Below are 55272 nucleotides of genomic sequence, written 5' to 3'. Positions count from 1 at the left end.
AGCGACGACCGCGTCCATCCCGCCCACGCGCTCAAGTTCTATGCCAAACTGCGCGAAACCTCGCCGCAATCGTGGCTCTACGCCCCGGACGGCGGCGGCCATACCGGCAACGGCACGCAACGCGAATCCGCCGACGAACTTGCCTGTGTCTTGCTGTTTTTGAAAGAGTTTTTAGGGTAGAAGCAAGCAACAGGACTGACCGTTTTGTAAAGTTGAGAAACAAAATACTCTTGTTTCGGCAAGTGAAAAGAAGGCCGTCTGAAAAACGAATATTAAAGTTTCCCAGACGGCCTTCTTTTCTTTTAACTTTCAACATATCCCGATAAAATGGACACTTTGTAAGTAATCATTGATGGAAGACGCAATTATGGCAACCGAGCCGAGAAATTATACACGATTTAGAAAATAATTTCAAACAAAACAATATATTAAAACTCAAACAAATCTTTCCCGAAGTCTTTTGCAAAGACCAAATCGACTTTGAGAAACTCAAACTCGTCCTTGGCGCAGAAAACCTTGCCGGTGTGGGAGAACGTTATCAACTCGATGCTGTAGAAACTAGTAGCGTTGTTTACAGTATTTCCAGGAGAATACTGAAACATGAACATGCACAAAAACACCCGTCTTACCCCGTCTCTGGATTTGGATATCCTCAACGGCATCATGCGCCAAGCCGTGTTGCAGCAGCTGCAAACCTACTTGGGCGCGGACACCATCATCGAAACGCACATCACCCACGACATGCTCGAACGCGCAGAAAAAATCTGCCTCTCCAACGCCTTGAGAGGCGTGTTTGAGGCGGATTTGGTGTACTAGGAACAATCAATGATTTCTCGGAAATGGATAAAGTCTGAAGGCGATTATTCATTAGACGGTTTATCTGTCTGAGACTTGTGCGTTAATAATATGCGCACGACCTTACCCTCATAACGCTGGCTTAACCACGCCTGTATCCGCTCGTGATCTTTGGCAGGCAATGGCTGCTCCAATTCGAGAGAGACAACGACGATATCGTCATATGTATCTGTCTTCGGTTCTGCGTTTTTTTGGCTTTCAGACTGTTCGGAAACAGGCGTTGTTTGCGCTTTATCCCAAGCCAAGCCGCGTCCGACAACGATTTTTTCCGCTTCCGGATATTGGGCTTTTAATTCCTTGAGTACCGCTGCATCGTCGATATCGGAGGCTTTGCCTGCCAGTATGGTATCGATATAGGCCTGCTGCTCTTTCAGCTCATTTTGCTGCTGAACCGGGTTGTTTCGGCTTGCCAGCAATTCTTCGATTTTAGCATCGTTCCCTCCCGCATAGACCACGTTGACCTTCGGCTCTTTCACCCCCGACGCGTTAAGGCTTTTCACCAGCAAGGCGGAAATTTTCTCGGCATTGCCCGTTCCATTGACAATCAGACCGACTTTATTTTCTCTGTGGTTCAACATCTTACGCAGCACGAAAAAACCTTCCTGTTGCTGCGCAGTGGCAATGGCGGCATTGGCTCTGGTGTTGAAGATCTCCTGACGCACCAGTCCTGATGCCATATAGCCGCTCGGAATCATCACAGCCAACACGACGGCAGTAATAATGATGCTTTGCAACCGGCGTTTGGATTCCGTTACCAACCCCCTGCGCGGCAGCTTGAGCAGCTTGGAAAACAACAAGGTCGAAAAAGCGATGAACACGCAGTTGATGGCAAAAAGATATGAAGCACCGAGAAAGTAGTGCCAGTTGCCATGTGCCAGTCCGTAGCCCGCAGTACACAGGGGCGGCATCAATGCGGTAGCAATCGCCACACCCGGTATGGCATTGCCTCCTTCTTTTCGAGTCAGCGCCACAATACCCGCACTACCGCCGAAGAAGGCAATCAACACATCCCAAAGGGTCGGCTGAGTACGCGCCAAAAGCTCGCTTTGCGCCTCTTTAAGCGGGGTTAACAGGAAATACAACGTAGCGGTAATCAAGCTGATGACGACGAATATAATAATATTGCGCACGGCTTGACGGATCAGCGCAGTATCCCCTACCGCCAAACCGTAACCCATACCGACAATCGGCCCCATCAACGGCGAAATCAACATCGCGCCGATCACTACCGCCGTGCTGTTTACATTCAGACCGATACTCGCCACGGCAATGGCAAACATCAATACCCACATATTGGTTCCGGACACCCGAGTATTGGCGCGGATGACGGCATCAATTTTATCGGGATGGGCCTGGTCATGCGCAAGATTGAACACATCTTGCAACTTGGTCATGGCACCATTGTCTTCTTTTGGCTGATTTTCTTGTTCTTCTTGGTTTTTAATGTTTTCTTGGTCTTGCATTTTCATCCTTAAATCAATCTTAACGATTGTCTCTGAATATTTAATTAACTGGAATTTCGGATACTGATAATTATGCTTTAATACTGATTTCAAATATGATTAAGCAGATACCTTGCAGAAGGTTAGCATACACATGAAAACGCTGACAACGCTGATCCTGCGTAGGCCTTCACGAAACCAGCATATGCAAAAACCTTCTCTCAAATCCAATTCCTACTTTTTCAGCAGCAACCGCCATCAAAATTTTTTAAGGGGCTGTACTAGATTAGCCCTAAATTCCACACCATTTTTGCAGGATTTTAAGCTGTTGAGACGGTATGCCGAAATTAAATCGAAATTCGCATTCTTTCAAGAACAGCGGGAAAGATTTGCGATCGATTCCGTTGTATTTGCGCAAGACGCGTTTTGCCTGATTCCAAAAGTTCTCAATGCCGTTAATGTGGTTCTGACGGTCGGCAAATTCCTTGGAATGGTTGATGCGGTAATGGATAAAACCGCTCACGTCCAACTTGTCGTAGCTGCTCAGGCTATCCGTGTAAACAATGCTGTCCGGCATGATTTTCTTTTTAATGACAGGGAGTAACGTTTCAGACTTGGCATTATCCACCACAACGGTAGAGACCCGTCCGTTGCGTTTCAGAATGCCGAAGACAACCACTTTTCCTGCCGCACCGCGACCACGTCTGCCTTTACGCCGTCCGCCGAAATAGCTTTCGTCCAACTCGACAGGGCCCTCAAAAACCTCATCGGCAACCAAGGCCAGATAATGGCGGATAACCATACGAATTTTGCAGTAGAACAGAATAGCGGAGTTGGGCTGAATGCCCAAAATATCGGCAGCGGAACGGGCGGTAACTTCGAGTACAAAAAAACGAAGCAGTTCTTTCTGTACTTTTTTTCTTTAATTTGCAGTGTGTTATCTTCATATTTCGAGGGTAACATATCTGCTAATCTAGTACAGCCCCTTTTTTTAATAATGTTAATACGTAACAAAACAAATTCCCGCTTGTAGGTTAAAATCAGGCTATGCTAATATGCACAACAACAGGTTTTTACTGAATAATCTGTGCTAAAATGCAGGATTAGATGGAAAACTCTATCCGAATTCGGTACAATACCGACGAATTATTTCCCTTAAACAACCTGCCGCAAGGCGAAAAGGAACGACTGACATGTCAAACATCGAACAACAAGTTAAAAAAATTGTTGCTGAACAACTGGGCGTAAACGAAGCCGAAGTGAAAAACGAATCTTCTTTCCAAGACGATTTGGGTGCTGACTCTCTGGACACCGTAGAACTGGTGATGGCTTTGGAAGAAGCTTTCGGCTGCGAAATCCCTGACGAAGACGCTGAAAAAATCACTACCGTACAATTGGCTATCGACTACATCAACGCCCACCAAGGCTAATCGGTCGCACCAAACATCCAGCCTCTGCTGCGCCATCGCAATAGAGGCTTTTACCTTATTATTAAACCCCTGAAATTTCAGACGGCATGAGTTTTGCCTGTTTTCACGAAGAAAAAGAGCAAGGCTGCCGCGAAAATCCCGACAACCAACAGCGAGATTATCATGAGTCAGAGAAGAGTAGTCATCACAGGTCTTGGCCAAGTATCACCGGTCGGCAACGACGTCGCCACCGCATGGAGCAATCTGCTCGCAGGCAAAAGCGGCATCGGACGGATTACCCGCTTTGACACATCCGACATCAACAGCCAAATCGCCGGCGAAGTGCGCGATTTCGACATCGGCCAATACATCAGCGCAAAAGAAGCGCGCCGCATGGACGTGTTCATCCACTACGGTATCGCCGCCGCCCTGCAAGCCATCAATGATTCAGGCTTGGACGATTTGGAAACCCTCGACAAAGACCGCGTCGGTGTCAACATCGGTTCCGGTATCGGCGGCCTGCCGAGCATTGAAGCGACCGGTAAAGCCGTTATCGAAGGCGGCGCGCGCAAAATCAATCCTTTCTTTATCCCAGGCTCGCTGATTAACCTGATTTCCGGCCATGTTACCATCCTTAAAGGCTACCGCGGCCCAAGCTACGGCATGGTTTCTGCCTGTACGACCGGTGCACACTCCATCGGTGATTCTGCACGACTGATTAAATACGGCGACGCGGATGTGATGATTGCCGGTGGTGCGGAAGGCGCAATCAGCACTTTGGGCGTTGGCGGTTTTGCTGCCATGAAGGCACTTTCCACCCGAAACGATGACCCTGCTACCGCTTCCCGTCCGTGGGACAAAGGCCGTGACGGTTTCGTTATCGGCGAAGGCGCTGGCGTGCTGGTGTTGGAAGAATTGGAACACGCGAAAAAACGCGGTGCGAAAATTTACGCCGAAATCGTCGGCTTCGGTATGAGCTCAGATGCCTACCACATTACCGCGCCTAACGAAGAAGGCCCTGCATTGGCGGTTACTCGTGCGCTGAAAGATGCCGGCCTGAATCCTGAAGACGTGGATTACGTCAACGCACACGGTACGTCCACTCCGCTGGGCGATGCCAACGAAACCAAAGCCCTCAAACGCGCTTTGGGCGATCATGCGCGCAAAGTCATTGTTAACTCTACCAAATCTATGACCGGCCACTTGCTCGGCGCGGCCGGCGGCGTGGAAGCGTTGTACAGCGTGTTGGCAGTACACGAGCAAAAATCTCCACCGACCATCAACATCTTTGAACAAGACGTTGAAGCCGGTTGCGATTTGGACTACTGCGCCAACGAAGCACGCGATGCGAAAATCGACGTTGCCATCTCCAATTCCTTCGGCTTTGGCGGTACCAACGGCACATTGGTATTCAAACGCTTCAAAGACTGATAGAAGGTTGTAAGTAGATTAAAAGGCCGTCTGAAACTGGATTTCAGACGGCCTTTTTTATTTTAAAATACAAATATTCTTGATAATCTGTATCATTTATATAAAAATATCGACTCCAATCAATATTGCCCGGATTTTATCGGGTAATCAACCCAATTACATTTTTATCAGGAGTCTGCAATGAAAACTATCCGTATTCTAGCATTGGCCGCCGCGCTGGCCGCCGTGCCTGCATTTGCGTCTGATTTCGGCCATGAACAGGCATTGACCATAGACGGCAAGCCTGCCCATTTGGCAGAAACTTCAGCCCGTATTTTGGCAAACGAAACCCTGACTGCGCCGCAACTGGTCGAAGACATTACCGATGGATTCGGTTCGAAAAAAATTCCAGGTTATAAATTGATGATTATGGGCCGCACTTATTCGGTGGCGGCAGAAACCAAACCGCCGAAAGAGGGCCAAACTCAGTGGCGGGACAATACGTTCATTCATCGTGGCGTAAAACTGTTTGTCGGTATTCCGGTCAAAAACGGCAAGATGGATTTGGCGTCTGCCAGATTGATTAATATCGGCGTGGTTGACGATAACGGTGGTGCCGCGCCTCATGATGAGGGTGAAAAAATCCGCCCCGTCGGCAAACAGCTGATGTCCCCCGATACCAAAGTGGAAAATGTGAAACTCAATATTGCCAAACTGACGTTGCCAAATATGAAATTGGGCGAAACCAGTGGCGGTGGTGTGAAATTGGAAGCATCGGCAACATTGGACGGTAAGCCGATACAGACCAAAATCGACAGCACGTTCTCCCGCTTCTATTCCGCCAAACCAGCCGCTACACGGCCGTTTATGGCAGATGCAAGGTTTGTGAAATAATTGCAAAGGCCGTCTGAAATCCAGTTTCAGACGGCCTTTTATTGATAAAACCGATTCAATACCGCATCATTTTGCTGTCAACCTGCATTGCCCAAGCATCAATACCGCCCTGCAGGTTGTAGAGGTTTTCAAATCCGGCGTCTTCCAAATATATTGCCGTGTGCAGGCTGCGGATGCCGTGGTGGCAGTAAATGACGATGGGCAAATCGTCGTCGGGCAGCTCGTTTTGGCGCAGGGGGATGAGGTTCATCGGGATATGAATGGCAGCGGGCAGGGTGCAGATGGCGCGTTCTTCATCGGTGCGGACGTCGAGCAGATGAAATGCGCGGCCTTCGTCCTGCCATTGTTTCAATTCGGTGGGCGAGAGTTGGATAATGTCGGTCATAGGGTCGGGTATAAAAGTATGAGGCCGTCTGAACTTTCAGACGGCCTGTTGTTTAAAAATCGAAATCGCCGAACGGATTGGCCGATTTGTCTTCCAAGTGTGCCACGACGGTGTCGAACAATACCTTTTCGGAAAACTCATTGCCGTTGCGCGTCAGCAAAAGCGCGCGTTGTACCGGTTTGCGGCCGACGATGACCACCATACGGCCGCCGTCTTTCAGTTGCTCTTTCAGAATTTCAGGTACGCTGTCTACTGCGCCGCCCACATAAATCGCATCAAAAGGAGCGCCTTGCGATGCTTCGGTCAGGCCGTTGTTTTGCACATAATCGACGTTGGTAAAGCCCAATTCGTCCAAAACTTTTTTGGCGCGTTGCTGCTGCTCAACATCGATGTCGTCGGTGACGACTTTGCCGGCCAGTTTGGACAGCAGGGCGGTTGCATAGCCTGAACCTGTACCGATTTCTAAGACGGTTTCGTCTTTTTTCAGTTTCAAGCCTTGAGCTAGGCGGGCAACGACTTTGGGTTCCAACATCTTATGGCCGTTGGTCAGCGGCAGCTCCATATCCGCATAGGCCAAACCTTGAAAAGCCTTGCCGACAAAATGTTCGCGCCCGATCTCCTCCAAAGCATCCAAAATGTCGAAGTCCAAGACATCCCACGGACGAATCTGCTGTTCAACCATATTGAAACGCGCTTTTTCAAAGTCCATATTTGTGCTCCGTTCAATTCTTAATTTTATCGAAGCATACATTATAAATCCTTGTCGGAGAGTGTGCCATCTTTCAGACGGCCCCGGAGGCCCGTTAATAATTGCCAAGCGCACATATATCCACTAAACTTTCACATTACACGACGCTACAAGCAAGCAACAACCAACACACGGAGCAATAAAGATGTATCACCAAATCGGAATGTGGGACCAAAAATGGGTTATCGGCAACTGGAAAATGAACGGCCGACTCCAAAACAACAATGCGCTTATGCACCGCTTCCGTGTCATGCCAACCGCAGAACGCGTGTTAATCGGCCTGGCCGCTCCGACCGTTTATCTGTTGCAACTGCACAACGCCATGCAGATTGTTTTGAACAACCGCATCTTGACCTGTGCGCAAGACGTGAGCCGTTTCCCGAATAACGGCGCGTACACCGGCGAAGTGTCCGCCGAAATGCTTGCCGACATCGGTACAGACATCGTTCTCATCGGCCACTCCGAGCGCAGCCTTTATTTCGGCGAGAAAAACGAAATCCAACGCCGCAAAATGGAAAACGTCCTCAACGTCGGCCTGATTCCATTGTTGTGCGTCGGCGAAAGCTTGGAAGAACGCGAAGCCGGTAAAGAACACGAAGTCATTGCCCACCAGCTTTCCATCCTGCAAGGTTTGAACACCAAAAACATCGCCGTTGCCTACGAGCCGGTTTGGGCGATCGGTACAGGCAAAGTCGCCACCGTCGAACAAATCGCCGATATGCACGCATTTATCTACAAAGAAATCTTGTCTTTGTGCGGAAGCGATGTTAAAATCCGCGTTCTTTACGGCGGAAGTGTGAAAGCGGATAACGCAGCCGACATCTTCGCAGTACCTCATGTAGACGGCGCATTGGTTGGTGGCGCGTCATTATCATATGACTCCTTTACCGCCATCATCAACGCAGCACAAGCCTCGTAGAAAACATATGGAAGCCTTTAAAACCCTTATCTGGATCATTAATATTATTTCCGCTTTAGCCGTAATCGTGTTAGTATTGCTGCAACACGGTAAAGGCGCGGATGCCGGCGCAACGTTCGGTTCCGGCAGCGGTAGCGCGCAAGGCGTATTCGGTTCTGCCGGTAATGCCAACTTCCTCAGCCGCTCGACTGCCATTGCCGCAACATTTTTCTTTGCGACCTGCATGGCGATGGTGTATATTCACACCCACTCCAGTAAGCACGGTTTAGACTTCAGCGATGTGAAGCAGACCCAGCAAGCTCCTAAGCCTGCAACGCCTGCACAAAACAATACAACTCCTGTTGCTCCGAATCCTCAGCAGCAGTAAGACAATTTGATTTATGCCGACATGGTGGAATTGGTAGACACGCTATCTTGAGGGGGTAGTGGCCGTAGGCTGTGCGAGTTCAAATCTCGCTGTCGGCACCACATTAGAAAATCTAACCGCTTTTTAGCGGTTATTTTTTCGTCTTGAGAATCTGCCTTTCATTTATCTTTAGGCCGAGACAGGGAAATACAATGAAGCGTTTGGTTGTCGGCATCAGCGGTGCCAGCGGTTTTCAGTATGGCGTGAAGGCTTTACAGCTTTTGCGTGAGCATCAGGTAGAAACACATTTGGTGGTTTCGCAAGGGGCGGAGATGACCCGCGCTTTGGAAACGGATTACACCAAAGAAGACGTTTATGCTTTGGCAGATGTCGTGCATTCCGTCCGTAATGTCGGGGCAAGTATTGCCAGCGGATCGTTTTTGACGGATGGAATGTTGATTGCGCCGTGTTCAATGAAAACCTTGGCTTCGGTTGCTCATGGATTTGCCGATAATTTGCTCAGCCGTGCGGCGGATGTAACGTTGAAAGAGCGGCGCAAGTTGGTATTGATGGTGCGTGAAGCACCGTTAAACTTGGCGCACATTGAAAATATGCGCCGCGTGACAGAGATGGGCGGTATCGTGTTTCCTCCCGTTCCGGCTTTATATCAGAAGCCCGAATCCATCGAAGATATGATTACACACAGCGTCTCTCATGCTTTGGACTTGTTCGGCATCATTCAAAACGATGTGCCGCGCTGGCAGGGCTGATGTTTCAGACGGCCTGAGCATAATTTCGTCTACTGCGAAGGAAGATAAAAACCATGCAAACGATTCCTGTCAATATAGTGAAGTTTTTGAGCAATCATCATGTCGTCAGTATTGCTGCTGCGGAAGAGGGCGAAGTTTGGGCAGCTTGCTGTTTTTATGTGTTTGATGAGGTGAATGCCCGATTGATTGTGCTGACATCTTTGAAAACGAAGCATGGCGGAATGATGAGTCGTTCTGCCAAAGTAGCCGGTACCATTGCCGGACAACCTGACAGCATCGCAAAAATCAGCGGCATTCAGTTTGCGGCGACTGCCACTTTGATTGAGAATGAAGCGGATTTGAAAGCGGCGCAGTCTTTGTATTACAAAGCGCATCCTGCTGCCAGAGTGATGAAAAGCGATGTTTGGGCATTGAATTTTGACAGTGTGAAATTCACTGACAATAAATTGGTATTCGCACAAAAAACGTACTGGAATCGCGAGGATTAAGAAAAGGTCGTCTGAAAGATGAAATTTCAGACGGCCTTTGGTAATGTTACAAATTAATCGTGTCCGAGATCGACAGTTTTGTCTTTGTAACGTGTATCAGGAACCAAAACGATTTTCTCGTCCACTTTGCCGATGGCTTTCACGTCTTTGCCCGGATAGTCCAGCTGATGCAGGAAGTAGCGGATACAGTTCAAACGTGCACGTTTTTTGTCATCGGAACGGATGATGACCCAAGGCGCGTCGCCGGTGTGGGTGTGGAAGAACATGGCGTTTTTGGCTTCGGTGTAGTCGTCCCAGCGGTCGAGCGACTGGATATCCACAGGGGATAGTTTCCAGTGTTTCAGTGGGTCGTCACGACGGGAGATGAAGCGACGGAGTTGTTCTTCACGGGATACGGAGAACCAGAATTTGAACAGATGGATGCCGCTGGCAACAAGCATACGTTCCAATTCAGGGGTTTGGCGCATGAAGAGCAGGTATTCGTTAGGTTCGCAGAAGCCCATTACGCGTTCTACACCTGCACGGTTGTACCATGAGCGGTCGAAGAATACCATTTCGCCTGCGGTTGGTAGGTTTTGGATGTAGCGTTGGAAATACCATTGGCCGCGTTCGGTAGTGGTTGGTTTCTCCAAAGCAACCACGCGCGCGCCACGCGGATTCAGGTGTTCCATAAAGCGTTTGATGGTACCGCCTTTACCGGCTGCGTCGCGGCCTTCAAACAGGCTGACGATACGCTGACCGGAATCTTTAACCCAGCTTTGTACTTTCAACAATTCAATTTGCAGCTTCTGTTTTTCTTTTTCGTAAACAGAGCGGCGCATACGTTGTTTGTACGGGTAGTTGGCAGGAAGCGGTGCGCTGCTGGAATCTTCGTCAGTGCCGCGTCCTTCGTGTTCCAAAACAGCCTTTTCGAATACTTGCAGCTGGTCTTGTTTCTCGCCCAGTTCAACATTCTCGAACGGTTCTAATTGGTGGTCTGCCATAAAGTCTCCTTATCGATTAAGTTTTAAATGATATGGTGTGGTATGACTTGATTTTACCTCTTTATGCTGTGTTAGCCTACATAAAATTACACATAAGCGATTTTTTCCGGTTTGTTTGATAATTTTTGTAAAAACAGCGTATAATCAGCCTATTTGTATCATACATCATGCCTTATTTCGCCCTGTTCGACGATGCGGTAAGCGGCCGAGCAAAACTCTATCAAAATCATGTAGAAAGCTGCCTTTTTCATCATAACGAACTGGCGTCGTTGGATGATGTTTTGCAGGCAGGTTGGAAAAAAGGTCTGCATGCAGTGTTGTTTGCAGACTACGAATTCGGATTGCCACTGATGGATATTTCATCCGCGCGCAGTGGCAATTTGTGTTTGCACTGGTTTGCCGATTGTTCCGAAATCGATGCCGAAAGCTGGCTGACCAATCATTCAGACGGCCTTGAGGCAGGCATCTCCACTCCCCGATTCTCTGTATCTGAAGCCGATTATCTCGAGCATATCCGCCAAATCCACGAAGCCATCCGCCGCGGCGATACCTATCAAATCAATTACACCGCGCGTCTACACCTGCAAACTTACGGCAATCCGATCCAGCTTTACCGCCGTTTGCGTCAGCCTGTGCCGTATGCCGTTTTGTCTTGTCTGCCTGACGGGGCAGGGCAGGAGGCGTGGACTTTGTGTTTCTCTCCCGAACTTTTCCTCAAAATCGATTCAGACGGCCTGATCAAAACCGAGCCGATGAAAGGCACTGCGCCGATTCTTCATGACGGACAAGATGAACGCCGCGCCGTTGAATTGCAAAACGATCCGAAAAACCGCGCCGAAAATGTGATGATTGTCGATTTGTTGCGCAACGACCTCGGCAAAATCGCGCAAACGGGCAAAGTACGCGTGCCTGAACCGTTTAAAGTTTCCCGTTTCGGCAGCGTTTGGCAGATGACCAGTGCCATCGAGGCGCAGGCGCTGCCTGATGTTTCGGTTTCTGATATTTTCCGTGCAGCCTTCCCGTGCGGCAGTATTACTGGTGCGCCCAAACGCATGAGTATGCAGATTATTGAGTCTCTTGAATCCGAACCGCGTGGTTTATACACAGGCAGCATCGGCTTTTTGCATCCGTGCGATACGGGTTTGGGGTTTGAAGGTGTGTTCAATGTCGTGATTCGCACATTATCCCTGAAGCCGGTTTCAGACGGCCTTTATCAAGGTGTTTATGGTGTGGGTTCGGGGATTGTGATTGATAGCGATCCTGAAGCCGAATATCGTGAGTGCGGTTGGAAGGCGCGTTTTCTCAATGACTTGCGGCCTGATTTCAGTATTTTTGAAACCATGCGCGTGCAAGACAAACAATGCCGTTTGCTCGATTTGCATTTAGGCCGTCTGAAAATTTCGGCACAAGCGCTCAACCTGCTTTGGCCTCAAAATGCGGCAGAGCAAATTCAACACTATATAGATGCGTTGCCAAGTGGGTTATTTAGAGTTAAAGCAGCTTTGTTTTCAGACGGCCTTGCATTGAGCCATGCGGCTGTTTCTGAATTGGATGGGCAGCAATACGTCATCTTGAGTGAGCACACATTAAGTCAACGCGATTATCTGCGCCGCTTCAAAACCACGCGCCGTGAAATTTTTGACCAAGCATGGAAAACGGCAGAAGGGCAGGGTGCATTTGACAGCCTGTTTTTCAATTCAGACGGTCTGTTGTTAGAGGGTGGAAGAAGCAATGTGTTTGTCAAATATCAAGGACAATGGCTCACGCCGTCTTTGGATTTGGATATTTTGAACGGAGTAATGCGCCAAGCGGTATTGAAGCAGCCGCAGCTATATTTAGGTGTGGATACAATCAAGGAAACCCACATCACGCGCGCAATGTTGGAAAACGCGGAAGAAATCCGCTTGAGTAATGCTTTAAGGGGCGTGTTTGCGGTTTCGCTCCGTAAATAAATGGCAATAGCCAAATCATAGTGATTCAAATTGTCGTCAAGCGGCAATATCCGATAGAATACGTCATTTCAACAATGAGGCCGTCTGAAAGGGAAAACAATATGGCAAAAGCAAAAGGTGGATTGGGACGCGGTTTGGATTCGCTGATTTCCAATGCAGTGGACAGCAGCAGTAGCGACCGCCTGACAACGGTTGCCATCGCCGATATTCAGCCCGGCCGCTATCAGGCGCGTGTGCAAATGGATGACGAAGCCTTGCAGGAACTGGCTGACTCCATTAAAGCGCAAGGCATTATCCAGCCGGTTATCGTACGCGAACGTGGTCTGTCTCAATATGAATTGATTGCCGGCGAACGCCGTTGGCGCGCTTCTCAGTTGGCCGGTTTGACCGAAATTCCCGTCGTCATCAAAACTATCAGCGACGAAACCGCGTTGGCCATGGGTTTGATTGAAAACCTGCAACGTGAAAATCTCAATCCGATTGAAGAAGCGCAAGGTTTGAAACGCCTTGCCGACGAATTCGGCCTGACTCACGAAACCATCGCAAAAGCCGTCGGTAAAAGCCGTAGTGCCATCTCCAACAGCCTGCGCCTGTTGAGCCTGCCTGAGCCGGTTCAGGAAATGCTTTACCAACGCCGTCTGGAAATGGGTCATGCCCGCGCGTTGCTGACCTTGCATGTGGTTGACCAATTGGAGTTGGCGCAAAAAGCCGTCAAAAACGGCTGGTCGGTACGCGAAGTAGAACGCCGCAGCCAGTTGGCACATCAAAAAGCCAAGCCTGAAGCAGCCAAAACCATCAGCCCGGATATCCGCCGTATTAATGATGCCCTGACCGAGCGTTTGGGTGTCAATGCCGAAGTCAAAACCAGCAATCAGAAAAAAGGCAAAATTGTACTGCATTTTGATACGCCGGAAACATTTGAATACCTGCTGAAACAGTTAGGCATTAATCAAGAGTTTTAACGGTTTTATAAACAGGCCGTCTGAAAAAAGTTTTTCAGACGGCCTGAATTTTTGAGAAAAGGACTGATCGTACAGATGTTTACAATACAAATCAAAATCTTCTGTAAAATCTGTGTAGCAACATGTAATTTGTGTTAAACTCCGTTTCTGCAAAGATTTGTTTTATATGTGTTAATCATTTATCTGTGAAAGGTTCACAAAGATTAACATATTGCTTGACGTTAACAAACTTCTTGATTATATTAATTTACCTTGCGTTTTTGGGGTGTGGAGTACAATGAATCAGATAGTCCCATTGCAAGTGATTGTATTGTTAATAATTTCAGTTGTTTGTGCATTATTTTCCGGATTGCCCGGCTTCCTCTCTGCTTTGGCGGGAGGATTTTCGTACATTTTGCCTACCCTGTTTGCAGTTTTACTTTTAAAGTTTTCCCGACGAAATCCCGATCTGCAAAGTTCGATGTTTATCGGCGGAGAGGTTTTAAAAGTAGTGCTGTCGCTGGTATCTATGTCGGTCGTTTTTGCGATATGGCATCGATCACTGGTATTTTACCCATTTTTATTGGCGTTTCTTGGCGTCAGTCATTTGGTTTTTTTAGTATTGTTGAGAGTGAAACACTATGGCAGGTGAAACTATGACCGCTGCCGACTACATCAAGCACCACTTGCAAAGCTTGACCAGTATGTCGGATGTTACTCAGGGTCAAGGACTGAAAAACATCGCTGATTTTTCGTTCATTAACCTTGATGCAATCTTTTTTGCTGTTCTGTTAGGCGTAATCGGCAGCTTTCTTTTGTGGCGCGGTGCCCAAAAAGCAACTGCTGGCGTGCCCGGTCGTTTTCAGGCGGCTGTTGAAATTCTGTTCGAATTCGTGGATAACATGTGTAAGAGCATTATCCATAACGAACAATCGCGTAAAGCCGTTGCTCCTTTGGGTTTGACCCTGTTTGTCTGGATTTTCCTGATGAACGCCATGGATATGTTGCCGGTTGATTTGCTGCCGATGGCATGGCAAGGCATTACCGGTAATCATCATGCACTGTTGCGCGTTGTACCGACTGCTGACTTGAATACAACTTTGGCTTTGGCAATTGGCGTATTGTTGGTATGTATTTATTACAATATCAAAATCAAAGGCTTTGGCGGTTGGATTCACGAATTGTTCAGCGCACCTTTTGGCCCGATACTCGCTCCGGCCAACTTCCTGCTGAACTTGGTAGAGTTTTTGTCCAAAACCGTATCCCACGGTATGCGGTTGTTTGGTAATATGTATGCCGGTGAGCTGGTGTTCCTGTTGATCGCTTTGTTGGGTGGCGCATGGGCGTCAACCGGTAGTATCGAAACTTTGGATCCAATTTTATTTGTATTCCACCTGATTGCCGGTTTGGCTTGGGCGATTTTCCACATTTTGGTTATCACCTTGCAGGCATTTATTTTCATGGCGTTGGCGTTCGTATATATCGGACAAGCGCATGATGCACACTAATCAAGTAGTTTTTTCGTAGTTTGTTTTTGTAGTTTAACCTTTACTATCTTAAGGAGTTTAAAAATGGGTTTGATTGCTATCGCATGTGGTTTGATCGTTGCCTTGGGTGCATTGGGTGCCTCTATCGGTATCGCAATGGTTGGTTCTAAATACTTGGAATCTTCTGCTCGTCAACCTGAGCTGATCGGTCCTCTGCAAACCAAACTGTTCTTGATCGCTGGTCTGATTGATGCGGCCTTCTTGATCGGTGTGGCTATTGCCCTGTTGTTCGCCTTCGTTAACCCGTTTGGTGCTGCGTAATCAAGACGGAGTGATCCGTTCAGATACAGGCTTATGGTCTGTTTGATTAACCCAGATACGAAGGTTAAGTAACGTGAATATTAATGCAACCTTATTTGCGCAAATCCTGGTTTTCTTTGGCTTGGTTTGGTTTACGATGAAATTCGTATGGCCTCCGATTGCCAAAGCATTGGATGAGCGTGCCGCAAAAATCGCCGAGGGCTTGGCTGCTGCCGAGCGCGGTAAGAGCGATTTTGAGCAGGCAGAGAAAAAAGTTGCAGAACTTATGGCCGAAGGGCGTAATCAGGTAACCGAAATGGTTGCCAACGCCGAAAAACGTGCTGCAAAAATTGTAGAAGAAGCCAAAGAGCAAGCTTCTCATGAAGCAGCACGCATTGCAGCCCAAGCAAAAGCTGACGTGGAGCAAGAAGTTAACCGTGCGCGCGAAGTGTTGCGTGAACAGGTTGCTACACTGGCTGTTAAAGGTGCGGAGTCTATCTTGCGTAAAGAAGTTGATGCTTCCAAACATGCAGATTTGCTCAGTGCCTTAAAACAGGAGCTGTAATCTTATGGCAGAGTTCGCAACGATTGCCAGACCTTATGCGAAAGCATTGTTTAGTCTGGCTCAGGAAAAAAACCAAATTGAGTCTTGGTTGGGCGAACTGAAAGAACTCGCAGCGGTTGTTCAAGATGAGAAAGTTATTGCTCTCATCGAGCAACCGGAAACGGGAGCTTCCGAAAAAGCAGAAACGCTCAAAGGTCTTGTCGGTATCAAAAATGTCGAATTGGCAAATTTCATTACCGTTTTGGCCGAGCAAAAGCGTTTGCTGGTATTGCCGGAAATTTATGCCCAATATCAAGATTTGACCTTGATACACAACAATACGAAATCGGCAGTAATTTACAGCGCGTATGAACTCAGTTCTCAGCAGCTGGCCGATGTTACCGATATCCTGACAAAACGCTTCAATAGCAAATTGGATGTGGTAGCTAAAGTTGCCCCTGAATTAATCGGCGGCATCAAAGTAGAAGTGGGTGATCAGGTCTTGGATTTGTCCGTACAAGGCAAACTGAATGCTTTGTATGCGACTATGACAAATTAGGAGAGTTTTCATGCAGCTTAATCCTGCTGAAATTAGCGATTTGATTAAAGCCAAAATCGAAAATCTGTCCGTCAATGCAGAAGTGCGTACCCGTGGTACCGTTGTTTCTGTTACAGACGGCATTGTGCGCATTCATGGCTTGTCAGACGCGATGCAAGGTGAGATGCTCGAATTCCCCGGTAACACTTTCGGTCTGGCCATGAACTTGGAGCGTGACTCCGTCGGTGCCGTAGTGTTGGGTGAGTACGAACACATTAAAGAAGGCGATACAGTTACCTGTACCGGCCGTATTTTGGAAGTGCCAATCGGTCGCGAACTGGTTGGCCGCGTGGTTGATGCATTGGGTCGTCCTATCGATGGTAAAGGCCCAATCAATACAACATTGACTGCTCCAATTGAGAAAATTGCACCAGGTGTGATTGCGCGTAAATCGGTTGACCAACCAATGCAAACCGGCCTGAAAGCCATTGACTCTATGGTTCCGGTTGGTCGTGGCCAACGTGAGCTGATTATTGGTGACCGTCAAACCGGTAAAACTGCCGTAGCACTGGATGCCATCGTTAACCAAAAAGGTACAGGCGTTATCTGTATCTATGTGGCTATCGGTCAAAAAGCATCTTCTATTGCCAACGTAGTACGCAAATTGGAAGAGCATGGCGCGATGGAGCATACCATCGTGGTTGCTGCAACTGCTTCTGAAGCCGCTGCACTGCAATATATCGCTCCTTACTCCGGTTGTACCATGGGTGAATTCTTCCGTGACCGTGGTGAAGATGCGTTGATCGTATACGATGACTTGTCTAAACAAGCCGTTGCATACCGCCAAATTTCTCTGCTGTTGCGCCGTCCTCCTGGCCGTGAAGCATATCCCGGCGACGTATTCTACCTGCACTCCCGTCTGTTGGAACGTGCGGCCCGCGTCAGCGAAAACGAAGTTGAAAAACTGACCAATGGCGAAGTAAAAGGCAAAACCGGTTCTCTGACTGCGTTGCCAATTATTGAAACCCAAGCCGGTGACGTATCAGCATTCGTACCAACCAACGTAATTTCGATTACAGACGGCCAAATCTTCTTGGAAACCGACTTGTTCAACGCCGGTATCCGTCCTGCAATCAATGCCGGTATTTCCGTATCGCGCGTAGGTGGTGCAGCACAAACCAAAGTCATCAAAAAACTGGGTGGCGGTATTCGTTTGGCGTTGGCACAGTACCGTGAATTGGCGGCGTTCTCGCAATTTGCTTCCGATTTGGACGAAGCAACACGAAAACAGCTGCAACACGGTGAAGTGGTTACTGAATTGATGAAACAAAAACAATTCAGCACATTGAACACTGCCGAAATGGCATTGACTTTGTGGGCGATCAACAACGGTTCTTACGCAGATGTTCCGGTATCCAAAGCCTTGGCTTTCGAAGCAGAATTCCTGAGTTTCGTACGTACGCAACATCCTGAGGTTCTGGAAGCGATTAATGCATCAGGCGCAATGTCTGACGAAAGCGAAAAAGCATTGACCGAAGCCATGAAATCTTTCAAATCTTCTTACGCTTACCAAGCATAAGTATTGAGATGAAAGGAGTCTGAAATGGCAGTCGGAAAAGAGATTCTCACCAAAATCCGTAGTGTTCAAAATACCCAAAAGATCACTAAAGCGATGCAAATGGTGTCGACCTCTAAAATGCGGAAGACTCAAGACCGGATGCGCTTAGCGCGTCCGTACGCCGAAAAAGTGCGTACAGTGATGAGCCATCTTGCACAGACCAATACCGATCATGGTATCAAATTGTTGGAGCCACACCGCGAAGTGCGTCGTGCCGGTTTCATTTTGATTACCTCGGATAAAGGTTTGTGCGGCGGCTTGAACGCAAACGTACTGAAAAAGTTTTTGGCGCAAGTTCAAGAGTATCAGGAACAAGGCATCGAAGTCGAAGTCGTGTGCCTGGGTAGTAAAGGTTTGGCTGCATGCCAAAGTATCGGTTTGAATGTTATTGCCAGTGCAACCAATTTGGGCGATACCCCGAAAATGGAAGCGTTGCTTGGCCCTTTGACCGAAATCTTCCAACGTTATGAGAAACATGAATTAGACCGTATCCATATGGTTTACTCACGTTTTGTCAATACAATGCGCCAAGAGCCGCGTATGGAAGTTTTGCTACCTATCGGTGAAAACGTTATTGACGATGGAACAGGTCATTCTTCATTTACTTGGGAATACCTCTACGAGCCGAGTCCTATCGCCGTATTGGAATATTTGGTTCGCCGCTATTTAGAGTCTGTGGTTTATCAGGCATTGAGTGACAACATGGCATCTGAACAAGCCGCGCGTATGGTAGCGATGAAAGCCGCAACCGACAACGCAGGCAATGCTATCAAAGAATTGCGCTTGGTGTACAACAAATCGCGTCAAGCCGCGATTACCACAGAATTGTCAGAAATTGTAGCAGGTGCGGCGGCAGTTTAATGCCGTCTGAAGCCTGAACAGGAAATTAGGATACGATAATGAGCCAAGGCAAAATCGTACAAGTTATTGGTGCGGTGGTTGACGTGGAATTCCCACGCGACGCTATCCCGCATGTTTACGATGCCCTAAAATTGGACGAGAACGGTCTGACTCTGGAAGTTCAACAGCTTCTGGGTGACGGCGTTGTCCGTACTATTGCAATGGGTAGTTCAGACGGCCTGAAACGCGGTATGTCTGTAAGCAATACTGGTGCGCCAATCACTGTGCCGGTAGGTAAAGGTACATTGGGTCGTATTGTCGACGTATTGGGTACACCTGTTGATGAAGCAGGTCCGATCGATACCGACAAGAGCCGTGCCATTCACCAAACTGCTCCGAAATTCGACGAGTTGTCTTCAACTACCGAATTGCTGGAAACCGGTATTAAAGTGATCGATTTGCTGTGTCCGTTTGCTAAGGGCGGTAAAGTAGGTCTGTTCGGTGGTGCCGGTGTGGGCAAAACCGTGAACATGATGGAATTGATCAACAACATCGCCAAAGCGCACAGCGGTCTGTCCGTGTTCGCAGGTGTGGGTGAACGTACCCGTGAAGGTAACGACTTCTACCACGAGATGAAAGATTCCAACGTATTGGATAAAGTAGCCATGGTGTATGGCCAAATGAACGAACCTCCAGGCAACCGTCTGCGCGTTGCTTTGACTGGTTTGACTATGGCTGAATACTTCCGTGACGAAAAAGACGAAAACGGTAAAGGTCGTGACGTATTGTTCTTCGTTGACAACATCTACCGTTACACTCTGGCCGGTACCGAAGTATCTGCACTGTTGGGCCGTATGCCTTCTGCAGTGGGTTACCAACCGACATTGGCTGAAGAAATGGGTCGTTTGCAAGAGCGTATTACTTCTACCCAAACCGGTTCCATTACTTCCATCCAAGCCGTATATGTACCTGCGGATGACTTGACTGACCCGTCTCCAGCGACAACTTTCGCCCACTTGGACGCCACCGTCGTATTGAGCCGTGATATTGCATCTTTGGGTATTTACCCGGCAGTTGACCCGCTTGACTCTACTTCACGCCAATTGGATCCGATGGTATTGGGTCAAGAGCACTACGACGTAGCGCGCGGTGTACAGTCTACTCTGCAAAAATACAAAGAATTGCGCGACATTATCGCCATTCTGGGTATGGACGAATTGTCTGACGAAGACAAACTGACTGTGATGCGTGCCCGTAAAATCCAACGCTTCCTGTCTCAACCGTTCCACGTTGCCGAAGTATTTACCGGTTCTCCAGGCAAATACGTTTCATTGCGTGACACCATCGCCGGCTTTAAAGCCATCTTGAACGGCGAATACGACCATCTGCCTGAACAAGCGTTCTATATGGTAGGCGGCATCGAAGAAGCGGCTGAGAAAGCGAAAACCTTAAACTAAGGAGGCCGGCATGAGCACCATGCAAGTTGAAGTGGTTAGTAGCGAGCAAAACATCTATTCGGGCGAGGCCAGCTTTGTAGTGGTTCCGACCGTTCAAGGTGAGCTTGGTATTTATCCACGACACGAGCCGATTATGAGTTTGGTACGCCCCGGCGCATTGCGTTTGACTGTTCCGGGTGAAGCTGAAGAAGTGCTGGTTGCCGTTTCCGGTGGCGTTTTAGAAGTACAGCCTGATAAGATTACCGTATTGGCAGATGTTGCTGTCCGCAGTACCGAAATGGATCAGGCGCGTGCTGAAGCAGCTAAAAAAGCAGCCGAGGCAGGTGTTTCTGCAGCCAAAGATGATAAATCTCTGGCCGAAGCGCACAAAGCATTGGCAGCAGCCATTGCCCAGCTGAAAACTTTGGACTACCTTCGTTCGCAAAAAAACAAGTAATGTGGGTTCATCAAGAAAAAGCACAACGAAATGTTGTGCTTTTTTATTTTCTTGAAGATAAGCGGCTTGATATTGAAATGTCGACAGACGAGTAGATGGCACAAATCATTAAATCCCCCTATTTTCAGATGATCTGTGCGTACCGTAAAGAAAGGCCGTCTGAAAACGCTCCTAATTTTTCCCTAAGTCCTGCGTGTTTAAATGTCTATACCGACAACAGACACAAAGGGAATGGAATGAAACATTCTGGGTCGCAATATACAAAACCGTCCAAACCGCTTTTGAAGAAATTACTATTTCCGGTCACCGCTGTTTGCGCCATTTTTCTTGCAACAGAAGGTTTTGATTTTTACGAAGACTACGCCCAATACCGTATGGAGACAGATCCGGCGTTCGCGCAATACCACGACCGCGCTTTGTCTATCTTGCATAACAGAGGCTATGAAGTCCACGATTCTGACACGGACCTACATTGGGCAAGACCTGTTTTGGAATTTGAGGCCTACAAAGGCAGCTTGGAATACAAAATCGTGATGTCTTATCCCGATTTGAACATTATCGAAGAACGCGTTGATTTATAATCAGCTTCCGAATATTCTTTATTTGACTTACCCCTACGTCCCGAAAGGATACGATATGAAAAAACTTTTATCAGCATTACTCTTAGGCAGTATCGCACTGACCGCTTGTGCCGCCCCTAATTCTTACAACTATGATGACAACTATCGTACTGATCGCACTGACCGTTACGAGCAGCGTTATGATCGTCATGATGACCGTTATGACGACTACCGTTACCGCGACGGCAAGTATTACGATGATGATTACATCGAATACAAAATTTACAGCGATCCGTCTTTCGAGCAAAAACGTGCACAAGTAATGCGGATACTCGAACAACGCGGCTATATCGTGCATGAAATTGAAGCCGACGATCATATCGGACGTCCCGTACTGAAAGCTGAAGGCTTCAAAAACGGACACGAATACGACATCATCTTTTCATGGCCTGACCTGAAGATTATCAGCGAACATATCGACTATTGATTTGTTCCGCCACACGCCGCAAGGATAAGCTCCACGCGGCGTTTTTCTTTTCAGACGACCTTTCCGACAAAGAAGGTCGTCTGAAAACTTGGCTTATTTTATATAACGAAGAAATGCAATCAGATTTTCATAAACATCCAAGCCCAAAAAACATACACAATGAGAAAAGGACGATGTTTGAGGAAATTTTTAAACTTTATCCGGGATGCGCCAAGCACGTCGGCTTGAGCAATTCACAGATTTTTTCAGATGGCGTATTCGCACCTTCCATTTTTAGTTCAGCAATAAAATCAGCATCTTCTTGAGCAATGCGCATACTGATTGAGATACAGTTCGTTGCTTTCATATTCGTTTGTTTTGGTTTGTATTCATTTGGATAAAAATATCCAATATAGGATTCTGGGGCGCAATGCTTAAAACCGTATATTTAAGGCCGTCTGAAACTTGATTTTCGGTTTTCAGACGGCCTTTTCCTTTATAATCCGTACATTATTTTCATACACACAGCAGGTTCTCCATGTCCAACAAACCCACACTCCTTCTCGTTGACGGCTCTTCTTATCTTTACCGCGCCTATCATGCCATGGGGCAGAATTTGTCTGCGCCCGACGGTGCGCCGACTGGGGCGATGTATGGCGTGTTGAACATGCTGCGCCGGTTGCGGGCGGATTATGTGCACGACTATTGCGCGGTGGTGTTTGATGCGAAGGGCAAAAATTTTCGCCACGAGATGTTCCCCGACTATAAGGCGACGCGTCCGCCGATGCCGGACGATTTGCGCCCGCAGGCAGAAGCCTTGCCGGATTTGGTGCGCCTGATGGGCTGGCCGGTATTGGTGATTCCGCAGGTGGAAGCGGACGACGTTATCGGCACTTTGGCTAAGATGGCTAGCGAAGCAGGGTGGAACGTGGTGGTATCTACCGGCGATAAGGACATGGCGCAGTTAGTAAATGAGCGCGTGACACTGGTGAACACGATGAGCGGCGAAACGCTGGATATTGAAGGCGTGAAGGAAAAATTCGGTGTGCGCCCCGACCAAATCCGCGATTATCTCGCGCTGATGGGCGACAAGGTGGATAACGTGCCAGGCGTGGAGAAGTGCGGCCCGAAAACCGCGGTGAAGTGGCTGGAAGCCTATGGCTCGCTGGCCGGCGTGATGGAACACGCTGGCGAAGTCAAAGGCAAGGTGGGCGAAAACCTGCAAGCCGCTTTGGAACAACTGCCGCTGTCGTATGATTTGGTAACGATTAAAACCGATGTGGACTTGCACACCGAGCTTTCAGACGGCCTTGAAAGCCTGCGCCGTAATACGCCTAAATGGGCGCAGCTGGTTGTCGATTTCAAACGCTGGGGCTTCCGCACTTGGCTGAAAGAGGCGGAAAGCCGTATGCACGAAGCGCAAAACACAGATTTGTTCGGCAGCGAGCATATCGGCGAACAAGCCGCATTGGCGATGGAAACACAGCCTGAAAAACAGCCCGAACTTGCTCCCACCCCCGAAAAGCTGGATTATCAAGCCATCACCACCGAAGCGCAATTTACCGCTTTGTTAGATAAACTGGTGCAGGCAGACCAAATCGGCATCGACACGGAAACCACGTCCCTAGACGCGATGAATGCCTCGCTGGTCGGCATCAGTATCGCGTTCCAAGCAGGCGAAGCGGTTTACATCCCCGTAGGACACAGCCTGACTGCTGCACCCGAACAGCTTGATTTACAAGACGTATTAGGCCGTCTGAAACCGCATTTGGAAAATCCCGCCCTGAAAAAAATCGGGCAAAACCTCAAATACGACCAACATGTTTTCGCCAATTACGACATCGCCCTGAACGGCATTGCCGGCGATTCCATGCTCGCTTCCTACATCATCGAAAGCCATCTCGAACACGGCTTGGACGAATTGTCCGAACGCTGGCTGGGTTTGGAAACTATTACCTACGAATCGCTGTGCGGCAAAGGCGCGAAGCAAATCAGTTTTGCCGATGTCGCCATCGGGCAGGCGACCGAATACGCCGCCCAAGACGCCGATTTCGCCCTGCGCCTCGAAGCACACCTGCGCGCGCAAATGGACGACAAACAGCTTGAAATGTATGAAAAAATGGAGCTGCCCGTCGCGCAGGTATTGTTTGAAATGGAACGCAACGGCGTGCAAATCGACCGCGCCGAACTCGCCCGCCAAAGCGCGGAACTCGGCGCCGAGCTGATGAAGCTCGAACAAGAAGCCTACGCCGCCGCAGGCCAGCCGTTCAACCTCAATTCGCCCAAACAGCTGCAAGAAATCCTGTTCGACAAAATGGGCATCCCCACCAAAGGTCTGAAAAAAACCGCCAAAGGCGGCATTTCCACCAACGAAGCCGTGCTCGAACAGCTTGCGCCCGACTACCCCCTGCCCAAAATCATCCTGCAAAACCGCAGCCTGGCGAAACTCAAATCCACCTACACCGACAAACTGCCCGAAATGATTTCGCCCAAAGACGGCCGCGTACATACCACCTACGCCCAAGCCGTCGCCATTACCGGCCGTCTCGCCAGCAACAACCCCAACCTGCAAAACATCCCCATCCGTACCGCCGAAGGCCGCCGCGTGCGCCGCGCCTTTACCGCACCGCAAGGCAGCGCCATCGTTTCCGCCGACTATTCCCAAATCGAGCTGCGCATCATGGCGCACCTCTCCGGAGACAAAACCCTCATCGCCGCGTTCCAAAACGGCGAAGACGTACACCGCCGCACCGCCGCCGAAGTATTCGGCATCGCCCCCGAAAACGTCTCGCCCGAACAACGTCGCTACGCCAAAACCATCAACTTCGGCCTGATTTACGGCATGGGTCAATACGGCCTTGCCAAATCATTGGGTATCGACAACATCTCCGCCAAAAACTTTATCGACCGCTACTTCGCCCGCTATCCCGGCGTCGCCGAATACATGCAACGCACCAAAGAACAAGCCGCCGCGCAAGGCTTCGTCGAAACCCTGTTCGGCCGCCGCCTCTACCTGCCCGACATCCGCAACAAAAACGCCAACGCCCGCGCCGGAGCCGAACGCGCCGCCATCAACGCCCCCATGCAAGGCACCGCCTCCGACCTCATCAAACGCGCCATGATAGACGTGTTCCATTGGTTGAATTCAGAGTGCGAAGCCTCCCCATGGGACTGCCTGCAAAGCAAACTGATTATGCAGGTGCATGACGAATTGGTATTGGAAGTACCCGAAGCCGAACTGGATTTAGTCAAAGAAAAACTGCCGCAGATTATGGCGAAAGTGGACGAAGGGATGTTGAACGTGCCGCTGGTAGCAGAAGTGGGCGTGGGTATGAATTGGGAAGAAGCGCATTGATGCTTATATGAATGAAATGCCGCCTGAAAATTTCAGACGGCATTTCATTCAAGATATAATTCAAAATATACTAAAATTTATTGTTGTATCACTAGTCTCTAGTGTTTCAACATCTAGTTCTAATATTAATAATTGACTATGATCATCAGACTGATTCATATTTTCTTTCCAATATCCATCGCTTCCCAAACAATAACTTTCCTTTTGGTCTAAAATAAATTCTTGTTTACAAATTTCTCCAATTGACTTCTTTGTACGAAATGATTGGGTAACATAGTGTTCCAATCCAGATATAACATGTGGTTCCGTTAACCATTTCCATTCGTTATTTATTTTATGGCCAAATCTACAATCACCAAGATTAAAACTTTGTGTTTGGAAATTTTCCTTATTAACAATCAATATGTGTAGAGATGCTATTTGATTTGGCAATTTGTTTGGCATGCCTACCTCTCTGACATATGATTCCTTTGCATGTTGCAATATGCTTAAAATATTTCGATTTTCTGAATATAATTCTTTCGCAATAACCTCTAAAATATATTTAATAAAATTTTGAGATTCAATTTCCTCCTTTGCATCCCCAATTATAAATACATAGCAATTAGAATAATTACAAAAAACGCCATAATCGCTATTACATTTTCTATCTTTCCCTTGATAACTTCTCCAAATTACTTTCATTATAATTCCAATATTCTGCAAATCTTATCTTCAACATTTGGATAGTCATATAATTTATATAAAAAGAAATTTTCGTTATTTAATATCTTAAGTTGCTCTTGAATAAATTCTATAACATTATTATCTATAGATTTAAAATTAAAAAGTTCTTCGTAAATTTGGTTTCGCCCATCTAACACAATCAAGATATCCTCAAGATCTTTACTTCCAAGAATGTCTCTATTACCTCGATTGTTGTATGCTTCAAATTTAGTTGCTAAAAAATAAATTGGGTGAATCAATTTAATTATAAATTCATCTAATGGATAATTTTCAGCCGTTTCAAAAGCTATCGGATACCATTTATTTTCAAAACCTAAAATAGCGTTTGTTGGCATTAGATCTATTAAGATATTCTCTAATTTCATTCTGCATATTGGTCCTTCCTCATCTTCTAAGCCAAGCTCTTTAAATCCGCAACTTTTTAATTCTTCTTGGAAGTGTCTGTATTCACCATGTGTTAATACAGAAATAATCAAGTCTACGTCTTCTGTACTGCGAATTTCTTCTTGACTTACATCATCTACAAATAAACAAGTTGTACAGCCTCCTACAAAAACAATTTTTTCTCTTAATGAAGGTGTTAACTTCGATACTACTTTTTTCAGCATATCAAAATGTAATTCACTTGCCGTATTCATCATTTTCCCATAAAAATATCTTTTAATTGCTCAAATGCTACTTGTTTTTCCCTAGGTGCATTGAGCCTAATTGAATCTACCAGCACTAATAATTCATATAGCAGGGGGTCTTTTACCGCAGCATATGGGACTGTCTTATATAGTGGTTCAATAGCATCCCCTACTACTGTACCATTAGCATCTCCCCACACCATCGGAAGTTTTTTGCCTGATATAATGTTCTCATACAAAAAAGGTGATGAATATGAAATAGGTATTCCTCTAACATTACCTATTTTTTTTATAGGGAAAAAAAATCTTAATGCAGGGATTACAACATTCAGGAGATCTTGTGTATTTACATAGGGTATTCTATCTCGAATCAGTAGCAATTTTAAATCAATACATCTTTTTAATGAAAGACTAATTTGAGATTTGCTAATACCTGTACTTTTTTCCAATGATAAAAGTGAATATTTATTCTCATCGAAAAGACTATTGAAATCTATTTTTGAATATAAATTTTCAATTTCACCATAATACTTATTCAAGTAATAGTTGTTATATTTTGATTCCTTATTTTTATAAATAATATTTAAATAATACTGCTTCTTCTGCTGTTCAGTAAGAAATTCCGATTTCACCATTTTTTTGTTTGTAAGGTCAATTTTTTCGTAGTAGGAGAGACTAAATATTTTCAATAGTAGCAGAATATCTTGACTTTTCATGATAAAAACTCCTTGATTTTTTCAAATTATAAAACAGAAATATTTTTTTTCCTAGGAATTAGGAAAAAATTTTCAGGAAGCCTGTTGATAACCTGTGTATAATTTACTTTATAAATTTTAATAAATGTCTTATTGTTTTCAATAAATCCTACTGATTTTTCCTCTTAATCCCGTTTATATCAGCTACCTTAAAGTTAAAACTATTAAACTGGAACTACGTATGTATATCAACACGAATATGGTAATGCTTAATGTCTGAGGCCGTCTGAAAATCCTTAAACATTTTCAGACGGCCTTTTTTATGCCGATTCTCTATATTCTATTCGCCGTATGCTTTTATTCTCGGCCTTTTGTCTCTTTTTTTCATCAACAATGTTGTTGGTGTTACAATCGGCATATTCTTATTGTTATCAAACAGGTGTTTCATGCAGTTTTTCGGCCTGCTTATTCCTATTATTATCGGCTATTTTCTTGATGAGATGGCCACGGGCGTGATTATTGGGTCGTTGTTTTGGCTGGTTGCTTGGTCAATCGCCAAACAACGCCAAGAAGAGCGTTTGGCTGAATCTGCTACGGCAGGCGACAGGATGCAAAAGCTGGAGCAGGAAATCGAGCTGCTGAAACAGCGTTTGTCGGTGTTGGAGCATGAGACTGTCCGTGATGAGGCGAAGGTAGGGCAGGGGCTTGAGGCTCGGGCTGTTGCCGATGTTCAGACGGCCTCTAAGCCGCTTCATGTTCGGGTTGAGCCTGAGGCGGAAGCTGCGCCTGTTAAGCAGAAAATTGAAGAGGCGTTTGCCCCTTCTTTTTCTATACCTATTGATCCTGTTTCTGCCAAGGCTGCTGCTTCGCCTGAGCCTGTTGTGGAAGAAGTTGTCGAGGCGGTTGCTCCGGTTGTTGCTGAACAAGCAGGGCTGCCTAAAGAAGAGGTTGTTGTTGCTTCGATGCCGTCTGAAAGCGAAGAAGCGCCATCGCGTCAATTCGTTATCCATAAAAATCAAGCGGAGGATGGAGGGTACAAGTTTTCCGACAATCCGATTGTTGCTTGGTTCTTGCGCGGTAATCCGCTGTTGAAAACCGGTATTGTGGTGCTGTTCCTCGGCTTGGCGTTCCTCTTGCGCTATGCCTCCGAGCGGGTTCATGTGCCTGTCGAACTGCGTTATCTGACTGTGGCAGGCGCGGGTTTGGCGGCGGTGGTCGGCGGCTGGAAGCTGCAAAGCCGTAAGCGTGAATATGGCTTGGTGTTGCAGGGTTTCGGCGTGGCGGTGATGTATTTGACGGCGTTGGCGGCATTAAAACTGCATCCGCTGTTGCCTGTGTCGGTCGTGTTCGGGTTGATGGTGGCGATGGTCGTGCTGATGGCGTGGCTGGCGGTAAGGCAGAACGCGCAGATTATGGCGCAGGTTGCTTTAATCGGCGGTATGGCCGCGCCTTTGCTGACTTCAGACGGCAGCGGCAATTATTTGGTGCTATTCTCTTATCTTGCCCTGCTCAATGCCGGTGTGGCCGCAATTGCGTGGTTTAAGGCATGGCGCCCGCTGAACCTGACGGGTTTTGTTGCTACTTTTGCCATTGCCGCGCTGTGGGGCATGCGAAGTTATACGCCGCAACATTTCTCCACTACCGAGCCTTTTCTGATTTACCACTGACTGCTCTATACCTTTATCGCGTATCTGTTCGCACGCCGTAAGCTGACGGAAAACAGCGAAGACAGCGTTACGCCGATTGCCGACAATGCGACTTTAGAGGAGATTGGCAACAGTATTTACACACACGGCCTGCGCGTGCATGTCCTCGACCATACTTTATTGTTTGGCACGATGGCGGCGGCGTTCGGCCTGCAATACCGCATGGTGGAGCATTGGCCATTCGCGGATGCGCTTTCCGCATTGGGTTTTGCCGCTGTTTACGGACTGGCCGCGCTGCTGCTGAAACGTCAGCAGGGGCTGTATATTTTGCGTCAGGCGTTTTTTGCGTTGGCGGTATTGTTCCTCACGATTGCCGTTCCGCTTTATTTTGAATCGAGCAATACGGTTATCCTGTGGAGTGCCGAATCCGCACTGGTTTATTTCTTCGGTCTGCGCCAACAGCGTCCGCATATCCGTTTTGGTGCGCTGATTGTTTATCTCTTGGCGGCGCTGATTCAGCTGGACAATTATCAGGGCTTCGGCACGGATACCGTTCTGGAAGGGCAGTGGTTTACGACGATTGTGGTGTTGCTTGGCGGAGCAGCGATTTACTTGCTGTGGTATTTCTCGCGTCGCGAAGGTTCGGCGCAATGGGAAAAATCCGTTCAGACGGCCGTGTTGTCTGCCGCCTTGCTGTACATCTCTATTTTGCCTTTGCTCTTCTTGGCCGACCAAGGCAGCATTGTCGCTCTCTCCGCTTTGGCAGCGGCGTGGGCATTCTGCCGGCGCAAACATGAGCCGAATGTGTTTATCACATTTACCTTGGGCAATGTATTGTTCGCCCTGTTGCTGCAAGCCGGTATTATTTATGAATCCCAAGGCTTCCTGAGCCATCTGTACCTTATTGCCGCTACGCCTTTGCTGTTTGCGGCTGCCTACGCGCTGCAATATCCGCGCGTGCCGGTTGCAAGCGAAAAACCGGAAGGAAACGAGGTTTACTTTGCGCAGGTTTCAGGCTGGATCATCCTGCTTACTGCATTGGCAACAGGCAGCTACGCCCTTTATATGCAATGGACAGGCGAGGAAACCCTGTTTATTGAGTTGTGGATGTGGCCGATATTTGCCAGCTTGCTGCTGTTTGCCAAACGTTTGAAATGGGAAGAGTTGCTGCAGGCAAACTTGGCATTCCTGCCCGTGTTTGCCCTGCATTTCGTCTTCTATCATACCGAACACGCATGGACAGCCGCCGCAGCCTTGCCGCTTGCCGCCGCTACCGTGTTGAACTTCATTATTCTGAACAACTATCCGCGCCATGATCTGATTTGGTTGCACAAACTCAATATCACGATACTTGGCGTACTTTGGACGCTTTGGACGGCGCTGTATGTCGGCGGCCTTCTCTCCGGCGTTTGGTCTCAGCTCTCATGGCTGGTTGTGCCTTTGGCGATGTGGATTGTTTTCCATACGCAGCGCCAACGCGAATTTTTCAGACGGCATCAAGCCATTTATCAGCATTTTGCTATGCCGTTGTGCGCCCTTGCCGCCGCCTGTTGGATGCTGTGGACCAACTTCTCCACGCCGTTCCAACCTTCGCCGTTGCCGTATATTCCCGTGCTTAATCCGGTGGAACTTGCCAGCGCCGGCATGCTTTGGTTTGCCCTGAAATCCCTGCCCGAAGCCTTGCCGCCCGAGCTTCGCCGTACCACGGCAACCACAGTTTCCGCCTTGGCATTTATGCTGATCAGCGCAGGCGTGATGCGCGTATGGCATTTCTACGACGGCATCACTTGGCGTCTTGACATCATGCTCCAATCCTTCGGCCTGCAAGCCAGTCTGTCTGTTGTTTGGGCAGTAACCGCCATCATCTTGATGGTACTCGGCAACCGCCGCAAACAGCGCTCCTACTGGATGACAGGCGCGACGCTGATGGGCATCGTGGTCGTCAAACTCTTCCTGATCGAGCTTTCCAACAGTGGCGGTATCGCGCGCATCGTCTCCTTCATCATCGTCGGCCTGTTGCTGCTTCTGGTCGGCTGGTTTGCCCCCGTCCCGCCCAAAGCAGAGAATGATGGCGAATCTAAAGCCTAATCATTAATCTCAAATAAAAAGGCCGTCTGAAAAAGCAGTATTATCTGTTTTCAGACGGCCTGAGACCTTTGCAAAGGATGGTTGAACAAATTATACATTATACCCGTGCAGAAAACGTGCTGCTTCATTGTTCCATTTGACCAAATGATCGCCTTTGGCCGTCAGGTTTTCAGCACCGCGCTCGCCCAAGATAATCTCGGAAGACTGGCGTTTGCCTGTTTTCAACGCAACTTTGGTCGGCAGGTTGTCACGTAGGCGGCCGCTGAGTGTTTTCGCATCGGGGCGTTGCGTTGCCAATAACAGATACATTCCTGCGGAGCGCGCTTTTTGTGCCAGCCGTACCAAATGCCCTTCTGCGTCACTGCTGACATCGATAAGGTCGGCCAGTTCGTCAATCACGATAACAACATATTTTGGACGGGTGTGCTGTGGGACTTCTGCAATATCCTTTGCAGCGTATTCGTCCATCAGGCGGTATCGTTTATCCATCTCGTCAGCAAAAGACGACAATATTTCAGCAGCTTCTTCCGCATCGCTGACTATGCGCCCCTGCCATAAATTCGGACGGTCTTTGAAGGCGGCGAAATCCGCAGAAACTTTGCAATAACACACGACGATTTCCGTTTCATTCTGAGGAGCGAGTTCGAACAGGGAAGCCAGCATTGAGCGCACCAGTACCGATTTCCCAGCCCCCGTTTCCCCGCCTACCATCACATGCGGCGCGGTGGCAAAATCTTGAAACACGGGTTCGCCGCGTTCGTCCAAACCGATACACACTGGCAATCTGAATTGCTGTGCCGATGCGCGGTATTGCTGTAAGGCCGTCTGAAACTCACTTTGCCCGTATTGCCGCCAAGTGTCTTGCGGGCGCAGGATATTGATGTGCCATGTATTGGCTTCGCCGCGTATGCGTCCGCAGCGCATTTCGTCATCGCCGATGCCTAATTCGGAGCAAATCTGGCTGTGGTATTTTTCCAAATCCACATAGCAGTCGAACTGTACGCGCAAGCAGTCGTAGCGCACGCCGACGTATTCTAGTTGTATCGTGCCGCCCTTGCCGACTGTTTTGTCCAGTGCGGTTTTAAGTTTGATGCGGGCTGCATCGAGTGTTCCGACATTTTCTGCGGGAAATTCGCTTGAACTAGAAATCTCTCCTGCATGTTGCCGTCCGCTACTGTTTTTAACAGCCAATTCAGCCAATTCGTTCAAAAAGGCCTGCCGTTGTGCCAAATCGTCATCGGGTTTGAATTGTCTGCAACGTTCCCAAAACGCATGCAAACCAAGCGCGCCGGTATGCCACAGGTCGGCAATTAGTTTGTACAAATCATCTTTTCCCGCCGGTTTCCCTTGCCTGATGTGGAACAGGGTTTCGCTCAACAGGGCAAGCCAAAGCCGCGAATGGTCTTGAAAGCAGGTTTGGAAAGAAGGGATGTCGATGCCTTTGGTATCGGGGGCGGCAGTCAAATTTTCCGGCTGGCGAGCCCAGCCTTTGGCAAAGCAATAGCCGATACAGAGTACCGCCCACTCGTAGTTGTTGTCCAGATGCGGCAACGCACCTGCGTGGGTGAGTTTTTCGCGTATGGCTTTGGCTTCGCTGCTGGAAATAATGTGTTTGTCGCTAATCAGGGTATGGAAATAGTCGGAATCCCACTGGCGGTTGTCTGGCAGCAGATACATGTATTGTTCCTTTAATTATTCGAAATAAACATCGGCAGTTACACGTGAACATGCGCCCGCGCTGTCCAGTGATTCGGCTTCCACCAGATAGGTGCGGCCGATATGCGGGTCGAGACGGCGGTACACTTCGGGGGTGATTTCGGTGTCCTGCGACAACAAAATCACCTGCTGTTCCAGCCCACTCCAATGCTTGAACAAACCTTCTCGGTGGCCCTCATCCAAACGTGCCAAAGGGGTATCGATGACAAAGGGGGCAGGATAGTGGGTAACTTCCGCCAATGCCGACACCAGCGACATAATCAGAATTTGCATTTGTCCGGCCGACAAATCGACCTGCGCTTCCCTGCCGTCGCGGCCGTAAAGCCCCATCCTTCCGTCGGCTTCGATGCTGATTTTGTGGATGCGGTCATCGTGTGCAATGGTGCGGTTGATGCGGGTGGCGGTTTCACCGATTTCACCCGCCTTTTGCCGCATTAGAGCATCGGTCAATGCGGCAATAACTTTTTCTACCTGTCCCGCACGGCGCGACTTCACCATTAGCGGGTTGCTGTCGCTGATTTTGTCTTGCAGTTTGCTGACTTCATCCTTTTTGCGCCGGCATTCTTTTTCTTTTTCCAACACGTTGCTTTTCAGGCTGCCCGAACGTTCTTTCAGTATATCGGCCTGCTTGTTCGCCTGTTTGAGCTGTTCCACCAGTTCGTCTTTGTTGCTGCCTTTGAGCAGCTCCAATTCTTCCAAGACTTGTTTTTGTTCGCTCCGCCGCTGTTCGATATCGGCCAGCAGGCTGCCTATCCTTCCTTGTGGCATACCCTGTATGCGGCTGATTTCGTTTTGGATTTCAGCATGGGCGTTTTTCGAGAGATAGTTGTGCTCGATAGTTTCGGCGCAATTTTCAGGCAACGGGTAAAATAATTCGTTCCAGCATTCGGCTACAGCTTCCTTCATCAGCGGGTCTTCCAAAATGGCGCAAGCCGAACGCCCCAATACTTCTTTGACTTTGCCGCTGCCGACAAACGCGCTCCAAAAATCGTTTACCCGTCCCGCAATCTGCTCCCTGCCGGCTTCATGGTGCAGGCGGTTGGCTTCTCGTTCGAGTTTGATTTTTAGCGCGTTCAGGCCGTCTGAAGGCAGGAAGGCCAGCGGCATGGCTTTAACCGCCGCCTTGACCTTCGCATTGAAATCGTCCATTTCCTTCTCCAGCCGTTCCCGCTGCATCAGCAAATCCTGCGAAGTGCGGATGTCGCTGCCGCCGCCGATCTGCTGTTGCAGCCTGCTTCTTTCCGCATCCCAATGCGCCCATTCCTGTTGTACTTTTTCCCATTCTTCACGGAATACATCATATTGCACTTGGGCAGAAGTCAATGCGCTTTCGGCTTTGTCCAAATCTTCCTGCATCTTTTTGCCCGCGTTCTCGGAAATGCAGCGTTTGCGGTAATCGCCAAGGCTGTCTGCAAGCCGCGTCAGCAGGGTTACGCCCAACAGGCCTTTCAGGGCGGTATTGAGCCACATACCCGTGCCGCTGCGTTCTGCAGCCTGCACGATTTTTTCGCCGTCGAAAAAGAAAAACGGCGCATAATCGAACGGCAGGGCGTAAGTGTTGAGATATTTGTCCAATTCGGCTAAATCGACAGGCAGGTAGCGGTCGTCAACCAGCACGTCTGCCCGCGTTTCGGTGCTTTCGCGTTCAAATTGCCTTTTCTCATTGAAATGCCATTTCCGGCGGATTTTCAGGCCGCAAATCTTACCTTGCCGCCGTTGGCGGATTTCAATTTCCAGCTCGATGCGGTATCGGCCGTATTGCGGCGCTGCTTTGTGATGCAGGGCAGCCTGCAGGAAATTCGGGTAATTGACATCTTTGCTGTTCAAGCCGGCCCGCTGCAAATGGCTGACCGCATCCGCGTCATACAGGCACAGGTAAACCGCTTCCAACAAAGTGGTTTTGCCGTGCCCGTTCATCGCGCCAATTAAAACAATGTTCTGCCCGTTTTTCGGTTCGGGAAAGGAGAAGGCCGCTTCTTGGTAGGATTTGAAATTAAGCAGCCTGATTGAATGTATCCACATATTCAGCCCCAATATTTCCTGTTTTCAAAAACTTCATCGAATACTTCGGTCATGCCGCGTTTGCGGATCCGTTCCTGTTGCTCGCGCTCCCATGCCGCCAAATCGGCCAGCGCATCGGGCGATACACCATGTTCGGCAGCGATTTTCTCCATCAGGTTTCTGGCATTTTCATCACTCCACAGCAGCAAATCAGCCACCTGTTCCCGTGTTTCCGTCTTCATTTTTATTCCTTGAGTAAGTGTTAATCAGATCTTCCGTCCAAATTCGCTTGATTAGGTCGATTTCGTCCTGCGAAATCAGTTCTTCGCCGAAAGCAGCCTGCACTTTTAGCAGCTTCGCCAGCATTTCCTGCCGCGCCGCGATGGTGAACGGGCCGGGGATGTGTTTGCCGCCTTTGAACGTGAGTTTTCCGTTGCGCCGTTCGGCCTGGCGGTATTCGGGTTTGTTGCGGATGTCCACCAGCCAGTCGCGGTATTCGATTAACGGTGTGAATTCGGTTTTCCCCGCGTCCACAAAGCCCTGCAGGCTTCTGTCCTTATTGACCACCGTGCACGTCCAGCAGCCGAAGCGGCTGGAATTGGTGCCGCAACCGGGGGCTTCTTCCTGCGACAGCACAATCGGACATTCGCCGCCGGCGGCTTCGCGGTAGAGCTTGATTAAATCGCTGTGTGCGCCTCCCCAGGGCGGGTCGTTGGCAGCAAGGAATTCCCACACGTCGTCGGTACTCAAATCGACAATCGGTCGGTACACCAACGCGTTTTTCAAATCACTGTGCGGGGTCAGATTGCTGTTTTCCAAGTTTTGGTGGCTTTCGATACTTGCTTTGCGGGTGGCAGATTCGTCTTTGCGCACGCCCAGTACGATGATGGCTTTGCCGTTTTCGTTTACTTTTTGCAGGATGTAGCCGCTAGTAGGCTGGATTTTCAGGCGGTCGGTGCACCAGCGCATTGAGCGGTTGGGCGTGGGGTAGCCTTTGCCGATGAGTAGCGTCCAAAAGGTGTCCTGCAATTTCGGCACGGTGATTTCGCCGCTGACGGGCAGCCTGAAAATTTCAGCGGCACGCAGAATTTCTGCCAAAGATTGGCGCATGTGTTTCACTACCAGCGGGCTTTCCACCAGCGTGTCGTTGGAAATGAAGAACACCTGCCGCGTCCGCAGCATCGGCGGCAGCGAAAGCAGCATGTCAAACACCAAATGGGCGACAAGGGTGCTGTCCTTGCCGCCTGAAAAGGTAACAATCCAAGGGTAGTGCTGCGTTTCGCTCAAATATTCTTCAGTGATGTTTTGGCGTATAGCGTCGAACGGGTTGGCAGGGTGTATGGGTATTACGGTCATTTTTATACATATTTCTTATTTGCACCTAAAACAGGTGCATGCGTGATTGTACCTAAAATCGGAGCGCATGAGAAATATTCGTTTGTCGGTACACTCTGCCGAACACACCTATTTGCGACAACTCCTTATCCGCAGAAGATTGGATTTGGGGTTGTCGCAGCGTGCATTGGCGGAACGGATGAATGTGGTGCATTCGTTCGTAGGAAAAGTGGAAACAGGTGACAGGCGGCTGGATATCTTTGAGTTTATTGATTATTGCCGCGCATTGAATTGGCAACCGGAGGAGGTATTGCAAAGTTTGCAGAAGGAAGCGGTATGAAAGATTTGGCAGCATTATTAAAATATGCGGAACAATTCCGCAGCCTGCATACAAGTTTTACACAAGCAAACAACCGTGCCCCGCATAAATTCATCCTTCTATACAGTTTATGCCTGCTGTATGAATCAGGCAGCCTGCACACAGAAAAAATTGATTTTTCGGATACGCTTTTGGAAGAATGGCAGGCAATATTCAGACAGCAATGGCAGCGGTGGGTGGCAAACGCATACCACCAAGAAAATTTCGGCATGCCGCTCTACCACATGAGGACCGAGCCGTTTTGGTATTTTTGTGTCAAACCTGGTATGGAAGATGCATTCGAACAAAAAAACCGCATGAAGGCTTTATCCAGCCTGCGTCAAACTGTTTCGGGCGTAGAAATCGATGCACTACTCGCACGGCTGCTTCGGCAGGCCGAAACGCGGGTGGTGCTGCAGGATGTGCTGTTAGCACAATTGTTTGAAATCTTATGAGCAGGGAAACGAGTGAAATTTAAAGTGCAGGCTGCTTTTTCATCACCCCAAAAGCAGCAGCCGTAGGTCGGATTCTCGAATCCGACATTTTCCAACAGCGGTTTTTCGGAAACGATAGACGCAACAAATGTTTTTTGTCGGATACGAGTATCCAACCTACATTTCTACTTCTGGATTCCCGCCTGCGCGGGAATGACGGCAGAGGTTTCAGCAAAGCTCGTTGCCCTCGTTTTCAGACGACTATTTGCTTTATCGGTGTGCATTGTAGCGTGGGCTTCGCCCACGATAATGTCAGCTAAAAAAGGTCGTCTGAAATTTTGAGTTTGATTCGTGGGCAAAGCCCGCGCTACGGGTTTCAGACGACCTATGCCATCTCCCTTCTACATCTCTTCCAATTTCGCAAACTTGGTATCCAGCTCTTTCACGCCCTGTTTGCCGAAGTTGATGGTCAGTCGGGCAGATTCGCCTTTGTCTACGGCATCGATGATGACGCCGGTGCCAAATTTGGCGTGGCGGACGTTTTGGCCGATGCGGAAGCCTGCGTAGGTTTGCGGCTGTTTGAAGTCGTCGAGGATTTTGTCTTTGAACGTGGCGGTTTGGCGTGTGTTGCCGTAGCTGTCGTAGACGGGTTTTTTGACGGACAGGTAGTGCAATACTTCGGACGGAATTTCTTCGACGAAGCGGGAGACGATGCCGAATTGGGTTTGTCCGTGCAGCATGCGTTGTTGCGCCATGGTGATGTAGAGGCGTTTGCGGGCGCGGGTGATGGCGACGTACATGAGGCGGCGTTCTTCTTCGAGGCCGCCGCGTTCGGCAAGGCTCATTTCACTGGGGAAGCGGCCTTCTTCCATGCCGGTGAGGAAGACGGCGTTGAATTCCAAGCCTTTGGAGGCGTGGACGGTCATCAGTTGGACGGCTTTTTCGCCTGCGCCTGCTTGGTTTTCGCCGGATTCGAGGGCGGCGTTGCTCAAGAAGGCGAGGATAGGGAAGGCGGGGTCGTCTGAAATGTTTTCGGGCAGGGTTTCAAAGTTGCTGTCTTCGGGTTTGAACTCGATGGCGGCGTTGACGAGTTCGTCGAGGTTATCGAGGCGGTCTTGGTTGTCGCCTTTTTGGGTTTTGTAGTGTTCGGTCAGGCTGCTGTCTTTGAGGATGCCGACGATGATTTCGGACAGGGGCATTTGTCCGACTTGGTTGCGCAGGGCTTCAATGAGGCGGACGAAGGCGGCGATTTTGGTGGCTTTTGCGCCGGCATTGCAGGCTGCCTGCCAGAGGGTGATGCCTTGTTCGTTTGAGGCCGTCTGAAGGTTTTCGATGGTGCGTGCGCCGATGCCACGCGGTGGGAAGTTAATCACGCGCAAGAGGGCGTTGTCGTCGTCTGGATTGACGGCGAGGCGCAGGTAGGCGAGGGCGTGTTTGATTTCTTGGCGTTCGTAAAAGCGCAGGCCGCCGTAGATTTTGTAGGGGATGCCGCTGCGGAACAGGCTTTGTTCGATGACGCGGGATTGGGCGTTGCTGCGGTAGAGGACGGCGATTTCGTCCAAATTCCAGCCTTCGCGTTCGAGGGCTTTGGTTTCGTCCACGATGAATTGGGCTTCTTCGAGGTCGGTAAAGGCGGAGTAATAGCGGATTTTGTCGCCTGCTTCGGCGTCGGTGCGCAGGTTTTTGCCGAGGCGTTCGTCGTTGTTTTCGATGACGGCGTTGGCAGCGGCGAGGATGTTGCCGACGGAGCGGTAGTTTTGTTCGAGTTTGACGGGCGCGTCGATGTGGAATTCTTCCATCAGCGCGGTCATGTTGCCGACGTTTGCGCCGCGGAAACGGTAGATACTTTGGTCGTCGTCGCCGACAGCAAAGACGGCGGCATGGTTGCCGGCGATTAATTTGAGCCACGCGTATTGTAGTTTGTTGGTGTCTTGAAACTCGTCGACCAGAATGTGGTTGAAGCGGTTTTGGTAGTGTTGGCGCAGGATTTCGTTGTTTTGCAGCATTTCGTAGCTGCGGAGCATGAGTTCGGCAAAATCGACGACGCCTTCGCGTTGGCAGATTTTGTCGTATTCGGCGTAGCACTCAATCATGCGGCGTGTGTGCGGATCGGGCGCGCTCAAGACGGAAGCGCGCAAGCCGGATTCTTTTTGCGCGTTGATAAAGCCTTGCAGCGAACGCGGCGCGATGATTTCTTCGGCGATGTTGAGGCTTTTGAGCAGGCGTTTGATCAGGGAAAGCTGGTCACCGCTGTCGAGGATTTGGAAGGAAGACGGCAGGCCGGCGTCGCGGTGGTGCAGGCGTAAAAAGCGGTGGCAGAGGCCGTGGAACGTGCCGAGCCACATGGCGCGGACGTTGACGGGAATCATTGCGCCCAAACGGGTCTGCATTTCTTTGGCGGCTTTGTTGGTAAACGTTACCGCCATAATGCTGTGCACGCTGGCTTGTCCGCTTTGCAAAAGCCATGCGATACGCGTGGTCAGCACGCGTGTTTTGCCGCTGCCTGCGCCTGCCAAAACGAGGGCGGATTGCGGCGGCCAGGTTACGGCGGAGAGTTGTTCGGGGTTCAAGCCTTGCAGGAGGTTGGGGGCGGATTCGTTGGGAAACATGAAGAGGCCGTCTGAAAATAAATGGGAATGCGATATTTTAAAGGAAATATAAAAGGCCGTCTGAAAAGATGTTTCAGACGGCCTTTGTGTTGGAAGCCGATTAGAACGGACGTACTTCCAAACCGAACATACGGCGCGCGGTGTTCAGCATTTGGCAGCTGAAGCCCCACTCGTTGTCGTACCATGCGAACACTTTAACCATTTTGCCTGCGGTTACTTTGGTCAGCGTAGAGTCGAATGTGCTGGCTTGGGTAGTGTGGTTGAAGTCCATGGAAACCAGCGGCAGGGTATTGTAGGCCAATACGCCTTTCAGACGGCCTTCTTCGGAAGCGGCTTTCATCAGCGCGTTGATTTCTTCGGCGGAAGTGTCGCGGCCTGCTTGGAAGCTCAGGTCAACCAGGGAAACGTTGACGGTCGGTACGCGGATGGCGAGGCCGTCGAGTTTGCCTTTCAGGTCCGGCAATACCAAACCGACGGCTTTTGCAGCGCCGGTTTTGGTCGGAATCATGTTTTCCACGCCGCTACGCGCACGGCGCAGGTCTTTGTGGCGTACGTCGGTGACGGTTTGGTCGTTGGTCAGCGCGTGGATGGTGGTCATCACGCCGTTTACGATACCGATGTTTTCGTTCAACACTTTGGCCACGGGTGCTAGGCAGTTGGTGGTACAAGACGCGTTGGAGATAACGGTCATGTCGTCGGTAATTACGTCGTCGTTTACGCCGTAAACGATGGTTGCGTCAACGTCATCGCCGCCGGGAGCGGAAATCAGTACTTTTTTCGCGCCGCTTTCCAAGTGGATTTTGGCTTTCTCTTTGCTGGTGAACGCACCGGTACATTCCATGACCAGGTCAACGCCCAATTCATCCCATGGCAATTCGGCAGGGTTGCGGGTAGAGAAGTAAGGGATTTTTTTACCGTTGATGATGAGGTGTTTTTCATCATGGGAAACATCGGCGTCAAAGCGGCCGTGAACAGTGTCAAATTTGGTCAGGTGGGCGTTGGTCTCGATGCTGCCGCTGGCGTTGATGGCAACGATGTCGAGTTGGTCTTGCAGTTTGTAGTCAAAAATAGCGCGCACTACTTGGCGGCCGATGCGGCCGTAACCGTTGATGGCAACTTTGATACCCATGGCTTTTCCTCTTCTTTTGGGTTTGGGTTGTGGAGTGAATGGTGGCAATTATAGCAAAAATGTAGTGCTGTGTAATTAATGTTTTATTGAAATTTTTAGGTTCGATTATTTTTGATTGTAGATGATTAGAGTAGAAATACAGGTTTAAATTTATTGTTATTTTGTATTTTTTGAAATTTTATTTTTTATTAATTCTATTTTTGGTGTTTTATGCTCGTTTTAAATCATGGTAATGAAGAAAACGGGAAAAGGCGGATTGTTTTTGTTTATATTAAACAGAATGTGAGTGTGGCTTTTGATTACAACATACAACAGTGTAATTTTCAGACGGCCTAGGTTTAATCGGGCAAAAGTAAAAGGCCGTCTGAACATTTTTGATGACATGGAATTTAAACGCCTTGGATTCCTGCTTTTCCTTGCCGGATAAGGGGAGGGCAGTTTTTAGCAAAGGGGAAAATTGTCGGAACAAGGGAGGGAAAAACGGTGGATTGAGCTGTGTTTGGGGGTTATATAAATAAGTGTATGAAGGTTTTAGTCGTAGTGTATGAAGATTTTGCTTGTGATTTTAATTTAATTATGACTTGTCAACACTGTTAAATTTTTTTACGATAAGGTCAGATTATGTTTGCATGGCCATAAGCGGTGCATCCTCTATACCGGATATTATCCTTGTCCGAATATCTACTTTAACCGACCGGCTTGCCCGGCCTGATTCCTAAATATATACGCGCAAGGCTGAACGGCCTTGGCGGCACTCGACTTTTAAGAGGTTCATCGTGTCAAATTCTCAATCCAGCGAACGCGCGACGTTTAGCAGTCGCCGCGCCTTTATGTTTGCTGCCATCGGCTCGGCCGTGGGCTTAGGCAACATTTGGCGATTCCCTTACATCGCTTTCGACAACGGCGGCGGTGCTTTCGTCCTCCCTTACTTGGTTGCGCTGTTGACGGCAGGTATTCCGCTGTTGCTGCTTGACTACGCCATCGGCCACCGTTACCGCGGTTCGCCACCTTTGGCTTTCCGCCGCCTCGGCCGTTTGTTTGAGCCGATGGGTTGGTGGAACTTCCTGACCAACGTCATCATCTGTATCTACTACGCCGTGATTGTCGGCTGGGCGGCAAGCTATGCCTATTATTCTTTGACTTCGGCATGGGGTGCGGATCCGCAGGCATTCTTCTTCAAAGACTTCCTGCAAATGGCCGATGCCAAAGACTTGGGCTTGGATTTTGTCGGCAAAGTTGCCGGCCCGCTGATTGCCGTCTGGGTGTTTACGCTGGCAATTATGGCTTTGGGCGTACAAAAAGGCGTGGCCGGTTCATCTACATTCTTCATGCCTTTGTTGGTGGTGATGTTCGTCATCATGGTGGGCATTGCGCTGACTCTGCCGGGTGCGGCAAAAGGTTTGAACGCTTTGTTTACGCCTGACTGGAGCCGTTTGGCGGATCCGAAAGTCTGGGTAGCCGCATATGGCCAGATTTTCTTCTCGCTCTCCATCTGCTTCGGCATCATGATTACTTATTCTTCTTACCTGAAGAAAAAAACCGACTTGGGCGGCACAGGCTTGGTTGTCGGCTTTGCCAACAGCAGCTTCGAGTTGCTCGCCGGTATCGGCGTATTTGCTGCATTGGGCTTTATGGCTCAAACCGCAGGCAAAGAAGTCAGCGAAGTGGCATCCAACGGTATCGGCTTGGCGTTTATCGCGTTCCCGACCATCATTAACCAAGCCCCTATGGGTGCGTTGATCGGCGTGTTGTTCTTCGGCTCTCTGGTGTTTGCCGGTGTCACTTCGATGATTTCCATCGTTGAAGTGATTGTGGCCGCAATTCAAGACAAAATGAACATTGGCCGTGTCAGCGCAACGCTGATTGCAGGCGTGCCAATGGCAATTATTTCTACCTTGCTGTTCGGTACGACCACCGGCCTGCCTGTGTTGGATGTGTTGGACAAATTCATCAATACCTACGGCATTGTGGCTTCCGGTTTTGTTTATGTTTTGGCGATTGTCTTGTTGAACAAGCTGCCGGAACTGCGCAACCATTTGAATGCGCTGTCTTCCATCCGTGTCGGTAAAGTGTGGACAGCCAGCGTGGTGGTTACCGTCGCTATGCTCGGCTATATGCTGTATCAAGATACTGCCAGCCTCTTAAAAGAGAATTACAGCGGCTATCCTGACAGCTTCCTCAATATCTTCGGTTGGGGCATGGTAGGCACTCTCTTGGTATTGTCTGTCCTGCTTTCTTTCTTGCCGTGGAAACATGGTCAGAACTTCAACGTCAAAGACGAACATGAACACGAACGTGAAGGAGACGAATAATGAGTACTTCAGCCATTATTATGATGCTTGTCGCATTGATCGTCATTTGGGGCGGATTCATCGTCTCCGTCCTGCGCCTGCCTAAAGAATAAGGTTTGAGCAAATGAAAAGGCCGTCTGAAACTTAAATTTCAGACGGCCTTTCCCGTTAAAAATGGTAAAACGGCCTAAAAAAGAGTAGAATATGCACCGTTTACAACTCTGCGCCTCTCAGCAGGCTCGAATTATGGACCTTCCCAGTTCGCCTTTGAACTTCCCATCTGATACACAACAACAATAATCATCCCGCCGAAATGCCTTCCCGCGTCCGGCGGGCGGAGCATTTATGAGCATCGAACAAACCCCTCCGAATCTCGACAATATCCCCGACAATGATGTGGTAGAAGACCGCATTTCTGACGATATCGACCGCATCCACGCCTTATGCGAAATCCTCGAGCCGTCCTTTGAACAAATCGAAGCAGGCATGCCGATTGAAGACGAAAGCCTGCGCGATAAGTTTACCGAGCTGACCGTCCTCTTGGCCGAGTTGCACCCTGCCGACGTGGCCGCCGTCTTGGAATCCCTGCCGCCGCGCGAGCGTAACATCGTTTGGCTTTTGGTCGCCCCTGAAGACGACGGCGAAGTCTTGCTGGAAGTATCCGACGCCGTACGCGAAACGCTGATCGAGTCCATGGACAAAGACGAGCTGTTGGCCGCCGTCGATGATTTGGACGCAGACGAATTGGCAGAACTGGCAGACGACCTGCCGCACCAAGTGGTGTACGAAGCGCTGCAAACGCGTGATGAAGAAGAACGCGAGCAGGTCAAAGCGGCGATGTCTTACGAAGATAACCAAGTCGGCGCGATTATGGACTTTGAATTGGTCAGCATCCGCGCCGATGTGGCGTGTGAAGTCGTGTTGCGCTACTTGCGCCGTTTCGACAGCCTGCCCGACCATACCGACAAGATTTTCGTGGTTGATGAAAACGACGTGTTGCAAGGCGTGCTGCCCATCCGCAAACTCTTGGTCGCCGACCCCGAAGACATGGTGGCGGACGTGATGGCCACCGATGTCGTGCGCTTCCGTCCCGAAGACGACGTGGAAGAAGCGGCACAGGCGTTTGAACGTTATGACTTGGTGACCGCGCCGGTTGTCGATGAAAACAAAAAGCTGATCGGCAGGATCACCATTGACGAAATGGTGGACGTGATCCGTGAAGAATCCGAAGCCGACATGTTGAACATGGCCGGTTTGCAAGAAGAAGAGGACTTGTTCGCCCCGATTTGGGACTCGGTGAAAAACCGCTGGATGTGGCTTGCCATCAACCTGTGTACCGCCTTCATCGCCAGCCGCGTGATTGGCGCATTTGAAGGCAGTATCGAGAAAATCGTCGCACTGGCTGCGCTGATGCCCATCGTCGCCGGCATCGGCGGCAACTCCGGCAACCAAACCATCACCATGATCGTCCGCGCCATGGCAATGGGACAAATGACCAGTACGCAGGCAGGCCGCCTGCTGAAAAAAGAAGTCGGCGTCGCCCTCGTCAACGGCATTATTTGGGGCACGGTAATGGGCGTGATTTCATGGCTGCTCTACGGCAACATCGGCATCGGTTTGGTCATGGTGGCCGCGATGACCTTGAACCTTTTGCTGGCCGCGACCGTCGGCGTCCTCATTCCCGTCATGATGGACAAAGCCGGACGCGACCCGGCATTGGGCAGCTCGGTGCTGATTACCGCGGTTACCGACTCCGGCGGCTTCCTGATTTTCTTGGGATTAGCAACCATGTTCCTGTTGTAATAGGAAAAAAAAGACGTGTTCGATACGTCCTTTTCAAACCGTTTAAAAGGCCGTCTGAAATTTCAATTTTCAGACGGCCTTTGCTGTTTTTTAAAGCTTTACATCATGAGGGCGTTTAGTTTTGGGGCTGACGTAGATTAGCCCCTTGTTTAAAGCGAAGTCAGAAAAGTCAGAAATCCCAATATCACGCCGACTGCGTTGGGTATAATCAGAATCCAGTCTTTCCGGGGTTCTTTGCTCCAACCGTACAAAACCCAAATCAGACAGGATACTGCTGCAAACAGGGGTTGCCACGGCTGCGCCTTTGCCCCTTGCATATTGGCGATAATTTGGGGGATATAGGCGACAAATACGAAAATACCTATTGCCGCTCCTATGCTGCCGACAACGGTATTGAATTTTGCTTTGCTTATCATGCTGGTAAGTCTCCTTTTAATATGAAAATCGAGGCGGTAGATAATATGGGCAGGCTGACTCAGCCGAGGGAACAGCCGCAGCCGCAATGATGTTCGTGGCCTTGGCCATGTTCGTCCGAATCTTCGGCAAGCAGGGCTTCGTAGTCGCCGCTTTCAATCAGGCTGACCAGTTCTGCCGGACTTTCCGCGCCTTCTACCTAGTCGCAGGATAAATAACTCTATTCTACCGCAAAATATGTATGTCATCATCCATCATTTGGCCTTGGCTGCCGATGAGGTTTTCGAGGGCTCTGTCGAGCTGGACGAAAGCTATTTCGGCGGACAGCGTAAAGGCAGACGTGGTCGAGGTGCGGCAGGAAAAGTGGTTGTCTTCGGCATTCTGAAACGCAACGGACGGGTCTATACCGTTGTGGTGGATAATGCCAAGTCTGAAACGTTATTCCCTGTCATCAAAAAGAAAATCATGCCGGACAGCATTGTTTACACGGATAGCCTGAGCAGCTATGATAAGTTGGACGTGAGCGGTTTTATCCATTACCGCATCAACCATTCCAAGGAATTTGTCGACCGTCAGAACCACATTAACGGCATTGAGAATTTTTGGAATCAGGCAAAACGTTTCTTGCGAAAATACAACGGAATCGATCGCAAATCTTTCCCGCTGTTCTTGAAAGAATGCGAATTTCGATTTAACTTCGGCACACCGTCTCAACAGCTTAAAATCCTGCGAGATTGGTGTGGAATTTAGGGCTAATCTACGTCAGCCCCTTAGTTTTTGATGACGTTTACGGCGTAATGGGCAGTAGTGTTACGGCGGGTTTGGGCGCGCATCATATAGACCTGCACTTTATATTTGCCCGATTGGGTAGCGATACCGTCAAATTTATCGCCTTGTGCCGAACCGTTAAATACGGCTTCATCGTCTTTGGGTGCCCATACGTTGAAATAGGCGTTAGGGCTGCCGGTTTTACTGATGCGCAGGCGGTCGCCCTTGCGTACGGAGAACAAATGCTCGGCGGTTTGATAGCCGGTGATTTTGCCGGAAAAACGCTGCTTGGTTTGTTTGTGTGCCGAAGCTGGTTTTGAAGCTTCCGCTTTAGGCGTGGCGGCATTTGAATAAGTGGTAAACAGTAAGGGAAGGGCGGCTAACAAGAGAAATTTTTTTCATGGGTTGGGTCTCCGAATGTGGGGCGCCAATATGGCACTCATTTTGATAACCCATCAGTATGTTCATATTTTTATAAAGCCAAAGCCGAATAGGGCAATATTCATTTTTTCAATCAGGCCGTCTGAAAACAAATATTATTCAGACGGCCTTTTCTGATAATATAACAACGAATTATTCCTTTCGGAGCCGTTATGACCTTCCCGCCACTCAAATCTCCCCTGAAATTTTACGCCGTTGTTCCCACTGCTGACTGGGTCGAGCGCATGGTCAAAGCAGGTGCCGACACGGTGCAACTGCGCTGTAAAATCCTGCATGGCGACGAGTTGAAACGCGAAATCGAACGTTGCGTCGTAGCCTGTCAAAACAGTGCAACCCAGCTTTTCATCAACGACCACTGGCGCGAAGCGATTGCCGCAGGTGCATACGGCGTGCATCTCGGGCAGGAAGACATGGACACTGCCGACCTAGCCGCGATTGAAGCTGCCGGTTTGCGCTTGGGCTTGAGTACGCACTCTGTTGCCGAACTCGATCGCGCCTTGTCCGTACAACCTAGCTACGTCGCCAGCGGCGCGATTTTTCCGACCACGACCAAACAAATGCCCACCGCCCCGCAAGGCTTGGAGAAACTGCGCGAATATGTGAAACAGGCTCGCGGCATACCCGTCGTCGCCATCGGCGGCATCGATTTGAACAACGCTGAAGATGTACTTGCCACCGGCGTTTCCTCCCTCGCCGTCGTCCGCGCCGTTACCGAAGCGGAAAATCCCGAAGCCGTGGTTAAAGCGTTTCAGGCTTTGTGGGATGAATAAGGCCGTCTGAAAATAAGAAGTCTGACAAGAGGAGCAGCATTATGAAGATTATATTAAACAATGAAGCCATCACATTAAACGGCACAACCGTTGCCGACCTTATCGCCCAAACCGCGCCGCAGAAACCGTTTGCCGTTGCCGTCAATACCCAGTTTGTCGCCAAAGGCGCGTATGCGGAAACGGTTTTAAACGAAAACGACAAAGTGGACATTGTGCGCCCCGTAGTCGGCGGATAAGCGGTTTTACTGCGTGTATAGCTGCGCTATTGGTTTAATGCTGAGAAAAGGAAAAGAAATGTTTATCGTATCGTTGGAATATATTAAAGACTTGGCTGCGGTTGAAACCTACCTGTCCGAGCATATTGCGTATCTTGAACGGTATTATCAAGCAGGTGTATTTGTGATGTCTGGACGCAAACAGCCGCGGACAGGCGGCATTATCCTGATGAAAGCATCAGGCAGGGAACAGGTGGAAAAGTTAATTGCAGAAGACCCATTTCACCGAGAAGGCGTAGCGAAATACACAATTACCGAGTTTATTCCGACTAAGGTCGCGGAAGGACTTGAAAACTATTTGGAAACTATCTGAACCGATTTTTCAGAAGGCTATCGCCCCAAAAATAATATTACAAAGGAATCCATCATGTTTACCCTATATGGAGAAACTTTCCCTTCACGGCTGCTACTCGGTACGGCTGCTTATCCGACGCCGGAAATCCTCAAGCAGTCTGTTCAAATCGCGCAACCGGCGATGATTACCGTTTCATTGCGCCGCGCCGGCAGCGGCGGCGAAGCGCACGGGCAGGGTTTTTGGTCGTTGTTGGAAGAAATGGGCGTGCCTGTGTTGCCCAATACCGCAGGCTGTCAAAGCGTACAGGAAGCTGTGACCACTGCGCAAATGGCGCGCGAAGTGTTTGATACCGATTGGATCAAGCTCGAACTTATCGGCGATGATGACACGTTGCAGCCCGACGTGTTCCAACTGGTCGAGGCGGCGGAAATCCTGATTAAAGACGGCTTCAAAGTACTGCCTTATTGCACCGAAGACCTGATTGCCTGCCGCCGACTGCTCGACGCAGGCTGTCAGGCGTTGATGCCGTGGGCGGCGCCGATTGGCACGGGACTGGGCACGGTTCATGCTTATGCGCTGAAAGTCCTGCGCGAACGTCTGCCCAACACGCCGTTGATTATCGATGCGGGGTTGGGTTTGCCTTCGCAGGCGGCGCAAGTGATGGAATGGGGTTTTGACGGCGTGTTATTGAATACCGCCGTTTCCCGAAGTGGCGATCCGGTCAATATGGCACGCGCTTTTGCGCTTGCGGTCGAGTCGGGCCGTCTGGCTTATGAGGCGGAACCTGTGGAGGCGCGTGAGAAAGCGCGCGCCAGTACGCCGACGGTGGGTCAGCCTTTCTGGCATTCGGCGGAATATTGATAAACATTAGGGCGTGTCGAACACGCCCTTTTTTGTTGGTGGAAAACCTGATTTCAGGTTGAGCAGAATGTTCAGACGGCCTTGGCCAAAAGCTGTTTCAATGGCTTTAAGATTTGCCATGCCTGCGCTTTGAGTTGTGGCTGCATCAGCAGGCGGGCGGGATGGGGAATGACGAAATGCGGCCGCTCTGCGCACAATTCGTTCATCAACCCGATCATGTCGGGGCTGTCGAAGATTTTGCCGAGAAACAATACTGCGCGCGCTTGTGAAGCGGTCAGCTCGTTTTGCATTTCGGCAAGCTCGGAGCGGATGTGTTCGGCATCGGGCAGGGCGGTGAATACGGGCGCGGTTTTGACCCATGCGGTTTTGTGTGCCTGCTCGGGTTTGAGGCCGATGGCGGCGAGGATGTTGTCGAGAAGCGTGCCGACATCGCCGCTAAACAGTGTACCGTGCAGGCTGTCTTCGGTGGACGGGCAAATGCTGACCACCATGATTTCAGACGGCCTGATGGTTACGTCAAGGCGGGGCAGATTGTCTGAATGCGCGGCTTTTTCTGTTTTTGTCGGTGTTTCGGCCATGGCTTTGGGTGCCGCTTCGGGAACGCGGACAGCCGGTTTGGCCGTTTGCGCAGTGGCAATGGCGGCCGTGCGTGCCTGATGGGCGCCTGCGGATAAAGTGCGCACGGCTTGCGCGGTATCGGCGGCAATGGTTTTGGGGCGGACGGGTGCGGCTGCGGCTTGGGGTGCGGCATGGATGATTTTAGCGTTTCGGTTCAGCCACATCGGGCCCAAGCCCAAGGCTTCGTGCAGGTGCAGGTAGCGGCTGCTTAACATGATTTCTCCATCAATACGGCATTTTCGCTGCCACCGTCGGGCAGGGCGTAGTAGTTTTTGCGGCGGCCACAGGTTTGGAAGCCGTGTTTGCGGTAGAGCTGTTGCGCGGTTTCATTGCTTGCGCGGACTTCCAGCAGCAATCGGGTTGCGCCTTGCTGTTGAACTGTGTTTTGCCAGTGTTGCAGTAGGGTGGACGCAATGCCTTGGCGGCGGTATTCGGGCGCGACGGCAATCAGGTGCAGCTCGGATTCATCAAACACGGTTTGCCACACGATAAAGCCGGTAATTTGGTGGTCGGTCTGACTGAGCCAAACGCTGTCGGGATGGTGTTGAACCGCCGATTCAAACTGCTGCGCCGTCCACGACGAAGGATTGCCTTGTGCGTCGATGGCGGCAAGGGTGGGGCAGTCGGCAAGTACGGCTGGGCGCAGGTTCACGGTTTGGCCTTTTGTTGGGCTTGCTCTTGCGCGGTCAGGGCAATTTTGTTGCGGACGTAGAGCAGCTCGGCATGCGCCGCATCGGTGGCAACATAGCGGCCGCTGCGGGCAAGTTTGAGATAGTCGGCAGCGGTCGGCATATCGGCCTGACCGTCAAAAGGCGGTTTGTCGGCGAGGGCAAAGGCATTGCCGATGCCGCCGCTAGGCGTTTTGCCTTCGGGCGCGGTAATGGCGGCGGCTTTGCCAACCGTGTAATCGCTCAAGCGGACGTGGTTTTGCGTATCAAACCATGCGTAGAACACTTCGCCCATACGCGCATCGGTAGCGGGCAGTACGCAGCTTGATGGTGGCAGCAGCGAAGCGGCGGCGTCGAGGCAGGGAATGCCGATCATGGGCGTGTCAAACGGCGTGGCCAAACCTTGTGCAACCGCCGCGCCGATACGCAGGCCGGTAAATGCGCCGGGGCCTTGTGCATAAACGATGCAGCCCAAATCGGCGGCCGTGATGCCCGCTTCTTTAAAGAGGCGTTCGATTTGCGGCAGGATTTGTTCGGATTGCTTGGTGCCGACGTTTTCGTGAAACAGGCGGACTTCGCCTTGATGTTCCAATGCGATGGACAGAAAGGATGTGCTGGTGTCGATGGCAAGAGTCGGGCGGTTGTCGGTTGGCATGGTGTTATTTTTTTAGAAGGATATGGATTGCCATTATAGTGGAACGGCGAGGGGGAACAAAGCATTCGGGCGGCGCGTTGGTAAAAACGCCGTTTACCGCAAAGCTATTCGATAAGTGAACCAAGGTTTTAGGCCGTCTGAAAACGTTTCAGACGGCCTTGTTTTATTTGTCGAGTTTCAATAAAGGCGAACCTGCTTTTTCAACGGCGCGGCGGTAGGCTTCATGCGCCTCGATGCGTTGCAAATAAGTGCGGATATTGGGGTAATCGGCAAAATCGAAGCGGTCGGCCGCGGCTTGCAGCGGATAGCTCATCATGATGTCGGCACCACTGAGGCTGTTGCCGACCAACCATTCGCGGTTTTCCAACTCGCTGTCGATATGGGCAAGATGCAGCGCGGCTTGCGGATGGATAAAGCTGCTTTTGACGCTGCCGCTGATTTTGCGGGCAATCGGTTTGACGAAAAACGGCATGGGTGCGCTTTCAATTCGGCGGAACACCAGTCCGAGTAGCAATAACGGCATCAGCGAACCTTCGGCATAATGCAGCCAGCGTTGATATTGCCAGTATTCGCGGCTGCCGCGTTCGGGCATCAGGCGGCCGTTGCCGTAGGTTTGAATCAGATAGTCGGTAATCGCGCCACTTTCCGCCAAGATAAAGCCGTCATCATCCAATAAAGGCGATTTGCCCAAGGGATGGATGGCTTTGAGTTCGTCAGGAGCGAGCAAAGTGTCGGGATGACGACGGTAGGTTTGCAGGCGGTAGGGCGTACCGAGGATTTCAAGCAGCCAAACAATGCGCAGGGCGCGGGATTGGTCGAGCGAATGCAGGGTAATCATGAGGGACTTTAAATATCGGTTTGTTTGAGGCCGTCTATGCTGATTTGGCAGGCATCGGCGTATTTTTGCAGGGTTTTGGCCGGTAGTTTGGCGAACACTTCGGGACGGAAATGACGACGAAGCTGCCATTTCCATACGCCTGCCGCCATGGCCAAGCCGGTTTCATCATAACGGCAGCGAAACATATGGTAGTACAGCGGCGAATATTCGCCTTTTTCGACGGCTTCGCGCGCGGCCTGCGTTTGGGCATCGAGTTCACACACCGCCATTTCGGTGGCGTAGGCTTCGTCCTGCCAACCGTTGCTGGTGGCTGCTTCGTAGTGGCCGTCGCGGGTGCCGTAGATGACTTTGCGGTGGCCGTGGTAGCTGGCGCTGTTGTCTTGAGGGATGTCGTCAATCTTCATTCAGACGGCCTTTACTGCTTCCAAAAGCATGAAACATGTTGAAAAGCGTCCGCTTTCCGGAACGTAACACAGGATTTTTTGGCCGTGTTCGATGGGGAAAGTGCGCATAAATTCTTCAAGGATGATGTAAATCGAGGCCGAACCCGTGTTGCCCTTGCTGTGCAGATTGGTAAACCATTTTTCCTGCGGAATGTCGAAGCCGATGTTTTTCAGGCCGTCTGAAAGGCGGTCGCGGAAAAAGCCGGAAGAGTAGTGGGGCAGGAACCAATCGATTTCTTCGGCACGGATGCCGTGTTTGGCGGCGATTTGGGAGAGGGGTTTTTCCACCGTATAGCGGACGATGTTTTCGTTCAGCAGTTTGACGTCCTGCTTGACCGCCATCAGGCTGTGGCGGCGGCCGTAATCGGCATCGGCGTGTTTCCAGCCTTCAAATACGCCGTCGCGGAATTCTGCGCCGGCATACATGCAGGGCGGCATTTCGTTGGCGTAGGAAAGCAGGTCTATCCAATGGATTTTCAGGCTGAGGCCGTCTGAATTGGGACGGTCGGACAGATACACCGCGCCTGCGCCGTCAGACAGCATCCAGCGCAAAAAGTCTTTTTCAAAACCGATTTCGGGGGAAGCGTTTTCCAGTTTTTTATGGTCGGTTTCGCTTTGAAATACTTCGCCGCGCATGACCGCCGAGGCGTTTTCGGAAGCAACGGAAACCGCATGTGCGTGTTCGCCGGTGCGCACGGCGTTGTAGGCGTGTTTCATCGCCGCCATACCTGCCGCGCATACGCCTGCCATGCTGAACACTTCGCAAGGCGGCATATCCAGCAAACCATGCACCATCACACCGTGTCCGGGCATGGTTTGGTCGGGATAGGAAGTGGCGCAGGCCAGGCTGCCGATGGCTTCTGCTGGAACGCCTTGGGCAAACAGGCCGTTGACCGCTTCGGCAGCCAATTCGGCATTGGTGTGCGTCGTGCGGCGGCTTTCGGGATCGATGGCGTAATGGCGCGACAAAATGCCGTTGGAACGCAAAATCATACGGCGCACGCGTGACGGCACATCGCCTGCCATGCCGAGGACGGCTTCCATTTCGTCATTGCCGACAGGGGCATTGGGCAAGAAGGCAGAAACGCGGTTGAGATAAACGTCTTTGAGTGTGTTATTCGATGTCATGATGTGTTTGTCAAAATAATCAACCGATAAACCGCGCCGCGTAGTTGCAGCTTGCAGTTAACGGGATGTGGTGTGTTTCGGCGTATTCCATCAGCGCATCCACCAGCAGTTTGGCAATGCCGCGATGACGGAAGTTGGGCGAGACCACGGTATGGTTTACGTCCCAGCCGCCGTTGTGTTCGGTATAGCTGATATAGCCTGCTTCCAAGCCGTCAATATCGATTTGAAAGCGACGGCGCTCGGGGTAGTGGATAACTTTGGGCATAATGGATTCCTGGTTTGAGGCTGTCTGAAACGTATCATCTGCCTGACGGTTGTCCATAATAGTCCGCCAGCTTTTTCAGACGGCCTTTGAGCAGCGGATGCAGCAGTTTTTTTAAAATTACGCTGACGGGCAAAACCACCAAAATCATCGCCAATAAAAAGACGATGTAGAAGCACAGCAGCGCACGGCGCAAGAGCGGAGAAATACGGCCTGCCGCCATCAAAAGCTTGCCCCAGACGAAGAAGCTGCGGCCGGCGGCACGTTCGCTGAAAATCAGTTTTTCATTCACTGTCACCGCGCCCATGTTTTGAAACAGGGTTTCGTCCAAAGGCTGTTGGTTCAATAGTGTATCGCGCAATTTCGTACCAAACCGCGCCGCATCCGCCAATTCTTCTTCAGCAATGCCGGCGGAGGGTAGGGAGCGGAAATAGCGCTTGTCGCCGGTCAGCATCCATGCTGGCGTGGTAATAAAACTTGCCGCGCTGTTGCAGTCATCGATTTTTACGATGTTGCCGATGAGTTTGGCGCCGTTTTGTTTCAGCAAAGATTTCATTTTTTCCTGCGCGCCCAGCCACATATTGCGGCAGCCAATAAGCGTGATGACCGGTTTGCCGTCCAGCAGGCGGCGCGTTTCTTCGCGTTGCAAAAAGGCGGTCATCGGTTGCGAAGGGGAGAGGAACCAAACGGTGTAGGCAATGACCACCACATCGTAATTTTCGGACGGAATGTGCGGCGGCAGAATCGGGGCGGGTTTTAAATGGACGGTTTCAGGAAAGGTATCGAAAAAACGCCAAAACGGCCATGGAAACGGAAATGCCTGCTCCGGTACGATATTGACGCAATCGACCTGTATCCCGGCTGTTTGCAACGGCGCGGCAAAATTTCGAGCCAGGCTGGAGAGCTGCCCCGTTTGCGAGTAATGCACAATCAGCACTTTTTTCATTATCTTCCCTGCAATGAGTAAGTTATGGTTGGTTTGGACGGTATTATATAGTAAACCGACCTGCCTTGAACTTTATTCATATTCAGTATGTTCGCGAAGGTTTCAGCCGGTTTGGATGGAAGCGCCGTATTCTGTCGGAATGGGGCGGTGAAGCGGATTTTTATGCCATGCCAACATAAACAACGGCCGTCTGAAATTTTTCAGACGGCCTTGTGTGGAAATCGGGACGCATGGTCTGGAACGGGATTTGCGCTTAAAGCATGCGTGCAAATCGTATAGATAAAAAAATAACCGCTTCAAGGCGGTTGGTGGTGGCCAGAGGCGGAATCGAACCGCCGACACACGGATTTTCAATCCGTTGCTCTACCAACTGAGCTATCTGGCCTTCGCGTGTTTCGTTGCGAGATGTGAATTAAACCAAATTTCGTTGCCTTGTGCAAGCGTTTGTAGGCTTTATTTTTGAGGTGGTAAATTAAGATTTTGTTTTGTATTGAATTATTTTTCGTTTTAATTGGCGGTTTTGAGGTTTGCCGGTTTGATTTTCAGACGGCCTAAGATACAATCGGCTTTTTTGCTTTGGATTTATGCCATGCTGTATGTGTTTGTTCGTGATATGTGGGATGTTTTGCGTTTGCGCTATCGTTCGCCGGAGACGTATTTGTATTCGCCTTTGGTGATGGCGGCGGTGCTGCTGCTGTTGGGTGTGGTGAACGCGGCCAGCATGTCGCCTTTGTTTGGCAGTGGCGCGGCGGCGGTTTGTCTGTCGGTGATTTTGGTAATTGTGAAATGGTTGGTGTTGAGCCGCTCGATGCGCAAGGTGCTGCATTATTACGGTGCGCCCCGGCTGCCTTTGTGGGGCTTTATTTTGGTGTCTGAGGCTTTGCTGCTGCCGCTGTTGCTGGTGTTGTATGTGCCGGCGTTGGCTGCGTTTGCGCTGTTGTGGCAGGCTTGGGTGTTTGTGGTGCAGGTACGCGGTTTGATGTGGATGGGAAATGCGACGCTAGGCCGTGTTTTGGTGGGCTATCTGTTGTATGGTATCGGCGTGCTGTGTGTGGGTACGGTGATTCTGATGCTGTTTATTGCCGCCGGTTGGTTGGATATGGAAACGTTGAATCAAAACCTGCAGGTGTTGACGTCTGCCCGTCAATAATTAATGAAAATTGAAAGGCCGTCTGAAATGTTCGGACGGCCTTTGTTTTATGTGTTTGTTTCGTGGTCTTGCAGGATTTTTTGATAGACGGGGTCGGGGAGGTAGCGGCCTATCATGTCGCGCCAGCCTTGTGGGCC

Annotated in this window: 59 protein-coding genes, 2 tRNA genes and 3 pseudogenes (2 of these 64 running past the window's edge); 36 read left to right on the top strand and 28 right to left on the bottom strand. The window is 49.9% G+C overall.

The window, feature by feature from the left end; translation table 11 throughout:
• Both ACTHTJ_RS02645 and ACTHTJ_RS02640 read left to right on the top strand, forming a co-directional pair.
• Positions 1 to 180: the end of a prolyl oligopeptidase family serine peptidase gene (locus tag ACTHTJ_RS02645; protein WP_440360898.1), read on the top strand. 1836 nt of this gene lie to the left of the window's left edge; only the last 180 of its 2016 coding nucleotides appear in the window; its start codon lies beyond the left edge, outside the window; its stop codon occupies positions 178 to 180.
• Positions 181 to 600: 420 nt separating this feature from the next.
• On the top strand, positions 601 to 816 hold the full coding sequence (locus ACTHTJ_RS02640) for an aminotransferase class IV (RefSeq protein WP_234396205.1): 216 nt from the start codon (positions 601 to 603) through the stop codon (positions 814 to 816).
• A 44-nt stretch (positions 817 to 860) separates the two neighbouring features.
• Here the strand turns inward: ACTHTJ_RS02640 and ACTHTJ_RS02635 are convergent, their stop codons facing one another.
• Positions 861 to 2318: a DUF389 domain-containing protein gene (locus ACTHTJ_RS02635; RefSeq protein WP_070583969.1), complete on the bottom strand. Its 1458-nt coding sequence runs from the start codon at positions 2316 to 2318 to the stop codon at positions 861 to 863.
• A 271-nt stretch (positions 2319 to 2589) separates the two neighbouring features.
• Positions 2590 to 3244, bottom strand: a pseudogene (locus ACTHTJ_RS02630) (IS1595 family transposase).
• 246 nt (positions 3245 to 3490) lie between these two features.
• On the opposite strand from ACTHTJ_RS02630, the gene acpP reads away from it, so the two are divergent.
• The 3 genes from acpP (at position 3491) to ACTHTJ_RS02615 (ending at position 6010) form a co-directional block, all read left to right on the top strand.
• Positions 3491 to 3727: an acyl carrier protein gene (acpP, locus tag ACTHTJ_RS02625; protein WP_003679644.1), complete on the top strand. Its 237-nt coding sequence runs from the start codon at positions 3491 to 3493 to the stop codon at positions 3725 to 3727.
• Positions 3728 to 3889: 162 nt separating this feature from the next.
• Complete coding sequence (fabF, locus tag ACTHTJ_RS02620; RefSeq protein ID WP_070459816.1) at positions 3890 to 5137, top strand: beta-ketoacyl-ACP synthase II; 1248 nt, start codon at positions 3890 to 3892, stop codon at positions 5135 to 5137.
• 180 nt (positions 5138 to 5317) lie between these two features.
• Positions 5318 to 6010 (top strand): hypothetical protein, encoded by a 693-nt coding sequence (locus ACTHTJ_RS02615; RefSeq protein ID WP_049351302.1) that lies wholly within the window; start codon positions 5318 to 5320, stop codon positions 6008 to 6010.
• A 55-nt stretch (positions 6011 to 6065) separates the two neighbouring features.
• Here the strand turns inward: ACTHTJ_RS02615 and ACTHTJ_RS02610 are convergent, their stop codons facing one another.
• Both ACTHTJ_RS02610 and ACTHTJ_RS02605 read right to left on the bottom strand, forming a co-directional pair.
• Positions 6066 to 6395, bottom strand: a complete 330-nt coding sequence (locus ACTHTJ_RS02610; RefSeq protein WP_070583862.1) for a rhodanese-like domain-containing protein — start codon at positions 6393 to 6395, stop codon at positions 6066 to 6068.
• A gap of 52 nt (positions 6396 to 6447) precedes the next feature.
• Positions 6448 to 7104, bottom strand: a complete 657-nt coding sequence (locus ACTHTJ_RS02605) for a protein-L-isoaspartate O-methyltransferase family protein (RefSeq protein WP_070583863.1) — start codon at positions 7102 to 7104, stop codon at positions 6448 to 6450.
• A 184-nt stretch (positions 7105 to 7288) separates the two neighbouring features.
• On the opposite strand from ACTHTJ_RS02605, the gene tpiA reads away from it, so the two are divergent.
• The 5 genes from tpiA (at position 7289) to ACTHTJ_RS02580 (ending at position 9666) form a co-directional block, all read left to right on the top strand.
• The gene (gene tpiA / locus ACTHTJ_RS02600; RefSeq protein WP_004519014.1) at positions 7289 to 8062 is read left to right on the top strand and encodes a triose-phosphate isomerase; all 774 of its coding nucleotides are present in this window, start codon (positions 7289 to 7291) and stop codon (positions 8060 to 8062) included.
• 7 nt (positions 8063 to 8069) lie between these two features.
• A complete protein-coding gene (secG, locus tag ACTHTJ_RS02595; protein WP_003683944.1) occupies positions 8070 to 8429 on the top strand; it encodes a preprotein translocase subunit SecG in 360 nt (119 codons plus the stop codon).
• Between the two features lie 15 nt (positions 8430 to 8444).
• A tRNA-Leu gene (locus tag ACTHTJ_RS02590) sits at positions 8445 to 8530 on the top strand.
• A 90-nt stretch (positions 8531 to 8620) separates the two neighbouring features.
• Entirely contained in the window at positions 8621 to 9178 is a 558-nt protein-coding gene (locus ACTHTJ_RS02585) for a UbiX family flavin prenyltransferase (protein ID WP_004464450.1), read from the top strand.
• Between the two features lie 53 nt (positions 9179 to 9231).
• Complete coding sequence (locus ACTHTJ_RS02580) at positions 9232 to 9666, top strand: pyridoxamine 5'-phosphate oxidase family protein (protein WP_070583864.1); 435 nt, start codon at positions 9232 to 9234, stop codon at positions 9664 to 9666.
• A 53-nt stretch (positions 9667 to 9719) separates the two neighbouring features.
• Here ACTHTJ_RS02580 and ppk2 read toward each other — a convergent pair whose 3' ends face one another.
• Complete coding sequence (gene ppk2, locus ACTHTJ_RS02575) at positions 9720 to 10649, bottom strand: polyphosphate kinase 2 (RefSeq protein WP_070583865.1); 930 nt, start codon at positions 10647 to 10649, stop codon at positions 9720 to 9722.
• Between the two features lie 167 nt (positions 10650 to 10816).
• Between ppk2 and ACTHTJ_RS02570 the strand changes: the two genes are divergently transcribed.
• The 13 genes from ACTHTJ_RS02570 to ACTHTJ_RS02510 all read left to right on the top strand — a co-directional run bounded on the left by ACTHTJ_RS02570 (position 10817) and on the right by ACTHTJ_RS02510 (position 21809).
• Positions 10817 to 12601 carry a bifunctional chorismate-binding protein/class IV aminotransferase gene (locus ACTHTJ_RS02570; RefSeq protein WP_070583866.1) on the top strand — a complete coding sequence of 595 codons (1785 nt, stop codon included), beginning with the start codon at positions 10817 to 10819 and terminating at the stop codon, positions 12599 to 12601.
• A 101-nt stretch (positions 12602 to 12702) separates the two neighbouring features.
• Positions 12703 to 13563: a ParB/RepB/Spo0J family partition protein gene (locus ACTHTJ_RS02565; protein ID WP_070459768.1), complete on the top strand. Its 861-nt coding sequence runs from the start codon at positions 12703 to 12705 to the stop codon at positions 13561 to 13563.
• Positions 13564 to 13840: 277 nt separating this feature from the next.
• Positions 13841 to 14194, top strand: coding sequence for an ATP synthase subunit I (locus tag ACTHTJ_RS02560; protein WP_083297179.1), 354 nt, complete (start codon positions 13841 to 13843; stop codon positions 14192 to 14194).
• Complete coding sequence (gene atpB, locus ACTHTJ_RS02555) at positions 14184 to 15050, top strand: F0F1 ATP synthase subunit A (protein ID WP_070583867.1); 867 nt, start codon at positions 14184 to 14186, stop codon at positions 15048 to 15050. Before ACTHTJ_RS02560 ends, atpB begins: the two co-directional genes overlap by 11 nt.
• A 63-nt stretch (positions 15051 to 15113) precedes the next feature.
• On the top strand, positions 15114 to 15350 hold the full coding sequence (gene atpE / locus ACTHTJ_RS02550) for a F0F1 ATP synthase subunit C (protein ID WP_003676106.1): 237 nt from the start codon (positions 15114 to 15116) through the stop codon (positions 15348 to 15350).
• A 73-nt stretch (positions 15351 to 15423) separates the two neighbouring features.
• Positions 15424 to 15894 (top strand): F0F1 ATP synthase subunit B, encoded by a 471-nt coding sequence (locus tag ACTHTJ_RS02545; RefSeq protein ID WP_003683705.1) that lies wholly within the window; start codon positions 15424 to 15426, stop codon positions 15892 to 15894.
• Positions 15895 to 15898: 4 nt separating this feature from the next.
• The gene (locus ACTHTJ_RS02540; RefSeq protein WP_049328782.1) at positions 15899 to 16432 is read left to right on the top strand and encodes a F0F1 ATP synthase subunit delta; all 534 of its coding nucleotides are present in this window, start codon (positions 15899 to 15901) and stop codon (positions 16430 to 16432) included.
• A gap of 10 nt (positions 16433 to 16442) precedes the next feature.
• A complete protein-coding gene (gene atpA, locus ACTHTJ_RS02535; protein WP_003676111.1) occupies positions 16443 to 17990 on the top strand; it encodes a F0F1 ATP synthase subunit alpha in 1548 nt (515 codons plus the stop codon).
• 24 nt (positions 17991 to 18014) lie between these two features.
• Complete coding sequence (gene atpG, locus ACTHTJ_RS02530; protein WP_070583868.1) at positions 18015 to 18890, top strand: F0F1 ATP synthase subunit gamma; 876 nt, start codon at positions 18015 to 18017, stop codon at positions 18888 to 18890.
• Positions 18891 to 18928: 38 nt separating this feature from the next.
• Positions 18929 to 20326, top strand: a complete 1398-nt coding sequence (gene atpD, locus ACTHTJ_RS02525; RefSeq protein ID WP_003683789.1) for a F0F1 ATP synthase subunit beta — start codon at positions 18929 to 18931, stop codon at positions 20324 to 20326.
• A 10-nt stretch (positions 20327 to 20336) separates the two neighbouring features.
• The gene (locus tag ACTHTJ_RS02520) at positions 20337 to 20762 is read left to right on the top strand and encodes a F0F1 ATP synthase subunit epsilon (protein WP_049331696.1); all 426 of its coding nucleotides are present in this window, start codon (positions 20337 to 20339) and stop codon (positions 20760 to 20762) included.
• Positions 20763 to 20998: 236 nt separating this feature from the next.
• On the top strand, positions 20999 to 21343 hold the full coding sequence (locus ACTHTJ_RS02515; RefSeq protein ID WP_070583869.1) for a hypothetical protein: 345 nt from the start codon (positions 20999 to 21001) through the stop codon (positions 21341 to 21343).
• Positions 21344 to 21398: 55 nt separating this feature from the next.
• Complete coding sequence (locus ACTHTJ_RS02510; RefSeq protein WP_070583870.1) at positions 21399 to 21809, top strand: PepSY domain-containing protein; 411 nt, start codon at positions 21399 to 21401, stop codon at positions 21807 to 21809.
• Between the two features lie 196 nt (positions 21810 to 22005).
• Here the strand turns inward: ACTHTJ_RS02510 and ACTHTJ_RS02505 are convergent, their stop codons facing one another.
• A complete protein-coding gene (locus tag ACTHTJ_RS02505; protein ID WP_168162029.1) occupies positions 22006 to 22155 on the bottom strand; it encodes a hypothetical protein in 150 nt (49 codons plus the stop codon).
• Positions 22156 to 22326: 171 nt separating this feature from the next.
• Between ACTHTJ_RS02505 and polA the strand changes: the two genes are divergently transcribed.
• Positions 22327 to 25143 (top strand): DNA polymerase I, encoded by a 2817-nt coding sequence (gene polA / locus ACTHTJ_RS02500; protein WP_070583871.1) that lies wholly within the window; start codon positions 22327 to 22329, stop codon positions 25141 to 25143.
• Positions 25144 to 25203: 60 nt separating this feature from the next.
• Here polA and ACTHTJ_RS02495 read toward each other — a convergent pair whose 3' ends face one another.
• The 3 genes from ACTHTJ_RS02495 to ACTHTJ_RS02485 are packed head-to-tail and all read right to left on the bottom strand — an operon-like array spanning position 25204 to position 27214.
• Positions 25204 to 25827 carry a hypothetical protein gene (locus tag ACTHTJ_RS02495; RefSeq protein WP_070583872.1) on the bottom strand — a complete coding sequence of 208 codons (624 nt, stop codon included), beginning with the start codon at positions 25825 to 25827 and terminating at the stop codon, positions 25204 to 25206.
• Complete coding sequence (locus ACTHTJ_RS02490) at positions 25827 to 26510, bottom strand: nucleotidyl transferase AbiEii/AbiGii toxin family protein (RefSeq protein ID WP_070583873.1); 684 nt, start codon at positions 26508 to 26510, stop codon at positions 25827 to 25829. Before ACTHTJ_RS02490 ends, ACTHTJ_RS02495 begins: the two co-directional genes overlap by 1 nt.
• The gene (locus tag ACTHTJ_RS02485) at positions 26507 to 27214 is read right to left on the bottom strand and encodes a hypothetical protein (RefSeq protein WP_070583874.1); all 708 of its coding nucleotides are present in this window, start codon (positions 27212 to 27214) and stop codon (positions 26507 to 26509) included. The genes ACTHTJ_RS02490 and ACTHTJ_RS02485 overlap by 4 nt, the downstream gene beginning before the upstream one ends.
• Before the next feature lie 425 nt (positions 27215 to 27639).
• Between ACTHTJ_RS02485 and ACTHTJ_RS02480 the strand changes: the two are divergent.
• Positions 27640 to 30927: pseudogene (locus ACTHTJ_RS02480) on the top strand (DUF2339 domain-containing protein).
• 90 nt (positions 30928 to 31017) lie between these two features.
• Here ACTHTJ_RS02480 and ACTHTJ_RS02475 read toward each other — a convergent pair.
• From ACTHTJ_RS02475 to dndC, 4 genes are read right to left on the bottom strand one after another with little or no spacing between them, the layout of a single operon-like run.
• Positions 31018 to 32604, bottom strand: a complete 1587-nt coding sequence (locus ACTHTJ_RS02475; RefSeq protein WP_070583875.1) for an FtsK/SpoIIIE domain-containing protein — start codon at positions 32602 to 32604, stop codon at positions 31018 to 31020.
• A 15-nt stretch (positions 32605 to 32619) separates the two neighbouring features.
• Positions 32620 to 34665 (bottom strand): DNA sulfur modification protein DndD, encoded by a 2046-nt coding sequence (gene dndD / locus ACTHTJ_RS02470; RefSeq protein WP_049258440.1) that lies wholly within the window; start codon positions 34663 to 34665, stop codon positions 32620 to 32622.
• A 2-nt stretch (positions 34666 to 34667) separates the two neighbouring features.
• Positions 34668 to 34886: a DNA modification system-associated small protein gene (locus ACTHTJ_RS02465; protein ID WP_009425188.1), complete on the bottom strand. Its 219-nt coding sequence runs from the start codon at positions 34884 to 34886 to the stop codon at positions 34668 to 34670.
• The gene (dndC, locus tag ACTHTJ_RS02460; RefSeq protein ID WP_063076790.1) at positions 34855 to 36000 is read right to left on the bottom strand and encodes a DNA phosphorothioation system sulfurtransferase DndC; all 1146 of its coding nucleotides are present in this window, start codon (positions 35998 to 36000) and stop codon (positions 34855 to 34857) included. Before dndC ends, ACTHTJ_RS02465 begins: the two co-directional genes overlap by 32 nt.
• Positions 36001 to 36067: 67 nt before the next feature.
• On the opposite strand from dndC, the gene ACTHTJ_RS02455 reads away from it, so the two are divergent.
• Positions 36068 to 36319: a helix-turn-helix domain-containing protein gene (locus ACTHTJ_RS02455; RefSeq protein WP_004518984.1), complete on the top strand. Its 252-nt coding sequence runs from the start codon at positions 36068 to 36070 to the stop codon at positions 36317 to 36319.
• Positions 36316 to 36792: a hypothetical protein gene (locus ACTHTJ_RS02450; protein WP_063068390.1), complete on the top strand. Its 477-nt coding sequence runs from the start codon at positions 36316 to 36318 to the stop codon at positions 36790 to 36792. The genes ACTHTJ_RS02455 and ACTHTJ_RS02450 overlap by 4 nt, the downstream gene beginning before the upstream one ends.
• A gap of 380 nt (positions 36793 to 37172) precedes the next feature.
• Here the strand turns inward: ACTHTJ_RS02450 and uvrD are convergent, their stop codons facing one another.
• Positions 37173 to 39380: a DNA helicase II gene (uvrD, locus tag ACTHTJ_RS02445; protein WP_440360899.1), complete on the bottom strand. Its 2208-nt coding sequence runs from the start codon at positions 39378 to 39380 to the stop codon at positions 37173 to 37175.
• A gap of 100 nt (positions 39381 to 39480) precedes the next feature.
• Entirely contained in the window at positions 39481 to 40509 is a 1029-nt protein-coding gene (gap, locus tag ACTHTJ_RS02440; protein ID WP_070583879.1) for a type I glyceraldehyde-3-phosphate dehydrogenase, read from the bottom strand.
• Between the two features lie 776 nt (positions 40510 to 41285).
• On the opposite strand from gap, the gene ACTHTJ_RS02435 reads away from it, so the two are divergent.
• From ACTHTJ_RS02435 to mgtE, 3 genes are all read left to right on the top strand, one after another.
• Positions 41286 to 42821: a sodium-dependent transporter gene (locus tag ACTHTJ_RS02435; protein WP_083297178.1), complete on the top strand. Its 1536-nt coding sequence runs from the start codon at positions 41286 to 41288 to the stop codon at positions 42819 to 42821.
• Positions 42821 to 42913 (top strand): methionine/alanine import family NSS transporter small subunit, encoded by a 93-nt coding sequence (locus ACTHTJ_RS02430; RefSeq protein ID WP_036472778.1) that lies wholly within the window; start codon positions 42821 to 42823, stop codon positions 42911 to 42913. The genes ACTHTJ_RS02435 and ACTHTJ_RS02430 overlap by 1 nt, the downstream gene beginning before the upstream one ends.
• Before the next feature lie 232 nt (positions 42914 to 43145).
• On the top strand, positions 43146 to 44603 hold the full coding sequence (mgtE, locus tag ACTHTJ_RS02425) for a magnesium transporter (RefSeq protein ID WP_070583883.1): 1458 nt from the start codon (positions 43146 to 43148) through the stop codon (positions 44601 to 44603).
• 149 nt (positions 44604 to 44752) lie between these two features.
• On the opposite strand, the gene ACTHTJ_RS02420 is transcribed toward mgtE, so the two are convergent.
• Positions 44753 to 45019 carry a SemiSWEET family transporter gene (locus tag ACTHTJ_RS02420; protein ID WP_004518970.1) on the bottom strand — a complete coding sequence of 89 codons (267 nt, stop codon included), beginning with the start codon at positions 45017 to 45019 and terminating at the stop codon, positions 44753 to 44755.
• 218 nt (positions 45020 to 45237) lie between these two features.
• On the opposite strand from ACTHTJ_RS02420, the pseudogene ACTHTJ_RS02415 reads away from it, so the two are divergent.
• A pseudogene (locus ACTHTJ_RS02415) lies at positions 45238 to 45767 on the top strand (IS1595 family transposase); the annotation flags it as partial.
• Positions 45768 to 45787: 20 nt separating this feature from the next.
• Here ACTHTJ_RS02415 and ACTHTJ_RS02410 read toward each other — a convergent pair.
• On the bottom strand, positions 45788 to 46171 hold the full coding sequence (locus tag ACTHTJ_RS02410; RefSeq protein WP_440360900.1) for a hypothetical protein: 384 nt from the start codon (positions 46169 to 46171) through the stop codon (positions 45788 to 45790).
• Between the two features lie 207 nt (positions 46172 to 46378).
• Here ACTHTJ_RS02410 and thiE point away from each other — a divergent pair, with 207 nt between their 5' ends.
• From thiE to ACTHTJ_RS02390, 4 genes are read left to right on the top strand one after another with little or no spacing between them, the layout of a single operon-like run.
• Positions 46379 to 46996 (top strand): thiamine phosphate synthase, encoded by a 618-nt coding sequence (gene thiE / locus ACTHTJ_RS02405; protein WP_004518966.1) that lies wholly within the window; start codon positions 46379 to 46381, stop codon positions 46994 to 46996.
• 41 nt (positions 46997 to 47037) lie between these two features.
• On the top strand, positions 47038 to 47232 hold the full coding sequence (thiS, locus tag ACTHTJ_RS02400; protein WP_004518965.1) for a sulfur carrier protein ThiS: 195 nt from the start codon (positions 47038 to 47040) through the stop codon (positions 47230 to 47232).
• 58 nt (positions 47233 to 47290) lie between these two features.
• Positions 47291 to 47584, top strand: coding sequence for a YciI family protein (locus tag ACTHTJ_RS02395; protein ID WP_039861865.1), 294 nt, complete (start codon positions 47291 to 47293; stop codon positions 47582 to 47584).
• 54 nt (positions 47585 to 47638) lie between these two features.
• Complete coding sequence (locus ACTHTJ_RS02390) at positions 47639 to 48427, top strand: thiazole synthase (protein ID WP_004518963.1); 789 nt, start codon at positions 47639 to 47641, stop codon at positions 48425 to 48427.
• 71 nt (positions 48428 to 48498) lie between these two features.
• Here the strand turns inward: ACTHTJ_RS02390 and ACTHTJ_RS02385 are convergent, their stop codons facing one another.
• From ACTHTJ_RS02385 to ACTHTJ_RS02340, 10 genes are all read right to left on the bottom strand, one after another.
• Positions 48499 to 49260: a uracil-DNA glycosylase family protein gene (locus tag ACTHTJ_RS02385; protein ID WP_070583512.1), complete on the bottom strand. Its 762-nt coding sequence runs from the start codon at positions 49258 to 49260 to the stop codon at positions 48499 to 48501.
• Positions 49254 to 49697 carry a ribosomal protein S18-alanine N-acetyltransferase gene (gene rimI / locus ACTHTJ_RS02380; RefSeq protein ID WP_070583514.1) on the bottom strand — a complete coding sequence of 148 codons (444 nt, stop codon included), beginning with the start codon at positions 49695 to 49697 and terminating at the stop codon, positions 49254 to 49256. The genes ACTHTJ_RS02385 and rimI overlap by 7 nt, the downstream gene beginning before the upstream one ends.
• Positions 49694 to 50368, bottom strand: coding sequence for a tRNA (adenosine(37)-N6)-threonylcarbamoyltransferase complex dimerization subunit type 1 TsaB (tsaB, locus tag ACTHTJ_RS02375; RefSeq protein WP_070583516.1), 675 nt, complete (start codon positions 50366 to 50368; stop codon positions 49694 to 49696). The genes rimI and tsaB overlap by 4 nt, the downstream gene beginning before the upstream one ends.
• Positions 50369 to 50531: 163 nt before the next feature.
• Complete coding sequence (locus ACTHTJ_RS02370; RefSeq protein WP_070583518.1) at positions 50532 to 51206, bottom strand: glutathione S-transferase family protein; 675 nt, start codon at positions 51204 to 51206, stop codon at positions 50532 to 50534.
• Between the two features lie 8 nt (positions 51207 to 51214).
• Positions 51215 to 51610: a hypothetical protein gene (locus ACTHTJ_RS02365; RefSeq protein WP_049332227.1), complete on the bottom strand. Its 396-nt coding sequence runs from the start codon at positions 51608 to 51610 to the stop codon at positions 51215 to 51217.
• Positions 51611 to 52777, bottom strand: coding sequence for a beta-ketoacyl-ACP synthase III (locus ACTHTJ_RS02360; RefSeq protein ID WP_049351225.1), 1167 nt, complete (start codon positions 52775 to 52777; stop codon positions 51611 to 51613).
• Positions 52778 to 52796: 19 nt separating this feature from the next.
• On the bottom strand, positions 52797 to 53099 hold the full coding sequence (locus ACTHTJ_RS02355; protein ID WP_083297165.1) for a GNAT family N-acetyltransferase: 303 nt from the start codon (positions 53097 to 53099) through the stop codon (positions 52797 to 52799).
• A complete protein-coding gene (locus ACTHTJ_RS02350; protein ID WP_440360901.1) occupies positions 53077 to 53985 on the bottom strand; it encodes a dialkylrecorsinol condensing enzyme in 909 nt (302 codons plus the stop codon). The genes ACTHTJ_RS02355 and ACTHTJ_RS02350 overlap by 23 nt, the downstream gene beginning before the upstream one ends.
• A gap of 102 nt (positions 53986 to 54087) precedes the next feature.
• On the bottom strand, positions 54088 to 54285 hold the full coding sequence (locus tag ACTHTJ_RS02345) for a hypothetical protein (protein WP_141745145.1): 198 nt from the start codon (positions 54283 to 54285) through the stop codon (positions 54088 to 54090).
• Between the two features lie 9 nt (positions 54286 to 54294).
• Positions 54295 to 54370: transfer RNA gene (locus tag ACTHTJ_RS02340), tRNA-Phe, on the bottom strand.
• Positions 54371 to 54574: 204 nt separating this feature from the next.
• Here ACTHTJ_RS02340 and ACTHTJ_RS02335 point away from each other — a divergent pair.
• Positions 54575 to 55135: a hypothetical protein gene (locus ACTHTJ_RS02335; RefSeq protein ID WP_049345007.1), complete on the top strand. Its 561-nt coding sequence runs from the start codon at positions 54575 to 54577 to the stop codon at positions 55133 to 55135.
• A gap of 47 nt (positions 55136 to 55182) precedes the next feature.
• On the opposite strand, the gene coaD is transcribed toward ACTHTJ_RS02335, so the two are convergent.
• Positions 55183 to 55272: the 3' end of a pantetheine-phosphate adenylyltransferase gene (gene coaD, locus ACTHTJ_RS02330; RefSeq protein ID WP_049345008.1), read on the bottom strand. 423 nt of this gene lie beyond the right edge of the window; 90 of the gene's 513 nt are visible here — the last part of the coding sequence; its start codon lies beyond the right edge, outside the window; it ends in the stop codon at positions 55183 to 55185.

The organism is Neisseria sp. P0018.S001 (assembly GCF_051957355.1).
GTDB classification, from domain to species: Bacteria; Pseudomonadota; Gammaproteobacteria; order Burkholderiales; family Neisseriaceae; genus Neisseria; species Neisseria subflava_A.
Note: the sequence above shows the minus strand (reverse complement) of the source record. Positions and strands in the feature narration are given on the sequence as shown.

Excerpts from the sequence above, each read along its gene's own strand:
- ACTHTJ_RS02640 (WP_234396205.1), top strand. The coding sequence starts at position 601 with ATGAACATGCACAAAAACACCCGTCTTACCCCGTCTCTGGATTTGGAT.
- ACTHTJ_RS02635 (WP_070583969.1), bottom strand. The coding sequence starts at position 2,318 with ATGCAAGACCAAGAAAACATTAAAAACCAAGAAGAACAAGAAAATCAG.
- acpP (WP_003679644.1), top strand. The coding sequence starts at position 3,491 with ATGTCAAACATCGAACAACAAGTTAAAAAAATTGTTGCTGAACAACTG.
- fabF (WP_070459816.1), top strand. The coding sequence starts at position 3,890 with ATGAGTCAGAGAAGAGTAGTCATCACAGGTCTTGGCCAAGTATCACCG.
- ACTHTJ_RS02615 (WP_049351302.1), top strand. The coding sequence starts at position 5,318 with ATGAAAACTATCCGTATTCTAGCATTGGCCGCCGCGCTGGCCGCCGTG.
- ACTHTJ_RS02610 (WP_070583862.1), bottom strand. The coding sequence starts at position 6,395 with ATGACCGACATTATCCAACTCTCGCCCACCGAATTGAAACAATGGCAG.
- ACTHTJ_RS02605 (WP_070583863.1), bottom strand. The coding sequence starts at position 7,104 with ATGGACTTTGAAAAAGCGCGTTTCAATATGGTTGAACAGCAGATTCGT.
- tpiA (WP_004519014.1), top strand. The coding sequence starts at position 7,289 with ATGTATCACCAAATCGGAATGTGGGACCAAAAATGGGTTATCGGCAAC.
- secG (WP_003683944.1), top strand. The coding sequence starts at position 8,070 with ATGGAAGCCTTTAAAACCCTTATCTGGATCATTAATATTATTTCCGCT.
- ACTHTJ_RS02585 (WP_004464450.1), top strand. The coding sequence starts at position 8,621 with ATGAAGCGTTTGGTTGTCGGCATCAGCGGTGCCAGCGGTTTTCAGTAT.
- ACTHTJ_RS02580 (WP_070583864.1), top strand. The coding sequence starts at position 9,232 with ATGCAAACGATTCCTGTCAATATAGTGAAGTTTTTGAGCAATCATCAT.
- ppk2 (WP_070583865.1), bottom strand. The coding sequence starts at position 10,649 with ATGGCAGACCACCAATTAGAACCGTTCGAGAATGTTGAACTGGGCGAG.
- ACTHTJ_RS02570 (WP_070583866.1), top strand. The coding sequence starts at position 10,817 with ATGCCTTATTTCGCCCTGTTCGACGATGCGGTAAGCGGCCGAGCAAAA.
- ACTHTJ_RS02565 (WP_070459768.1), top strand. The coding sequence starts at position 12,703 with ATGGCAAAAGCAAAAGGTGGATTGGGACGCGGTTTGGATTCGCTGATT.
- ACTHTJ_RS02560 (WP_083297179.1), top strand. The coding sequence starts at position 13,841 with ATGAATCAGATAGTCCCATTGCAAGTGATTGTATTGTTAATAATTTCA.
- atpB (WP_070583867.1), top strand. The coding sequence starts at position 14,184 with ATGGCAGGTGAAACTATGACCGCTGCCGACTACATCAAGCACCACTTG.
- atpE (WP_003676106.1), top strand. The coding sequence starts at position 15,114 with ATGGGTTTGATTGCTATCGCATGTGGTTTGATCGTTGCCTTGGGTGCA.
- ACTHTJ_RS02540 (WP_049328782.1), top strand. The coding sequence starts at position 15,899 with ATGGCAGAGTTCGCAACGATTGCCAGACCTTATGCGAAAGCATTGTTT.
- atpA (WP_003676111.1), top strand. The coding sequence starts at position 16,443 with ATGCAGCTTAATCCTGCTGAAATTAGCGATTTGATTAAAGCCAAAATC.
- atpG (WP_070583868.1), top strand. The coding sequence starts at position 18,015 with ATGGCAGTCGGAAAAGAGATTCTCACCAAAATCCGTAGTGTTCAAAAT.
- atpD (WP_003683789.1), top strand. The coding sequence starts at position 18,929 with ATGAGCCAAGGCAAAATCGTACAAGTTATTGGTGCGGTGGTTGACGTG.
- ACTHTJ_RS02520 (WP_049331696.1), top strand. The coding sequence starts at position 20,337 with ATGAGCACCATGCAAGTTGAAGTGGTTAGTAGCGAGCAAAACATCTAT.
- ACTHTJ_RS02515 (WP_070583869.1), top strand. The coding sequence starts at position 20,999 with ATGAAACATTCTGGGTCGCAATATACAAAACCGTCCAAACCGCTTTTG.
- ACTHTJ_RS02510 (WP_070583870.1), top strand. The coding sequence starts at position 21,399 with ATGAAAAAACTTTTATCAGCATTACTCTTAGGCAGTATCGCACTGACC.
- ACTHTJ_RS02505 (WP_168162029.1), bottom strand. The coding sequence starts at position 22,155 with ATGAAAGCAACGAACTGTATCTCAATCAGTATGCGCATTGCTCAAGAA.
- polA (WP_070583871.1), top strand. The coding sequence starts at position 22,327 with ATGTCCAACAAACCCACACTCCTTCTCGTTGACGGCTCTTCTTATCTT.
- ACTHTJ_RS02495 (WP_070583872.1), bottom strand. The coding sequence starts at position 25,827 with ATGAAAGTAATTTGGAGAAGTTATCAAGGGAAAGATAGAAAATGTAAT.
- ACTHTJ_RS02490 (WP_070583873.1), bottom strand. The coding sequence starts at position 26,510 with ATGATGAATACGGCAAGTGAATTACATTTTGATATGCTGAAAAAAGTA.
- ACTHTJ_RS02485 (WP_070583874.1), bottom strand. The coding sequence starts at position 27,214 with ATGAAAAGTCAAGATATTCTGCTACTATTGAAAATATTTAGTCTCTCC.
- ACTHTJ_RS02475 (WP_070583875.1), bottom strand. The coding sequence starts at position 32,604 with ATGTATCTGCTGCCAGACAACCGCCAGTGGGATTCCGACTATTTCCAT.
- dndD (WP_049258440.1), bottom strand. The coding sequence starts at position 34,665 with ATGTGGATACATTCAATCAGGCTGCTTAATTTCAAATCCTACCAAGAA.
- ACTHTJ_RS02465 (WP_009425188.1), bottom strand. The coding sequence starts at position 34,886 with ATGAAGACGGAAACACGGGAACAGGTGGCTGATTTGCTGCTGTGGAGT.
- dndC (WP_063076790.1), bottom strand. The coding sequence starts at position 36,000 with ATGACCGTAATACCCATACACCCTGCCAACCCGTTCGACGCTATACGC.
- ACTHTJ_RS02455 (WP_004518984.1), top strand. The coding sequence starts at position 36,068 with ATGAGAAATATTCGTTTGTCGGTACACTCTGCCGAACACACCTATTTG.
- ACTHTJ_RS02450 (WP_063068390.1), top strand. The coding sequence starts at position 36,316 with ATGAAAGATTTGGCAGCATTATTAAAATATGCGGAACAATTCCGCAGC.
- uvrD (WP_440360899.1), bottom strand. The coding sequence starts at position 39,380 with ATGTTTCCCAACGAATCCGCCCCCAACCTCCTGCAAGGCTTGAACCCC.
- gap (WP_070583879.1), bottom strand. The coding sequence starts at position 40,509 with ATGGGTATCAAAGTTGCCATCAACGGTTACGGCCGCATCGGCCGCCAA.
- ACTHTJ_RS02430 (WP_036472778.1), top strand. The coding sequence starts at position 42,821 with ATGAGTACTTCAGCCATTATTATGATGCTTGTCGCATTGATCGTCATT.
- mgtE (WP_070583883.1), top strand. The coding sequence starts at position 43,146 with ATGAGCATCGAACAAACCCCTCCGAATCTCGACAATATCCCCGACAAT.
- ACTHTJ_RS02420 (WP_004518970.1), bottom strand. The coding sequence starts at position 45,019 with ATGATAAGCAAAGCAAAATTCAATACCGTTGTCGGCAGCATAGGAGCG.
- thiE (WP_004518966.1), top strand. The coding sequence starts at position 46,379 with ATGACCTTCCCGCCACTCAAATCTCCCCTGAAATTTTACGCCGTTGTT.
- thiS (WP_004518965.1), top strand. The coding sequence starts at position 47,038 with ATGAAGATTATATTAAACAATGAAGCCATCACATTAAACGGCACAACC.
- ACTHTJ_RS02395 (WP_039861865.1), top strand. The coding sequence starts at position 47,291 with ATGTTTATCGTATCGTTGGAATATATTAAAGACTTGGCTGCGGTTGAA.
- ACTHTJ_RS02390 (WP_004518963.1), top strand. The coding sequence starts at position 47,639 with ATGTTTACCCTATATGGAGAAACTTTCCCTTCACGGCTGCTACTCGGT.
- ACTHTJ_RS02385 (WP_070583512.1), bottom strand. The coding sequence starts at position 49,260 with ATGTTAAGCAGCCGCTACCTGCACCTGCACGAAGCCTTGGGCTTGGGC.
- tsaB (WP_070583516.1), bottom strand. The coding sequence starts at position 50,368 with ATGCCAACCGACAACCGCCCGACTCTTGCCATCGACACCAGCACATCC.
- ACTHTJ_RS02370 (WP_070583518.1), bottom strand. The coding sequence starts at position 51,206 with ATGATTACCCTGCATTCGCTCGACCAATCCCGCGCCCTGCGCATTGTT.
- ACTHTJ_RS02365 (WP_049332227.1), bottom strand. The coding sequence starts at position 51,610 with ATGAAGATTGACGACATCCCTCAAGACAACAGCGCCAGCTACCACGGC.
- ACTHTJ_RS02360 (WP_049351225.1), bottom strand. The coding sequence starts at position 52,777 with ATGACATCGAATAACACACTCAAAGACGTTTATCTCAACCGCGTTTCT.
- ACTHTJ_RS02355 (WP_083297165.1), bottom strand. The coding sequence starts at position 53,099 with ATGGACAACCGTCAGGCAGATGATACGTTTCAGACAGCCTCAAACCAG.
- ACTHTJ_RS02350 (WP_440360901.1), bottom strand. The coding sequence starts at position 53,985 with ATGAAAAAAGTGCTGATTGTGCATTACTCGCAAACGGGGCAGCTCTCC.
- ACTHTJ_RS02335 (WP_049345007.1), top strand. The coding sequence starts at position 54,575 with ATGCTGTATGTGTTTGTTCGTGATATGTGGGATGTTTTGCGTTTGCGC.